This is a genomic window from Streptomyces sp. NBC_01571, assembly GCF_026339875.1.
Lineage (GTDB): Bacteria > Actinomycetota > Actinomycetes > Streptomycetales > Streptomycetaceae > Streptomyces.
This window is the reverse complement of sequence record NZ_JAPEPZ010000002.1, coordinates 115,344-170,665: the sequence shown is the minus strand read 5'-3', so window position 1 is coordinate 170,665 and position 55,322 is coordinate 115,344. Positions and strand designations below refer to the sequence as shown.

Annotated in this window: 58 protein-coding genes and 2 pseudogenes (1 of these 60 only partly in view); 30 read left to right on the top strand and 30 right to left on the bottom strand. The window is 69.8% G+C overall.

The window, feature by feature from the left end:
* Positions 1–180: the 3' portion of a DUF6745 domain-containing protein gene (locus OHB41_RS43945; RefSeq protein ID WP_266706995.1), read on the top strand. It extends 855 nt beyond the left edge of the window; the window shows 180 of its 1,035 coding nt (coding positions 856–1,035); the start codon falls outside the window, past its left edge; it ends in the stop codon at positions 178–180.
* Between the two features lie 70 nt (positions 181–250).
* Here the strand turns inward: OHB41_RS43945 and OHB41_RS43940 are convergent, their stop codons facing one another.
* From OHB41_RS43940 to OHB41_RS43925, 4 genes are all read right to left on the bottom strand, one after another.
* Positions 251–1,210, bottom strand: a complete 960-nt coding sequence (locus tag OHB41_RS43940) for a GlxA family transcriptional regulator (protein WP_266706993.1) — start codon at positions 1,208–1,210, stop codon at positions 251–253.
* Complete coding sequence (locus OHB41_RS43935; RefSeq protein ID WP_266706991.1) at positions 1,207–1,758, bottom strand: cysteine hydrolase family protein; 552 nt, start codon at positions 1,756–1,758, stop codon at positions 1,207–1,209. Before OHB41_RS43935 ends, OHB41_RS43940 begins: the two co-directional genes overlap by 4 nt.
* A gap of 212 nt (positions 1,759–1,970) precedes the next feature.
* Positions 1,971–2,195: a hypothetical protein gene (locus OHB41_RS43930; protein ID WP_266706989.1), complete on the bottom strand. Its 225-nt coding sequence runs from the start codon at positions 2,193–2,195 to the stop codon at positions 1,971–1,973.
* The gene (locus OHB41_RS43925; protein WP_266706987.1) at positions 2,192–2,806 is read right to left on the bottom strand and encodes a nucleotide-binding protein; all 615 of its coding nucleotides are present in this window, start codon (positions 2,804–2,806) and stop codon (positions 2,192–2,194) included. Before OHB41_RS43925 ends, OHB41_RS43930 begins: the two co-directional genes overlap by 4 nt.
* Positions 2,807–3,100: 294 nt before the next feature.
* Here OHB41_RS43925 and OHB41_RS43920 point away from each other — a divergent pair, with 294 nt between their 5' ends.
* Complete coding sequence (locus OHB41_RS43920; RefSeq protein WP_266706985.1) at positions 3,101–4,279, top strand: amidase domain-containing protein; 1,179 nt, start codon at positions 3,101–3,103, stop codon at positions 4,277–4,279.
* A 105-nt stretch (positions 4,280–4,384) separates the two neighbouring features.
* Here the strand turns inward: OHB41_RS43920 and OHB41_RS43915 are convergent, their stop codons facing one another.
* On the bottom strand, positions 4,385–5,248 hold the full coding sequence (locus OHB41_RS43915; protein ID WP_323138475.1) for a virginiamycin B lyase family protein: 864 nt from the start codon (positions 5,246–5,248) through the stop codon (positions 4,385–4,387).
* 427 nt (positions 5,249–5,675) lie between these two features.
* Between OHB41_RS43915 and OHB41_RS43910 the strand changes: the two genes are divergently transcribed.
* The gene (locus OHB41_RS43910) at positions 5,676–6,134 is read left to right on the top strand and encodes a MarR family winged helix-turn-helix transcriptional regulator (protein ID WP_266706981.1); all 459 of its coding nucleotides are present in this window, start codon (positions 5,676–5,678) and stop codon (positions 6,132–6,134) included.
* A gap of 75 nt (positions 6,135–6,209) precedes the next feature.
* On the opposite strand, the gene OHB41_RS43905 is transcribed toward OHB41_RS43910, so the two are convergent.
* The 3 genes from OHB41_RS43905 to OHB41_RS43895 all read right to left on the bottom strand — a co-directional run bounded on the left by OHB41_RS43905 (position 6,210) and on the right by OHB41_RS43895 (position 10,043).
* Positions 6,210–6,827 carry an FMN reductase gene (locus tag OHB41_RS43905; RefSeq protein ID WP_266706979.1) on the bottom strand — a complete coding sequence of 206 codons (618 nt, stop codon included), beginning with the start codon at positions 6,825–6,827 and terminating at the stop codon, positions 6,210–6,212.
* Positions 6,824–7,906, bottom strand: coding sequence for a CE1758 family FMN-dependent luciferase-like monooxygenase (locus OHB41_RS43900; RefSeq protein ID WP_266706977.1), 1,083 nt, complete (start codon positions 7,904–7,906; stop codon positions 6,824–6,826). Before OHB41_RS43900 ends, OHB41_RS43905 begins: the two co-directional genes overlap by 4 nt.
* A 340-nt stretch (positions 7,907–8,246) precedes the next feature.
* Positions 8,247–10,043 (bottom strand): FUSC family protein, encoded by a 1,797-nt coding sequence (locus OHB41_RS43895; RefSeq protein WP_323138472.1) that lies wholly within the window; start codon positions 10,041–10,043, stop codon positions 8,247–8,249.
* A 169-nt stretch (positions 10,044–10,212) separates the two neighbouring features.
* On the opposite strand from OHB41_RS43895, the gene OHB41_RS43890 reads away from it, so the two are divergent.
* Positions 10,213–11,202, top strand: a complete 990-nt coding sequence (locus OHB41_RS43890) for a Dyp-type peroxidase (RefSeq protein WP_266706973.1) — start codon at positions 10,213–10,215, stop codon at positions 11,200–11,202.
* A complete protein-coding gene (locus OHB41_RS43885) occupies positions 11,199–12,041 on the top strand; it encodes a family 1 encapsulin nanocompartment shell protein (protein WP_266706971.1) in 843 nt (280 codons plus the stop codon). The genes OHB41_RS43890 and OHB41_RS43885 overlap by 4 nt, the downstream gene beginning before the upstream one ends.
* Positions 12,042–12,177: 136 nt before the next feature.
* Here OHB41_RS43885 and OHB41_RS43880 read toward each other — a convergent pair whose 3' ends face one another.
* A complete protein-coding gene (locus OHB41_RS43880) occupies positions 12,178–12,639 on the bottom strand; it encodes an Hsp20/alpha crystallin family protein (RefSeq protein WP_266706969.1) in 462 nt (153 codons plus the stop codon).
* Positions 12,640–13,192: 553 nt separating this feature from the next.
* On the opposite strand from OHB41_RS43880, the gene OHB41_RS43875 reads away from it, so the two are divergent.
* Positions 13,193–13,474 (top strand): hypothetical protein, encoded by a 282-nt coding sequence (locus OHB41_RS43875; RefSeq protein WP_266706967.1) that lies wholly within the window; start codon positions 13,193–13,195, stop codon positions 13,472–13,474.
* 23 nt (positions 13,475–13,497) lie between these two features.
* Here OHB41_RS43875 and OHB41_RS43870 read toward each other — a convergent pair whose 3' ends face one another.
* Together OHB41_RS43870 and OHB41_RS43865 are read right to left on the bottom strand one after the other, a co-directional pair.
* Positions 13,498–13,977, bottom strand: a complete 480-nt coding sequence (locus OHB41_RS43870; protein ID WP_266706965.1) for a GreA/GreB family elongation factor — start codon at positions 13,975–13,977, stop codon at positions 13,498–13,500.
* A 176-nt stretch (positions 13,978–14,153) separates the two neighbouring features.
* Positions 14,154–14,819, bottom strand: coding sequence for a hypothetical protein (locus tag OHB41_RS43865; protein WP_266706963.1), 666 nt, complete (start codon positions 14,817–14,819; stop codon positions 14,154–14,156).
* Positions 14,820–15,051: 232 nt separating this feature from the next.
* Between OHB41_RS43865 and OHB41_RS43860 the strand changes: the two genes are divergently transcribed.
* Entirely contained in the window at positions 15,052–15,678 is a 627-nt protein-coding gene (locus OHB41_RS43860; RefSeq protein ID WP_266706961.1) for a DUF1345 domain-containing protein, read from the top strand.
* A gap of 251 nt (positions 15,679–15,929) precedes the next feature.
* On the opposite strand, the gene OHB41_RS43855 is transcribed toward OHB41_RS43860, so the two are convergent.
* On the bottom strand, positions 15,930–17,165 hold the full coding sequence (locus OHB41_RS43855) for a PP2C family protein-serine/threonine phosphatase (protein WP_266706959.1): 1,236 nt from the start codon (positions 17,163–17,165) through the stop codon (positions 15,930–15,932).
* On the opposite strand from OHB41_RS43855, the gene OHB41_RS43850 reads away from it, so the two are divergent.
* A complete protein-coding gene (locus OHB41_RS43850) occupies positions 17,164–17,382 on the top strand; it encodes a hypothetical protein (RefSeq protein WP_266706957.1) in 219 nt (72 codons plus the stop codon). The two genes, OHB41_RS43855 and OHB41_RS43850, sit on opposite strands and share 2 nt — an antisense overlap.
* 41 nt (positions 17,383–17,423) lie before the next feature.
* Positions 17,424–19,784, top strand: coding sequence for a galactose-binding domain-containing protein (locus OHB41_RS43845; protein ID WP_266706955.1), 2,361 nt, complete (start codon positions 17,424–17,426; stop codon positions 19,782–19,784).
* A 119-nt stretch (positions 19,785–19,903) separates the two neighbouring features.
* On the opposite strand, the gene OHB41_RS43840 is transcribed toward OHB41_RS43845, so the two are convergent.
* A complete protein-coding gene (locus OHB41_RS43840; RefSeq protein ID WP_266706953.1) occupies positions 19,904–20,701 on the bottom strand; it encodes a polyamine aminopropyltransferase in 798 nt (265 codons plus the stop codon).
* 326 nt (positions 20,702–21,027) lie between these two features.
* Here OHB41_RS43840 and OHB41_RS43835 point away from each other — a divergent pair, with 326 nt between their 5' ends.
* From OHB41_RS43835 to OHB41_RS43810, 6 genes and pseudogenes are all read left to right on the top strand, one after another.
* Positions 21,028–21,495, top strand: a complete 468-nt coding sequence (locus OHB41_RS43835) for a MarR family winged helix-turn-helix transcriptional regulator (protein WP_266706951.1) — start codon at positions 21,028–21,030, stop codon at positions 21,493–21,495.
* A gap of 296 nt (positions 21,496–21,791) precedes the next feature.
* The gene (locus tag OHB41_RS43830) at positions 21,792–22,013 is read left to right on the top strand and encodes an acyl-CoA dehydrogenase family protein (RefSeq protein ID WP_526025084.1); all 222 of its coding nucleotides are present in this window, start codon (positions 21,792–21,794) and stop codon (positions 22,011–22,013) included.
* Complete coding sequence (locus OHB41_RS43825) at positions 22,010–23,113, top strand: enoyl-CoA hydratase/isomerase family protein (protein WP_266706949.1); 1,104 nt, start codon at positions 22,010–22,012, stop codon at positions 23,111–23,113. Before OHB41_RS43830 ends, OHB41_RS43825 begins: the two co-directional genes overlap by 4 nt.
* Before the next feature lie 191 nt (positions 23,114–23,304).
* A pseudogene (locus OHB41_RS43820) lies at positions 23,305–23,508 on the top strand (enoyl-CoA hydratase-related protein); the annotation flags it as partial.
* 252 nt (positions 23,509–23,760) lie between these two features.
* A complete protein-coding gene (locus OHB41_RS43815; RefSeq protein WP_266706947.1) occupies positions 23,761–23,976 on the top strand; it encodes a CbtB domain-containing protein in 216 nt (71 codons plus the stop codon).
* Between the two features lie 19 nt (positions 23,977–23,995).
* Positions 23,996–24,754: a CbtA family protein gene (locus tag OHB41_RS43810; protein ID WP_266706945.1), complete on the top strand. Its 759-nt coding sequence runs from the start codon at positions 23,996–23,998 to the stop codon at positions 24,752–24,754.
* A 399-nt stretch (positions 24,755–25,153) separates the two neighbouring features.
* Here the strand turns inward: OHB41_RS43810 and OHB41_RS43805 are convergent, their stop codons facing one another.
* Positions 25,154–25,618: a GNAT family N-acetyltransferase gene (locus tag OHB41_RS43805; RefSeq protein ID WP_266706943.1), complete on the bottom strand. Its 465-nt coding sequence runs from the start codon at positions 25,616–25,618 to the stop codon at positions 25,154–25,156.
* 97 nt (positions 25,619–25,715) lie between these two features.
* Between OHB41_RS43805 and OHB41_RS43800 the strand changes: the two genes are divergently transcribed.
* Complete coding sequence (locus OHB41_RS43800; RefSeq protein WP_266706941.1) at positions 25,716–25,922, top strand: hypothetical protein; 207 nt, start codon at positions 25,716–25,718, stop codon at positions 25,920–25,922.
* 130 nt (positions 25,923–26,052) lie between these two features.
* Here the strand turns inward: OHB41_RS43800 and OHB41_RS43795 are convergent, their stop codons facing one another.
* Positions 26,053–27,687, bottom strand: coding sequence for a hypothetical protein (locus tag OHB41_RS43795; protein WP_266706939.1), 1,635 nt, complete (start codon positions 27,685–27,687; stop codon positions 26,053–26,055).
* A gap of 275 nt (positions 27,688–27,962) precedes the next feature.
* Here OHB41_RS43795 and OHB41_RS52455 point away from each other — a divergent pair, with 275 nt between their 5' ends.
* The 5 genes from OHB41_RS52455 to chvE all read left to right on the top strand — a co-directional run bounded on the left by OHB41_RS52455 (position 27,963) and on the right by chvE (position 32,501).
* Positions 27,963–28,295 (top strand): DUF6368 family protein, encoded by a 333-nt coding sequence (locus OHB41_RS52455; RefSeq protein ID WP_353962924.1) that lies wholly within the window; start codon positions 27,963–27,965, stop codon positions 28,293–28,295.
* A gap of 148 nt (positions 28,296–28,443) precedes the next feature.
* The gene (locus OHB41_RS43790) at positions 28,444–28,806 is read left to right on the top strand and encodes a DUF1330 domain-containing protein (protein ID WP_266706937.1); all 363 of its coding nucleotides are present in this window, start codon (positions 28,444–28,446) and stop codon (positions 28,804–28,806) included.
* Between the two features lie 758 nt (positions 28,807–29,564).
* On the top strand, positions 29,565–30,716 hold the full coding sequence (locus tag OHB41_RS43785) for an FUSC family protein (RefSeq protein WP_266706935.1): 1,152 nt from the start codon (positions 29,565–29,567) through the stop codon (positions 30,714–30,716).
* 378 nt (positions 30,717–31,094) lie between these two features.
* Positions 31,095–31,301 (top strand): hypothetical protein, encoded by a 207-nt coding sequence (locus tag OHB41_RS43780; protein WP_266706933.1) that lies wholly within the window; start codon positions 31,095–31,097, stop codon positions 31,299–31,301.
* 114 nt (positions 31,302–31,415) lie between these two features.
* Positions 31,416–32,501 (top strand): multiple monosaccharide ABC transporter substrate-binding protein, encoded by a 1,086-nt coding sequence (gene chvE, locus OHB41_RS43775; RefSeq protein ID WP_266706931.1) that lies wholly within the window; start codon positions 31,416–31,418, stop codon positions 32,499–32,501.
* A gap of 231 nt (positions 32,502–32,732) precedes the next feature.
* Here the strand turns inward: chvE and OHB41_RS43770 are convergent, their stop codons facing one another.
* From OHB41_RS43770 to OHB41_RS43740, 7 genes are all read right to left on the bottom strand, one after another.
* On the bottom strand, positions 32,733–33,164 hold the full coding sequence (locus tag OHB41_RS43770) for a BP74-related protein (protein WP_266706929.1): 432 nt from the start codon (positions 33,162–33,164) through the stop codon (positions 32,733–32,735).
* Positions 33,165–33,450: 286 nt separating this feature from the next.
* Entirely contained in the window at positions 33,451–34,515 is a 1,065-nt protein-coding gene (locus tag OHB41_RS43765; protein WP_266708325.1) for an LLM class flavin-dependent oxidoreductase, read from the bottom strand.
* Entirely contained in the window at positions 34,515–35,039 is a 525-nt protein-coding gene (locus OHB41_RS43760) for an SRPBCC family protein (protein ID WP_266706927.1), read from the bottom strand. The genes OHB41_RS43765 and OHB41_RS43760 overlap by 1 nt, the downstream gene beginning before the upstream one ends.
* Before the next feature lie 166 nt (positions 35,040–35,205).
* Positions 35,206–35,703: a winged helix-turn-helix transcriptional regulator gene (locus OHB41_RS43755; RefSeq protein WP_266706925.1), complete on the bottom strand. Its 498-nt coding sequence runs from the start codon at positions 35,701–35,703 to the stop codon at positions 35,206–35,208.
* Between the two features lie 221 nt (positions 35,704–35,924).
* A complete protein-coding gene (locus OHB41_RS43750; protein WP_266706923.1) occupies positions 35,925–36,266 on the bottom strand; it encodes a zf-HC2 domain-containing protein in 342 nt (113 codons plus the stop codon).
* Between the two features lie 400 nt (positions 36,267–36,666).
* Entirely contained in the window at positions 36,667–37,347 is a 681-nt protein-coding gene (locus OHB41_RS43745; protein ID WP_266706921.1) for a response regulator transcription factor, read from the bottom strand.
* Positions 37,344–38,555, bottom strand: a complete 1,212-nt coding sequence (locus OHB41_RS43740; protein ID WP_266706919.1) for a sensor histidine kinase — start codon at positions 38,553–38,555, stop codon at positions 37,344–37,346. Before OHB41_RS43740 ends, OHB41_RS43745 begins: the two co-directional genes overlap by 4 nt.
* Positions 38,556–38,795: 240 nt before the next feature.
* On the opposite strand from OHB41_RS43740, the gene OHB41_RS43735 reads away from it, so the two are divergent.
* Positions 38,796–39,167 (top strand): BlaI/MecI/CopY family transcriptional regulator, encoded by a 372-nt coding sequence (locus OHB41_RS43735; protein ID WP_266706917.1) that lies wholly within the window; start codon positions 38,796–38,798, stop codon positions 39,165–39,167.
* Between the two features lie 70 nt (positions 39,168–39,237).
* Here OHB41_RS43735 and OHB41_RS43730 read toward each other — a convergent pair whose 3' ends face one another.
* The 5 genes from OHB41_RS43730 to OHB41_RS43710 all read right to left on the bottom strand — a co-directional run bounded on the left by OHB41_RS43730 (position 39,238) and on the right by OHB41_RS43710 (position 42,585).
* Entirely contained in the window at positions 39,238–39,747 is a 510-nt protein-coding gene (locus OHB41_RS43730) for a DUF302 domain-containing protein (RefSeq protein WP_266706915.1), read from the bottom strand.
* Positions 39,748–40,005: 258 nt separating this feature from the next.
* Positions 40,006–41,079: a YhgE/Pip domain-containing protein gene (locus OHB41_RS43725; RefSeq protein ID WP_266706913.1), complete on the bottom strand. Its 1,074-nt coding sequence runs from the start codon at positions 41,077–41,079 to the stop codon at positions 40,006–40,008.
* A gap of 77 nt (positions 41,080–41,156) precedes the next feature.
* Positions 41,157–41,300 (bottom strand): alpha/beta fold hydrolase, encoded by a 144-nt coding sequence (locus OHB41_RS43720; RefSeq protein ID WP_266706911.1) that lies wholly within the window; start codon positions 41,298–41,300, stop codon positions 41,157–41,159.
* A 54-nt stretch (positions 41,301–41,354) separates the two neighbouring features.
* A complete protein-coding gene (locus OHB41_RS43715) occupies positions 41,355–41,543 on the bottom strand; it encodes a hypothetical protein (protein WP_266706909.1) in 189 nt (62 codons plus the stop codon).
* A gap of 517 nt (positions 41,544–42,060) precedes the next feature.
* Positions 42,061–42,585, bottom strand: a complete 525-nt coding sequence (locus OHB41_RS43710) for a winged helix-turn-helix transcriptional regulator (protein WP_266706907.1) — start codon at positions 42,583–42,585, stop codon at positions 42,061–42,063.
* Positions 42,586–42,641: 56 nt separating this feature from the next.
* Here OHB41_RS43710 and OHB41_RS43705 point away from each other — a divergent pair, with 56 nt between their 5' ends.
* The gene (locus OHB41_RS43705) at positions 42,642–44,192 is read left to right on the top strand and encodes an MFS transporter (RefSeq protein WP_266706905.1); all 1,551 of its coding nucleotides are present in this window, start codon (positions 42,642–42,644) and stop codon (positions 44,190–44,192) included.
* A gap of 306 nt (positions 44,193–44,498) precedes the next feature.
* Here OHB41_RS43705 and OHB41_RS52450 read toward each other — a convergent pair.
* The 3 genes and pseudogenes from OHB41_RS52450 to OHB41_RS43695 all read right to left on the bottom strand — a co-directional run.
* Positions 44,499–44,903 (bottom strand): annotated as a pseudogene (locus OHB41_RS52450) (trypsin-like serine protease); the annotation flags it as partial.
* Positions 44,900–45,097, bottom strand: a complete 198-nt coding sequence (locus OHB41_RS43700; protein WP_266706903.1) for a hypothetical protein — start codon at positions 45,095–45,097, stop codon at positions 44,900–44,902. The gene OHB41_RS43700 and the pseudogene OHB41_RS52450, both read right to left, overlap by 4 nt.
* Before the next feature lie 145 nt (positions 45,098–45,242).
* Positions 45,243–46,049 carry an IclR family transcriptional regulator domain-containing protein gene (locus OHB41_RS43695; RefSeq protein WP_266706901.1) on the bottom strand — a complete coding sequence of 269 codons (807 nt, stop codon included), beginning with the start codon at positions 46,047–46,049 and terminating at the stop codon, positions 45,243–45,245.
* 165 nt (positions 46,050–46,214) lie between these two features.
* On the opposite strand from OHB41_RS43695, the gene OHB41_RS43690 reads away from it, so the two are divergent.
* The 7 genes from OHB41_RS43690 to OHB41_RS43660 all read left to right on the top strand — a co-directional run bounded on the left by OHB41_RS43690 (position 46,215) and on the right by OHB41_RS43660 (position 55,199).
* Positions 46,215–47,096 (top strand): dioxygenase family protein, encoded by an 882-nt coding sequence (locus OHB41_RS43690; protein ID WP_266706899.1) that lies wholly within the window; start codon positions 46,215–46,217, stop codon positions 47,094–47,096.
* Entirely contained in the window at positions 47,093–47,617 is a 525-nt protein-coding gene (locus tag OHB41_RS43685; protein WP_266706897.1) for a DoxX family protein, read from the top strand. The genes OHB41_RS43690 and OHB41_RS43685 overlap by 4 nt, the downstream gene beginning before the upstream one ends.
* Positions 47,614–49,089 carry an amidohydrolase family protein gene (locus OHB41_RS43680; RefSeq protein ID WP_266706895.1) on the top strand — a complete coding sequence of 492 codons (1,476 nt, stop codon included), beginning with the start codon at positions 47,614–47,616 and terminating at the stop codon, positions 49,087–49,089. The genes OHB41_RS43685 and OHB41_RS43680 overlap by 4 nt, the downstream gene beginning before the upstream one ends.
* Before the next feature lie 3 nt (positions 49,090–49,092).
* On the top strand, positions 49,093–50,250 hold the full coding sequence (locus tag OHB41_RS43675) for a CaiB/BaiF CoA transferase family protein (protein ID WP_266706893.1): 1,158 nt from the start codon (positions 49,093–49,095) through the stop codon (positions 50,248–50,250).
* On the top strand, positions 50,243–51,037 hold the full coding sequence (locus OHB41_RS43670; protein WP_266706891.1) for a citryl-CoA lyase: 795 nt from the start codon (positions 50,243–50,245) through the stop codon (positions 51,035–51,037). Before OHB41_RS43675 ends, OHB41_RS43670 begins: the two co-directional genes overlap by 8 nt.
* A 249-nt stretch (positions 51,038–51,286) precedes the next feature.
* On the top strand, positions 51,287–53,833 hold the full coding sequence (locus OHB41_RS43665) for a SpoIIE family protein phosphatase (RefSeq protein ID WP_266706889.1): 2,547 nt from the start codon (positions 51,287–51,289) through the stop codon (positions 53,831–53,833).
* Between the two features lie 166 nt (positions 53,834–53,999).
* Positions 54,000–55,199 carry a PP2C family protein-serine/threonine phosphatase gene (locus OHB41_RS43660; RefSeq protein WP_266706887.1) on the top strand — a complete coding sequence of 400 codons (1,200 nt, stop codon included), beginning with the start codon at positions 54,000–54,002 and terminating at the stop codon, positions 55,197–55,199.
* The last annotated feature ends 123 nt before the right edge of the window (positions 55,200–55,322 follow it).

Genomic DNA, 55,322 nt, shown 5'->3' with positions numbered 1-55,322 from the left:
GAACTGCTCGGGGACGAGGACGTGGTGATGGTGGAGGTCGTCAACTCCACTCCCGAGCCGGACGGCACGAGCCGCACGTACTGGCTGCGCGTGCCACCGGCGACGCGCACGGCCCGTGAGGGCGTGGCCTGGACGTTCGGCGTCGCGGCCGAGGCCTACCAGCCGCTGCGGCAGACGTGAGCGAACTCGCGCGCCGGTCGTCCGAAGCGTGTCGCCGACCGCCCGCGACCGGTGGGCCGGTCCTCGCTCGTCAGCCGTCGGGGCGCACGTGACGCCGGGACGGCTCGCCGGCGGTCGCGTGCGGTGGCCGGGTGCGGAGGCGGCGCAGCATTCGGGCGTCCTCGAAGCCCACCTGCCGGGCCGCCGACTCCACCGTGGAGCCATGGTCGATCAGGTGCTCGGCGCGTTCGACCCGCAGCGTCTGCTGGTAGCGCAGCGGGGTCAGACCGCCGGTGGCACGGTGGAACAGCCGGGTCAGGGTGCGCTCGCTGACACCCGCGCCCGCGGCAAGGTGCGCCAGCGGGAGCGGTTCGCTGAATCGCGCGTCGATGAGGTCCTGGACGCGGTGGACGGCGTCGTCCAGGTGGGACCGGTGCCGCAGCATGGCACTGGCCTGGGGCTCGTGGCCGTTGCGACGGGCGTACACGACCATGTCCCTGGCCACCTGGGCCGCGAGTGCCGGGCCGTGGCGGACGGCCAGCAGGTGCAGCGCGAGGTCGATACCGCTGGCGATGCCCGCCGAGGTCACCACCCGCTCGTCGGTCGTGAACAGCACGTCCCGCACCACGAGGGCGCGGGGATGACGGGCGGCCAGTTCGTCCTGGTGGTCGTGGTGCGTGGTGCACCTGCGCCCGTCGAGCAGTCCGGCCCGGCCCAGCGCCTCCGCCCCGGCGCACACGCTGGCGACGGTGCCCCCGGCGGCATGATGGTCGCGCAGCCGTTCCGATCCTGCCTGGCTCAGCGCCGGGCCGCCGCCCAAGGTTCGCGTCCGCCAGCCCGGCACCACGATCAGGTCGTCGTCGCTCAGCTCCGGCCACCGGGTCCGCGCGATCAGGGGCAGACCCTGAGCGCTGAGCACCTGCTCACGCTCGGCGACGTACTCGATGCGGTAGGGCTGCCCGAAGTCCGCTGCGGTACTGAAGGCCTGCGCCGGTCCGGCCAGGTCGAGGAGGTGGACTCCGGGCAGCAGGACGAAGACGACGAGGCTCACGTTGTCGAGGGTGCCATTTCCGACTCCAGTTCGGCCACCGTCGCGATCCGGGCGAACCGGTCGCGCAGCACCGCCTCGGTGCGTTCGATGATCGCCTCGGCGCTGAGATCGCCGATGGGGTTGGTGGTGGTGGCGTCGGTGACGAAGACCATGCGGTAGCCGAGGTCGCTGCCGACCCTGGTCGTGGTCTCCACGCACTGCTCGGTGCGGATTCCGCAGACCACCAGTTCGCGCACCCCCGCCTCGGTCAGCAGTTGCTGCAGGTTGGTGGTGGTGAAGGCGTTGTGGGAGGTCTTGTACAGGACCGGCTCGCCCGGCTCCGGACGACCCAGTTCCTCCAACAGACGGACATGCCCCTGGGCGGGGTCGAACACGTCGCCGCTGCCCGGCTCGGAGTGCAGGACCCAGACGACGAGGTCTCCGTTGGCGCGGGCGAGGGCGACCAGCCGGTTGACCGGTTCGGCGATCCCCGGATGGGCGATCTGCTTCCACAGCGGGCGAGCCCGGAAGGACTCCTGGACATCGACGACGATCAGCGCTCTGCTCATGACGCTGATAGTGACCTGGAACGACGCCCGAACCGTAGACCCGATCCGGGCCGGTACCGGAACGATCCGGTCAGCCATGCCGGACCGCACGCCGCGTGCTCCGAATCCTGCGACAGACGACAGACGACAGACGACAGACGACAGACGACAGACGACAGACGACAGGCGACGGGCGGCAGACGGCGGGCGGTACGTGGCAGGCGGTGCGCGGCTTACGGGTTGTTTCTCAGGGGGCGCAGGACGGCGGCGCCGACGCGCATGAGCGCGGACACGGGCGGGCCCACCCAGCGGTTCAGCTCGCGCGGCACGGCGGGATCGACCTCGATCGTCAACCGGATGTAACGGGCGTCCAGTTGAGTGACCTTCAGTGGACGGGGGGAGGAGGCGTCGGGTTCGCGCTGGAGCGCCGCCCGATAGGTGTCTTTGCGTTGGTTCACGCCTTGTCCTGACGTTTGATGAGTTCGTCCGCGAGGTCCATGTAGGCCGAGCCCTTGACGTCGACCGCGCTGCCGAAGGACTGGGAGTACAGGTCGAGCCGAGGAATATGGGTGGCCAGCACGTCGAAGCCCCGTTCGGTGAGAGCTTCGCGGGCGTCGGCGTCCGGACCGGTGCGCGTGGCGTCGGGGCGGTTGGTGCGGTTCAGCAGGACGGCGGCGCGGGCCGGCTGGGAGCGCAGCGACTGTACGTCCCGCATCTCGCCGCCGATGGGCGCCATGCGGTCCAGCTCGATGGGCGCCGGGGTCAGCGGGACGATCCAGTCGCTCGCGTACTTCATGATGCTGCGGGCGATGTGGGCGTGGTCCTCGAGCTGGGGGGCGTCGAACACCACGGCCTGCCGGTTGCCGAGGAAGTCGTTCACGCGCCGGTGGACGTCACCGACCGGAAAGGCGATCACGGGGAACGGGAAGCCTCCGGCCAGTTCGCTCCAGCGCAGAGCGGAGGAGGCGGGGTCACTGTCCACCAGCAGCGGGGAGACGCCCAGCTCGTGCAGTGCGTGGGCCAACCAGACCGCGCTGGTCGTCTTTCCCACTCCGGGCTTGAGATTCACAAAGGCATAGCTCAGCGTCACAGAACGCAACGTTAGTGGTCGCGCACGGCAGGCTGCCGTCGGCGCGGCGGATATCGGCTTCTTTCACCCTGTGGTGGCACGAATCATTCGTAGGGCCTAACGCGGACCGGGGCCGGCGAAGGACTCTCCGCCCGATCTCCGTGAGGGTGCCGGGTCCACCGTGGGCGACCGTCACGGCCCGGTGTCCCTTCGGTAACCCCCCTCACTGGAGGCACATATGGCGTGCGAGGATGCGGATTCCGGTAGAGAGTACCGGCGTAGAGGGGAACATCATTGAAAACAAGGAAACTGAGCCGTAAGCGGAGACGGGCGACCATAGTCACGGCGGCGGCCGCCTCGGTCGTCGCCGGCGCGGCTCTGCTGCCCAACTGGAGTGCGGGCGCGGCGAGTGTCGCCGACGACCCCACGGTCGACGCGTCGACCAAGGCGACCTTCCAGCGGCTGGCGGACGCGGTCTTCACCGACCGTACGGACGCCCTGGTCGACAACGGGAAGAGCAAGCAGACGTCAAAGGCGTCCCGGTTCTCCGGTGACGTGCGGCTGTCCTCCACGCAGTCGCGTGACGAGAACGCGGCGCTGTCGCAGCTGCGGGGCCGCAAGTCCCGTCTGGCGTCGCTCGGCGAGAAGTACGGCTCGGCCAACACGACCGTGTCGCTGGACCGTACGCGGGTGAAGGGCCGCCACGCCACGGTCGCCGTCACCGAGACCACGACCCTGACCTACAAGAAGGTCAGGGGCGGCGAGCCGAAGACCACCGGCTTCCAGGCCCACCACGAGCTGACGTTCAAGGCGGACCACAAGGGCGACTGGCAGCTGACCAACGTCCGTGACACCGATGACGGCGTCGCGGTCAACCAGGTCGCCAGCCCGCAGGTCGCCAAGCCGGCCACCGCCGCCGACGATGCTCCGCCGGAGGCGACCCGCTCGGCCATCACATTGCCGGCACCGGCCAAGGCGAAGAACTTCTCCGCCACCGGTTACGACTACAAGGCCATGGCGGCGTACGCGGCGAAGTACTGGAACAAGTACAACCCGGACTACCCGGACTTCAACGGTCAGGGTGCCGGCGGTGACTGCACCAACTTCGTCAGCCAGTCCTTGAAGGCCGGCGGCTGGAAGCACGTTCCCGGCTACACGAACGACTTCCACAAGTGGTTCGGCAACGCCGACATCCAGTCGGACTCGTTCGTCGGGGTCAACGAGTTCTCGTGGTTCGCCCTGTCGTCCAAGCGGGTCACCAGCCTTGCCAACGTCTATCAGCTGGACGTCGGTGACGTGCTGCAGATGGACTTCAACAAGGATGGCGAGAAGGACCACAGCATGATCGTCACCTCGCGCAGCGCGCAGGGTGTGCCGTACGTGTCGTACCACTCCACCAACACGTACAACAGGTCGGTGGCGAGCATCATCGCGTCGTACCCGAACGCGGCGTACTACGCGTACCGCACCTGAGCGGTCTGATCTCGGAGCGGGAGCCGGCCCTCAGGGTCCGGCTCCTTGCTCTGTCGGCAGGCGACCGCGACGGTCCGGCTTCTTGCTTCGCCGGCCGTTCGGTGGCTAGTGCCGCGGCAGGCAACGTTCGCCCGGCGGGAACGCGAGGCCGGTCGGGGTGTTGAGGCCCGTGGACGGCAGCGTGACCTGTCCGCCGCCCGTCTCCCGGACCCGGACCACCCGGTTGTTGAAACCGTCGGCCACGTAGAGGCCACCGTGGCAGTCGAGCGCGAGCCCCAGCGGATCGCTCAGGCCGGTGACGGGAACCGTGCTCTGCCTGCCACTGACCGCGGACACCCTCACCACGCGGTTGTTGCCGCTGTCGGAGATGTAGAGGTCACCCGCGGCGTTCAGCGCCAGCCCGGTCGGTTGGGAGAGGCCGACGGTGGGCACGGTGGTCTGGCGGCTCCCGTCCGCGGACACCCTGACGATCCGGTCGTTGACGAAGTCGGAGATGTACAGGTCTCCGCCGGGCGCCAGCGCCAGCCCCCATGGGTGCAGCAGACCCGTGGTGGGGACGGTCGTCTGGCCGCTGCCGTCAGCGGGTACCTTCACCACCCGGTCGTTGAAGCTGTCCGCGATGTAGAGGTCGCCGACCGCGTCGGCGGCGAGCCCCAGCGGGCGCGACAGGTCGGTGGTGGGCACGGTGGACTGCTCACCGCCCTTCAAAGGCAGCTTCACCACCCGGTTGTCACCCGTGTCGGAGACATAGAGGTTGCCGGTGCGGTCCCAGGCCAGCCCGGTCGGACGCACCAGGCCGTCGAGCGGGACGGTGGTCTGACCGCTCCCGCCCGAGGGCAGCCTCACCACCCGGTCGTTGCCGTAGTCGGACACGTACAGGGGCGGACGGTCCCGCGAGCGCACGTCACCGGCCGACGCCGCGTCCGCCGGTCCGGTGGGCAGTACACAGAGCATCAGAAGGCCCGTCATCGCGGCCAGTTGCCGGGTCCACCTCCGTTTCGCGCGGTCGGCGGAGGCCGAGGACTCGCGCGTTCGTGATCCTGCCGTGGTGCGTTCCACGACTCACCCACCTGTTCTGGACGGTCGGCCCGTTGCCGTACCGGCCCGCGGAGACGGTCGGTGCCGAGCCAGGTCGTGGAGCGGCGCCGCTGGTACGACGGCCGGACCCCCACGGGGGCACAGTCATCCGCCGCCCGCTCCGTCCGTCAAGCGCCGACCCTAGGAAGAGCGGTGCCGGGGCAACCGGAAGCCACGCCACCGGCCCACGCGGCGGCCACTCCAATGCCCGTGAACTCTGACGCCGCAACGCCCCAGCGCGTAACCGCTGCGGGCCGGGGGCCGGGGCTTCATGATTCGCCCCTGCCGACGTCCGATTCAGGGCAATTACACTGTGTCCATGACTGACGCGACGACGCCCGAGCCCCTCAACCCCGACGAAGAGGCGTTCATCCGGGCGCTGGGGCGGGTGATGGCCTTCCTGCCGCGAGTCGTCGACGCGGACATGCTCTCGGAACAGCAGATCACCACGTCCGAGTACATGGTGATGGTGCACCTCTCCGAAGCACCGAACAGTCAGTTGCGGATGAGTGAGCTGGCCAACGAGTGCGGGCTCTCCCTGAGCGGCATGACCAGAATCGTGAACCGCCTGGAAGCCCAGTCGCTCGTCCTTCGGGTGAAGTCCCCGGAGGACGGCCGGGCATGGCTCGCCGTCCTCACCAGTTCCGGATGGACGCGGTTGAAGCAGACGTGGCCCACGAACCTCGCCAGTGTGCGGCGGCACGTCTTCTCCCGGCTGGAGGGGTGCGACGTCGTCGCGGCCACCCGGGTGCTCGACCGCATCACGTCGGATCTCTGAGGACCCGCCGCCCGACACGCTGAGCCGCAGGCGCGGGCCTGTGCTCGTCGGGGCCGCTCCCGTCCGCGCGGGGGGTCAGCCGTCGGCCAGCAGGTCCTCGAACGGGGTCGGCGACATGTACGGATCCTCGATGACAGGGGTGTCCCGGCGATTCACCTCACGGGCCAGCTCACCGGCGGCCCGTTCCGTGCGGTCCGCGAGCGACACCGCCGAAGCGTGGCCGCTGCTCCAGTCCTCCGACGCGGCGAAGACTCCGGTGGTCACCACCGCCGCGCGCAGATAGGAGAAGAGCGGCCGCATCTCGTGGTCGAGCACCAGCGAATGCCGTGCCGTGCCGCCGGTGGCCGCCATCAGGACGGGCTTGTCCTCCAGCACGCCCTCGTCCAGGACATCGACGAACATCTTGAACAGCCCGCTGTACGAGGCGCTGAAGGTCGGGGTCACGGCGATCAGCCCGTCCGCCCGTGCCACGGTGTCCAGCACCGGGCGCAGTTCCTCGGAGGGGTATCCGGTGATCATGTTGTTCAGCAGGTGGTGCCCGTAGCCGCGCAGTTCGATGCTCTCCACATCGACTTCGGCACCGAGCCGCTCGAGCGCGCGACGGGTCGCGGCGGCCAGGCGTTCGGCCAGCAGGAGGGTGGAGGACGGCTGCCTCAGTCCTGCCGAGACGACCGCGATCAGACGCCGCTTCACGGCCGGGCCTCGCGGGCCGCCTTCAGCGAGGCGTGAGTCGGGGCCTCAGGTACCCGCGCGGGACGCCCCGCCTCGAACTCCTTCCGCAGGACCTGTACGACCTCACCCAGCATCTCGATCTGCTGGAGCACGGTTTCGCGGGGCAGCCCCAGGGCGTCGACAGCGAACAGCTGACGTTGGTAGTCACCCTCTGCGTGCTCACGGAACTCCAGGGTCCGCTCGATGATCTGCTGCGGGCTGCCCACCAACAGGGCGGTCCTGGCCGCGGTCTCCTCCAGCGAGGGGCCGTTTCCCCACGCGGGCGAGTTGTCGAAGTACGGCCGGAACTCGCGGATCGCGTCCTGCGAGTTCGTCCGCATGAACAGTTGCGCTCCCAGCCCGACGATCGCCTGGTCCGCCGTTCCGTGTCCGTAGTGCTCGTACCGTCTGCGGTAGAGACCGACCATGCGCTGCACGTGCTCCTTCGGCCACAGCACGTTGTTCTGGAAGAAGCCGTCACCGTAGTACGCGGCCTGCTCGGCGATCTCCGGGCTGCGGATGGAGCCGTGCCACACGAAGGGCGGTATGCCGTCCAGCGGCCGCGGAGTCGAGGTGAAGGACTGCAGCGGCGTACGGAACCGCCCCTCCCAGTCGACGGCGTCCTCGCGCCACAACCTGCGCAGCAGCGCGTAGTTCTCTACGGCCAGGGCGATTCCGTCGCGGATGTCCTTGCCGAACCAGGGGTAGACCGGTCCGGTGTTCCCGCGGCCCATCATCAGGTCGACCCGGCCGTCCGCGACGTGCTGCAGCATCGCGTAGTCCTCGGCGATCTTCACCGGGTCGTTGGTGGTGATGAGGGTCGTCGAGGTGGACAGCACGATTCTGTTCGTCCGGGCGGCGACGTGTCCGAGCAGAGTCGTCGGAGACGACGGCATGAAGGGCGGGTTGTGGTGCTCGCCCATCGCGAAGACGTCCAGTCCCACCTGCTCGGCCAATTCGGCGTACTCCAGGACCGCCTTGATCCGGTCGTACTCGGTGTCCTGTCTGCCGGTCGTGGGGTCGACGGTGACGTCCCCCACTCCGAAGATCCCGAACTGCATTTCGGTCCTGCTTCCGCCTTGAGAATGCTTACGTGCATCACGAAATCGGTCAGAGACAACGGATCGCGCCGAGAACGAACCTGTCCGTTGATGCTGCACCGCTGCTCCGCGTGCGTACCCGTCGCTCGCCGAGTGGCCAGCGGAGGGACGCGAGGGCGTTCGATCAGCTCGCGCCTCGTAAACGCGTGATTGCGCGGATTTGTTTGACGAGTCAAGCATAAGATGATTGACGCGACAAGTAAATTCGGATCGCCCGGCGCGGGTGGCGTGAGCCGAGGCACCCTCCGGTCCGGGGACGGCCTGGGCCGCGAGCCCTTCGGCGTGACCGCTCCGGCACCCTTCAGGGGCGAAGGCCGTGCAGCCGGTGGAGCAGGCGATAGGCCCGTTGTTCGGCGGCGGCGAGTTCGGTGGGGTCGATCTCGGCGGGCCACAGTTCGCCGGCCGCGGTGTCGTCGGCTTCGTGGAGTTCCACGACGGACATGGCCAGACTCACCTGGACGACGGGGAGTGCCGGCCCGGAGGGGGTGCTCAGCGCCCGCTCGGCCTGCTCGGCGGCCTCCCTGCACGCGGCCAGCGCGCGTTCCACGCGTACCGCGGCCCGGTCGTGGACGATCAGCAGCGCGCAGCCCAGCCCCACGGCGATCCCCACGGCGCTGCCCAGTACCCGGTCGAGGACCAGCTCTCCGGCCGGGGAGGGGGCGGCCAGATCGCTCAGCAGCAGTGCGATCGGGGTGAGGAAGACGACGGCCAGGGCGTAGTTGCGTGCCGCGACGTACTCCAGCAGAAACTCCAGGGCCACGATCACCATCGCGAGCTCCTCCGGCCCCGGGTGGGCGGCCAGCACTCCCAGGGCGAGCAGCAGCCCCACGGCCGTGCCCAGAGTCCGCTGGACGGCGCGCTGGGCCGTGGTGCGCAGGTTGACCGAGTGCAGGACGGCGGCCGCGGAGATCGCCGCCCAGTAGCCGTGCTCCAGGTTCAGGACGGCGGCGACCCCGCCCGCCACACCGGTTCCCAGTGCCATGCGCAGGGCGGGAACGCCCAGGGCGGTCAGGCGGTCGGGGCCGCCGGGGCGCCCGATCAGCAGTTCCGTCGCGCGCAGGACGGCGGGATCGCCCGGCGCCTCGGACCTTCCCTTCGAAGAGGGAACGACGTCGTTCGGTACATCCGCGGCCCGGGTCGGTGACTCGTCCTGGTGGAGCGGCTCGCCAAGCGCCGGAGGGACGCGGCGGCGCCGGTCGGTGAGAAGGCGAGCCTGCAGGAGCAGGTGCCGAGCCGTGGCGGCCGGGTCCGCGGGCGGACGCGGCGCCGAACCGATCAGCAGGGTCCAGGAAAGGTCGGCGAGCCGCACGAAGACCGCGTCGCGGCCGGACGCGGCTCTCCGCGTGGGTGTCGGAGGCGGCAGCCCGAGGCAGTGGTACGCGTGGAGGACGGCCACCGTCGCCGCGTGCCGGGTCTGCCCCGGCACGTCGCCGACAGCGGAGGCCTCCAGGAGTCCGGCGAGTTTGCGCAGGGCTGTGGCCACCGCCAGGCGCTGCGGCCGGTCCGGATGTACCAGTCGGCCGGACACGGCCAGCAGCCAGGCGAATGCCGCCCCGGCCGCCGCGAGAGCGGTGTGCGGGAGTACCTCGGCGCCCGTGGGTGCGCCGTTGGCCGCCACCGCGAACGCGAACAGCAGCAGCACCGCACCCAGACCACTCAGCCGCGCGGCGTCACAGGCGAACTTCGCCAGTCCCGCGACGACCGCCGTCGCCGCGACGACCACCGCGGCGCCGACTCCTCCCGCCCCGCCCGAACCGGCCCACGCCGCGAGGGCCGAACCGAAGCCCACGGACGCCGTCATGGCCACGGCGACCAGGGCGAGCACGCGGGCACGGCGGCCGTAGGGCAGATTGCGGCCGAACGTGCTGGTGAAGGATCCCAGCATGGCGTAGACCGCGAGGTCGGGCCGCCCCGCCTGCACGATCGGCACGCCGACCAGACCCATGGCCAAGGCGGCCCGCACGGCGAAGAAGAGTGCCCCGTCCACGTCGTGCAGGGTCAGCGCACCGCGCGGGGAGAGCGCGCGCCCCGCGCCCACGGTCGCATGCCGCCAGCCGCGCCAGGGTACGCGAGGGACGAATCGGCGCGAAAACGGCATGTGGCGTGTATACCCGTTCGGGCATCCTCGTGCTGACATCCCCGTGCGAACGGGGATGTCAGCAAGAAGACGGTCCTCGCGCTCTTTCGACCGGGACGAAGCAGGATGGGAAGAGGGCCGATCGTTCCGCACGTGACAGACCTTTCCGCATCGCTCGAGGAGGCCGCTCGTGGTTGAGTCCCAAGCCGTGATCGTCCCGCCGGCCAGATCCGCGGTGTTCCTTGTGGTCATGATCGCGCCGGGGCACGAGGACACCGTCCGGGACCTGCTGGAGGACGTCTCGGGCCTGCGCCGCTCGGTCGCGTTCCGCGCACCCCACGACGAGCTCAGCTGCGTCGTCGGCATCGGATCGGCGGCCTGGGACCGGCTCTTCAGCGGCCCGCGTCCGCAGGGACTCCACCCGTTCGCGGAGTTGGTGGGTGAGCGCCATCGAGCCCCGTCCACCGCGGGAGACCTGCTCTTCCATCTGCGAGCCCGACGTATGGACCTGTGTTTCGAACTGGCCCGGCTGATCGCCGAACGGTTGCGCGGAGCGGTCATGGTGGTCGACGAGGTCCACGCCTTCAAGTACTTCGACGAGCGGGACCTGCTCGGATTCGTCGACGGCAGTGAGAACCCCGAAGGGCAGCTCGCGGTCGACGCGGTGTTCGTCGGCGACGAGGACCCCGACTTCACAGGGGGAAGCTACGTGATCGTGCAGAAGTACCTGCACGATCTCACGGCATGGAACGCCCTGTCGTCGCAGGAACAGGAGCTGGTCATCGGGCGGACGAAGCTGGCCAACGTGGAACTCTCCGACGACGCCAAGCCCGCCGACTCCCACGTGGCGCTCAACACCATCACCGACGAGGACGGCAACGAGCGCAAGATCGTGCGGGAGAACATGCCGTTCGGCAACTTCGGAGAGGCCGAGTTCGGCACGTACTTCATCGGCTACGCACGCACACCTGACGTGACCGAACAGATGCTCAGGAACATGTTCCTCGGAGACGGCCCGGACATTCACGACCGCATCCTCGACTTCTCGACCGCGATCACCGGGTGCCTGTTCCACGTGCCGACCGCCACGTTTCTCGACGACCTTCCCGACGCTCCCGGCGGCACGGCGCCGTCGGACGGGTCGCTGGGGATCGGCAGCCTCAAAGGAGTCCGAACATGACCACGCCCGACAACGTCACCAACCTGCATCGCGAGCTCGCCCCGATCACGCCCGGCGCATGGGCCGAGATCGAGGACGAGGCACGCCGTACGTTCCGCCGTAACCTCGCCGGCCGGCGGGTCGTGGACGTCTCCGGCCCCGAGGGACCCGAGCTCGCGGCGGTGGGCACGGGCCATCTGGCCGGCATCGGGGCACCGGCGGCTGGTGTCAACGCGCGGTTGCGTGAGGCGCAGCCCCTGGTCGAACTGCGTGTGCCGTTCACGGTGAGCCGCGCGGCCGTCGACGACATCGACCGCGGGTCCAAGGATTCCGACTGGCAGCCGGTCAAGGACGGCGCGCGCACCATGGCGTTCGCCGAGGACGCGGCCGTCTTCAACGGTTACGGGGCCGCTCGCATCGACGGGCTGCGCGGGCGCGCCTCCAACCCCGTACTGCGGCTCCCCGCGGAACCACGCGACTTCCCGGACGCGGTCAGCAGCGCCCTGACGGCACTGCGCCTGGCCGGTGTCCAGGGTCCGTACTCCCTGCTCCTGGGTGCCGAGGCGTACACGGCGGTCAGTGAGACCTCCGACCACGGCTATCCCGTCGTCAGCCATCTCGGGCGCATGCTCGACGGTGAGCTGATCTGGGCGCCCGCCATCGAAGGGGGCTTCCTGCTGACCACCCGCGGAGGGGACTACGAACTGCGGCTGGGTGAGGATCTCGCCGTCGGTTACACGACGCACGACACCACCGACATCGAGCTGTACTTCCAGCAGACCCTGACCTTCCTGGTCTACACGGACGAAGCCGTGGTGGTACTCGACCCGGCCTCGGCCACGGGCAGCGCCGCCGTCTGACCCCCGGCGGAGACGGGCACCACCAGGGACCGGCTTCCCCGGGTCACGTCGGGGCAGGTCGGAGGCCGGGGGCGCGGCCCGTCCGGTCCGGTCGCCCGAGCCGGGGCCGCTGGGGCCGTGGCCCGTCCGGTCGGACTCAGTCCGAGCCGAGGGCGATCGTCCGCCGTGTGGACACTCCCGTCTTCGGCAGCCGTACGGTCAGGACTCCGTCACACAGGTCGGCCCGGACCCCTTCGACGTCGACGTCACCCGGAATCCGGATTCCGTACGAGAACGAACCCGACCGGCGACGCAGCGCGTGGCCGCGCGTCGTGTCGTCGAGCGTTCCCTGGATGTGCAGTTCCCGCCCGTCGATCTCCACGCTCACGCACGCCCGGGGGACGCCGGGAAGTTCCGCGCGGACCTGGTAGGCGTCGCCCGCGTCCTCTTCCTCGGTCAGTGGCATCCAGTGCCGCGAGGATCCGGCCGACGGCGACGAGCGTTCGAGCAGCCGGCTGACCTCGCCCCACAGCTGCTCCAGTTCGGCCACCGGGTCGTGGCCGGCCGTCCAGGCCGCCCGTGCCGGACTCGATCGGGTGGTGTCCGTTCGTTCACTCATCACCATGTCTCCGGTCTTCGAGGGGCCCGGACCCCGGATTCGCCGACGGCGGTCAAGCGCGCACGGCTTCCGGTCCGCGGATCGATCCTCTCCGGGGTGCCGGTGGCGGGCAACTCGTCGCAGGCACCCGTATCGCCGCACGCCGTCCGCCCCGTCGCCGCTCTCCGCACCCGCCCTCCGCACCCGCCCTCCGCACCCGCCCTCCGAACTCCGCACCCGCCCTCCGGTTGCGGTGCGGTGGGCATCGCGCTTGGGTGAGAAGGACCTGTCGCAGCACCAGGACCTGCCATGCCGATGTCGTCGACCGCTCTCGACTCGTCCGATCCATCCAGCGGATCCCTGGACCGGCCCCTCGGCATGCCGTCCGGGTCATCGTCACCGGCGCTACGGAGAGTCCTGATCGCACGGCCCACCGAGGCCGCACCAGCACTCCTGGACCTTGGACAGCCGGGCGGGCACCCGGAGGACAGGGCGACGCCGAATCCCGGCACCCCGACACACACGGCGCATACGGGCGTACGGACTCGGGTGCGCACTGGAGGAGGACCGACGCATGGCACACCACCACAAGTCCAACCGAGCTGTCGAGGGCAACCCGGAGGAGGGCCACAGCAGGGGGCTGCCCAGGCGCCCCGACCAGGAAGATCTCGCCCAGCGGACGCAACGCGACCGCAAGGACGTGGACCTGCGTACCGGTAAGTCACCGAGTCCGGAGGCCGACTACCAGGCCGAGCGGGACGAGATCGACCGTGAGGCGGACACGGGTGAGATCCCGACGGGCACGGGCACCCGGAAGACACGTCCCCCCTTCCCGCCCACCCGCTACCAGGGCTGAACCCGAGCCCGCCCACGGATCAATCACTCCTGTCCACCGGGAGCCCTCCCGAGGGACACCACCACCGCCGTGACCTTCCTCTCGGGCGTGTTGTAGTGCACCGGGTCTCCGGGCCGGCGGCCCAGGAGGGCGCGCCCGAGTGGACTGTCGGCCGTGACCAGTGTCTGGTCCAACTCCTCGGCCACATCGCCGATCTGGAAGGTCTCCACCGTGCCGTCGGCGAACCGCACCGTGACCGTACTGCCCACACCGACCACGTCGGTGGAGGGGCTGCCGGCGTCGGCCGCCTGACCGAGTCGTGCGGTGATATCCGAGATGCGGGCGTCGAGGTGTTCCAGGTCATTGGCGCGCTGCAACTCGTCGGCCTGGTCGGCGTGGTCACCGACCGTGTCGGTGTTCCGCAGGGTCGCCGCGACCGTCCGGCGTTCCGCGCGGACGTCGGCAAGCTCTTGTTCGAGGGCGTGACGGGCGGCTTCGCTGATCGGCGCGGGTTCGCTGGTCATTCCTGCTCCTGAGGGGTGGGACACGGGAGAAATGAAAACCGTCCATTTTGTCAAAGTCGCCATGTAGCCCGCCACTTGGAACCGCGAGGACGAGTCCTGCGCTCCGATCGCCGGACGGACGGACGGGCGGGCGGGCGACGTGCTCGGCAGGAGCGAGCCCGGGACGACGTGGTGTCTCAGGTTCGGGCTTCGGCGGCCGCGTCCTGGATGTCCTGCCGGCTGTGGTCCATCACCTCGCCCAGGTCACCGACCTCGGGGTCCATCTCTTCGGCGCGCGGCGCGATCTGCCGCAGACAGGCCGTCGTGGCGAGCGCCAGGTCGACGGCCCTGTCCTTTTCCTCGTCACCGAGAAGCTCCTCGATCCTGAAGGCGATGCCGGCGAGTGTGTCGTCATCGGTTTCCGGTACGAGGTAGCCCTTGAGGCCCGCCGGATAGGGCGTCCGCTCGCGGAGTTCGCGCAATGCGGTGACCACGGCGGCGTTCTCGCTGTACCGGTCGAGGATCCCCATGAGGACGTAGAGACGAGCCACCAGCCGCGGCAGACCGGGAAAGCGGTCCAGCCAGGTCACCAGCCCCCGCTGACCACCAAGGTGATCCGTGATCTGGGACATGATCGAGGCGTAGCTGTTGGGCTGCGACCAGTGGAAGGGCATCAGCATCGCCGTCTGCCGAGCGAGTTCAGCCTCCTCCTGCTGGGAGAGCTCACCGGCCACGAAGCCGCTGACGAGCGATCGGTCGACGCCGAACCCGGCGGGTGGCGACCGGTGCTCCGAGGTGTGCGACAAGCCGTGGCGCAGGCGCAACAGTTCGTCGCCGATCTTGCTCAGCGGCTTCTCCCGCATGGATCCTCCCGGCCGTAGGTGCTCGTCATCCCGCATGCCGCTCCGGGGCCCGCACCAACACCCTGCCGTCCGGGGCCGTGACACGCGCGTCCGTTGGCCCATGCGGGCTAGGACCTGTCGTTCGGACCATGCGGCGGGACTCGGGGCAGGGCACCGGGCCTCGGCGCAGCCTGGTCCAAACGGCAGGCTGTCGGGGCGCTGACCAGGGACGAAGCCGTTAGAGTGCGGACGTATGAGCAGCTGGTTGCCGATCTCCGCCATTCCCAGGCTCGCTTGCGCGGTGGTCGTCGGGGTGGTGACGGGCGTCGCCGTCGGTGTCACCGTCGACACGACACTGGGCATCCTGGCCGGCATCGCGGCGACCGAAGCCTTCTTCGTCGTTGCGGGCTGGATCGTTCTGTGGCCGATGGACGCGACGGCGACTCGACGCCACGCGCGACGTGAGGATCTGCGGCCCCTCGCCGAGGAACTGGTGGTGATCGCGGCCGCCGTGTGCGGCCTGGTCGGCATCGTCGTGCTTCTGGTCGGCAACTCCGACCCCACGCATGCCGCGACGGCCCTTGCCGGTGTGTTCACGGCCTGGGCGGCACTTCACCTGATGTACGCCACCCGCTACGCCTACCTCTACTACCCGGAGTCCGCGGGCGGGATCGACTTCAACTCCGAGCAGCCACCGGCGTACAGGGACTTCCTCTACTTCAGTTACAACCTGGGAATGACCTACCAGGTCTCGGACACCAGCGTCTCGAGTCCGAGGATCCGCGCCCTGGTGCTGCGGCACTGTCTCCTGTCGTACGTTTTCGGGACCAGCATTCTCGCCACCGCCATCAACCTCGTCGTGGGAATCGTCAGTCACTGATCCGGAGCGGTGCCGAGACGGGTGACGCGCGCGAATCGCCCGGTCGGGGCCCTTGTGAAATGATGGTTGGCCGAAATCCCCGAGCGTGTCATCAGGAGGCTTTCCATGTCCTCGAAGCGACGCCGGAAGAAGAAGGCCCGCCGTAAGCACGCCGCCAACCACAGGCGGCGGCCCCAGTCCTGAATCCCGAGGAGTCGGGACTGACGCGTGCCGGCTCGGTTCCCGGGTCTGTCGTCGACAGACCCGGGACATCACAGCCGGACGACGACAAGAGCGATGTCGTCATGGGCGCCGCGGACCATACCGAGGTCGGCCAGCAGGGCGTCCGCCAGGCGCTCCGGGCTCAGGAACCTGTGGCGCCCGAGCGCCTCGGTCAGCCTGGCCAGTCCCGCGTCGATGTCCTCGTCGCGGCGCTCGATGAGTCCGTCGGTGTACAGAACGAGGGTGTCCCCGGGAGCGTAGGGCTGACCCGCCTGGGGGCGCGGAACGTGCTGGGGCCGGGCTCCCAGCGGCGGGTCGACCGCCTCGTCCAGCAACATGCACCTACCGTCCGGATGCACCAGTACAGGGGGTGGGTGGCCCGCGTTGCTGTAGATGATCAAGTGACTGCGAGGATCCACCATCGCCTTGACGACGGTGGTGTTCAGAGCGCCCTCCAGCGAGCGCGCGTACAGGCCCAGCACCTCGAGCGCCTGGGCGGGCCGCTCCAGCGCCCGGATCGCGGCGCTCAGGGCACTGCGCAGCATCCCCATCACGGCGGCCGCCTCCAGCCCGTGGCCGACGACATCGCCGACCGCCACCGCGAAACGGCCGTCCGCCAGGTCGACCACGTCGTACCAGTCGCCGCACACGTTGAGCGAGCCGGCGGCAGGCAGATAACGCACCGCGACGTCCTGGTGCCGGGCGAGGTCCGGTGACTGGAGCATGGCCTCCTGAAGCGTGACAGCGACCTGACGCTCGCGGGTGTGGGCGTTCCGCAGTTCCTCGTTCAGCCGTTGGAGTTCCCGCGCCCGGCCGTACAGTTCGGCCTCCAGGGCGTCACGCTCCGTCAAGTGCTTCCCAGGCGCATTCCATGTCGCGTGCGCCTGGACGAACGCCGTCACGTCCTCCACCCGGTGGATGATCCAGGTCACCCGGCCGTCCTGCCCGATGATCGGTGTGTTGATCGGGGACCACCACCGCTCCTCGAAGCTTCCGGGGCGACCCATGACCGGGATGTCGTACCGCTGGAGCGCCATCGTGTCCGGCTCGTGCGAGGTCAGCACCCGTTCCAGCGAGGCGCTCAGGTTCTCCACACCGTCGGCCTCGGAGTTGTCCGGGTTGTCGGGGAAGGCGTCGAAGATGCGCTGCCCGAGCAGGTCCTGTCTGCTCCGGCCCGTCGCCTCCAGATAGGCCTGGTTGACCTCCACGATCACCAGGTCCCGGCCCAGCACCAGATACGGGCTCGGTGTGGCGGCGAACAGGGCCTCGTAATCCATCCCCTGCATGGTCACCGTCTCCCTGTCCGTGCCCCTGCTGCTCGACCTGCCCTTTCACGCTACGGTCCGCCCGGCCGAGGCGCTCCTCAGCTCCGGACGAGTCGTGGATCCCGTGCCCGTACGGGCGGTGATCCGGGCGCGATCGGCAATCGGGCACGTCTATTATTTGCGACGAACCATTCGAATTTTGCGCAAGCTCATGGACTTCCTGCACCCGCGCTTCTAGCCTTCTCGCGTCCGCGCACCCCCACGAAGCCCGAAGGACGCATGACTGTGACTCCTTCCTCCCGACGCAGAACGCTGCAACGCGGCCTCTCCGCCTCGGTGTCGCTCGCCCTGGCCGCGGCCGGCGCGATCGCCGCCGTGGCACTCTCCGCTCCCGCCGCCTCCGCGGCCGGGGTCCCCGCCCCCTCACCCGTCGGCATCTCCGGCCGCGGTGCCACCGTGCCGTTCAAGGAACAGGAGGCCGAGTACGCGGCCACGAACGGCACACTGATCGGCCCGGACCGTCTGTACGGCCGACTGCCCTCCGAAGCGTCCGGCCGGCAGGCGGTGACGCTCGACGCGACCGGCGAGTACGTCGAGTTCACGCTGACGGCTCCCGCGAACGCCATGTCGTTCCGCTACTCGCTGCCGGACAACGCCGCCGGCACGGGCCGCAGCGCGACGATGGACCTCAAGGTCGACGGCAATCAGCTCAAGACCGTCCCGGTGACGTCCAAGTACGGTTGGTACTACGGCGGTTACCCCTTCAACAACAACCCCGGCGACACCAACCCGCACCACTTCTACGACGAGACCAGGACCATGTTCGGCTCCACGCTGCCGGCGGGCAGCAAGGTGCGGCTGCAGGTGTCGTCCACGAGCGACTCACCGACGTTCACCATCGACCTCGCGGACTTCGAGCAGGCGGGTGCGCCGATCGGTAAGCCGTCCGGGGCCCTGGACGTCGTCAGTGACTTCGGCGCCGACCCCACCGGCGCGTCGGATTCGACCGCCAAGATCCAGGCCGCGGTCGACGCGGGCAAGGCACAGGGCAGGACGGTCTACATCCCGCAGGGCACGTACGACGTGCGCGACCACATCGTCGTGGACCAGGTGACCCTGGCGGGCGCGGGTCCCTGGTACAGCGTTCTGACCGGTCGCGACCCGTCGAACCGGGCGAAGGCCGTCGGCGTCTACGGCAAGTACGCCAACCAGGGCGGCAGCAAGAACGTCACCCTCAAGGACTTCGCCATCATCGGGGACATCCGCGAGCGGGTGGACGACGACCAGGTCAACGCCATCGGTGGCGCGCTGTCGAACTCGACGGTCGACAACGTGTGGATGCAGCACACGAAATGCGGGGCCTGGATGGACGGGCCGATGGACAACTTCACCATCAAGAACAGCCGCATCCTCGATCAGACCGCCGACGGCGTCAACTTCCACATGGGTGTCACCAACTCCACGGTCACCAACACCTTCGTGCGCAACTCGGGTGATGACGGACTGGCGATGTGGGCGGAGAGCGTGCCCAACGTCAAGAACAAGTTCACCTTCAACACGGTGGTCCTGCCGATCCTCGCCAACAACATCGTGACGTACGGCGGCAAGGACATCACGATCTCCGACAACGTCATGGCGGACACCCTCACCAACGGTGGCGGCCTGCACATCGCCAACCGCTATCCCGGCGTCAACTCCGGTCAGGGCACCGCCGTGTCCGGAACCATCACGGCGGCCCGCAACACCCTGATCCGGACCGGGAACAACGACTACAACTGGCAGTTCGGCGTCGGCGCGGTCTGGTTCAGCGGGCTCAACGAACCGGTCGACGCGACCATCAACATCACCGACAGCGAGATCCTGGACAGTTCGTACGCCGCGATCATGCTGATCGAGGGGGCGACGCGAGGCCTCCACTTCGACCACGTACGCATCGACGGAGCCGGTACCTACGCCCTCCAGATCCAGGCTCCGGGCACGGCGTCCTTCAGCAACGTCACGGCCACCAACATCGGCCAGTCCAACCCGATCCACAACTGCATCGGATCCGGGTTCGAGATCACCCGCGGCGCCGGCAACAGCGGCTGGTACGCGGACCCTCCGGTCTGCACCGGCACCTGGCCCGATCCGAAGTGGACCAACGGGGGAGTACCGGGCGGAGGCGCACCGCCGCCGACGGACCCGCCCACCGACCCACCGACCGAGCCCTCGACGGACCCCACCGTCAACCTCGCCAAGAACCGGCCGGTCACCGAGACCAGCCACACCGACGTCTACCGTGCCGCCAACGCCGTGGACGGCAACGCCGACACCTACTGGGAGAGCGCGAACAACTCCTTCCCCCAGTCGGTCACGGTCGACCTCGGTGCCTCGAAGGCGGTGAAGCGCGTCGTCCTCAAACTGCCCCCGGCGTCCGCCTGGGGCACCCGCACCCAGACCCTGAGCATCCTGGGCAGCACCGACAACAACACCTACACCACGCTCAAGCCCTCGGCGGGCTACGCCTTCGATCCGGCGAGCGGGAACACCGCGACCGTCACCCTGCCCGGCTCCTCCACCCGCTATCTGAGGGTCACCGTCACGGGTAACACCGGGTGGCCCGCCGCGCAGTTGTCGGAACTGGAGGCCTACACCGGCTAGGACACGCCTCCCCGGACCCCACCCCAGGTCCTCCGGAGCGACCCGATGGCCTCCAGGCGGAGACCGCCGCCTCCCGACAGGAAGCGGCGGTCTCGTCCCGGGGGCCGGACCGGGTCACCTCATCCGGCACGCCTGCGGGCCACGTAGACGGTGTTGGCGGCGGTCCCGCCCTGGAGCGGATTGTCAAAATCGACCACGTGTGCGGCGGTCTCCACAAAGACCTCCGCGAGCACCGAGCCGAACTCGCTGTCCGGCGGGTCGTTCGACCACAGCGCGAATACGCCTCCGGGGTACAGGAGTTCCGCGAGAGCGGTCAGCCCCTCCCGGCGGTAGAGCGCGGCGTGGCCGGGGTGCAGCACATGACGCGGTGAGTGGTCGACGTCCAGCAGGATCGCGTGGAATCGGCGCCCGGGAGTCTCCGGGTCCAGCCCGCGCGCGGCCTCGACGGCCGCGGCCTGCGCACCCTCGACCGGCGGACCGTCCGCGGGTACCGGGCCACCCGCCGCCGCGCTCCCCGCGGCCATCGCGAAGAAGTCGCCGCGTACCAACCTGCACCGGGGGTCCGACACCAGGCCGGCGCCGAGCGGTACGAGGCCGCGCCGGTGCCAGTCGATCACGTCGGCCAGAGCGTCGACCACGATCAGCGAACCCACCCGCGGATCGTCCAGTGCCGCCCTGGCCGTGTACCCGAGACCGAGCCCTCCCACGGCGACGTCGAGTGGGCCCTCGGGCAGTTCCGCCAGAGCGAGCCGGGCCAGCTCGACCTCGCCCTCGGTGAAGAGGCTGGACATCAGGTACTCGTCGCCGAGCTTGACCTCGTAGACGTCCTCTCCTGACACCGGGTGCCGGCGACGACGCAGACTGATCTCGCCCATGGGCGTCGACCGCCAGTCGATCTCCTCGAAACGTACGCTCATCCGGTGTTCTTCTCCGCTTCCTGGTCCGCTGGCCGCGGGCGGTCGGGCCGCGCCGCAGACAGGTACCGTACTGGCCGGAACCGAATGATCGCGTACGGCGACCACCGGTCCGGAGCCGGACCTCGGAGTTTCGGCTTACGTCGTCAGCGGAACGCCGCCGCGAGGGGCGACAAGGAATCCCGACGAGGCGTCGGGTCGTCGAAGCCGCCGAGTCGCCGCCCGTCCGACCGGCCTGGTGCCGTGCCGTGCTGCCACCTCCGGCACGGCTCGTCCAGGCCCGGAATCCACCTCGGACGGGGCCGATACCAGGCACCTACACTGTGTTCATGGCGGACGCGATCAAGCCTGAGCAGACGGTCAAGCCCCTCACCGCTGACGAGGAGGCGTTCCTGCGGGCCCTCGGCAGAGTGACGGCGACTCTGTCCCGCGCCGTCGACGCCGACATGCTCATGGAGCAACCGATCAGCGGCACGGAGTACACGGTACTGGTGCACCTCTCCGAGGCCCCCGACCGCCAACTGCGCATGAGCGACCTGGCGAACACGTGCGGAATGTCGGTGAGCGGCATGACCAGAGTGGTGAACCGCCTGGAGTCGCAGTCGCTCGTGCTGCGCAAGAGGTGCCCGAACGACGGACGAGGGTGGCTCGCTTCCCTGACCGCTTCAGGACGGTCACACCTTGAGCAGGCCTGGCCCACGAATCTCGCGAGTGTGCGGCGTCACATCTTCTCCCGGTTGGAGGGATGCGACATCGCCGCGGCCGCCCGGGTGCTGGAGCGCATAGCCCCCCGATGACGACGCGGTCCGCCCGGGCCGGCCGGGGGCCTCCTCTCCGGCCGAGGAGTGAATGCTGCGACGCCCACCTCGTTCCGGGCCGAGGACACGAGTGTGTCGGTGTCGAGAACGTGCGTGGCGCGACCGAGGCGTTCCATTTCCGGTGTCCGGTGTCCGATTGCCCGCGACCGGCTGCTCGGCCGCGAGGACGAGGGTTTCCGGAACGTCCGGCCGCTCAGGCCGGCGGACAGGGCGACCGAGCCGGCCGTCGCCCGCGCGCTGGTCCGCCGGCGGCCGAGGCCCCGGACCGTGGCGATGTGCGGGCCCTCCACCTCCGCGCTCTGGCCAAGCGGTCCGTCACCGACGCCGGGTACTCCGCGATCGACCGGGCACGTCAACTGCACCGCAGGTACGGCTGTCTGAGCGACGATGGCATCGAGAAGATCGTCCGAGACCTCCGTGTCCACCAGATCCCGGAAGGAACCAACGAGATCATGCGCGTTATCGCGGCCCGCGGCCTGACGGAGGCGTTCCGATGACCGGCGCCCACGAACCCGGGGCGGTTCCCGGCACCGACGACCCCGTACTCGTGCACACCGAGGGGCACGCCGCGTACCTCACCCTCAACCGGCCCCGGGCGCTCAACGCCCTCACCCACACCATGGTCCGGCGCATCGACTCCGCGCTCACGGCCTGGGAACACGACCCGGCCGTGAAGACCGTCGTCGTGACCGGCGCGGGGGAGCGGGGCCTGTGCGCGGGCGGCGACATTCGCGCCATCCACGACGACGCCCGGAACGGGGACGGCACGGCGTCGAAGGCCTTCTGGCGCGACGAGTACCGGCTCAACGCCCGTATCGCGCGCTACCCGAAACCGTATGTCGCCCTGATGGACGGCATCGTGATGGGCGGCGGCGTCGGTGTCTCCGCACACGGCAGCGTACGGATCGCCACCGAGCGTTCCCGGATCGCGATGCCCGAGACCGGTATCGGCTTCGTCCCGGACGTGGGCGGCACCTACCTCCTCGCCCTCGCGCCCGGCGAACTCGGCACACACCTGGCGCTGACCGGAGCCCCGGTCGGCGCGGGCGACGCCCTGCTGTGCGGGCTGTCCGACCACTACGTGCCGTCGGAGTCCCTGCCACGACTCGTCCAGGACCTCGCCCACGCGCCGGTACGGGAGGTCCTGGGCCGCTACGTCAGGGCCGCGCCGCCCGGGAGCCTCGCGGTAGCACGGCGCTGGATCGACGCCTGTTACTCCGCGGACACCGTCGAGGAGATCGTCGGCCGCCTGCTGGATCACGGCGACAGCGCGGCCAAGGAGGCCGCCGAGACCCTGCTCGGCAAGTCACCCACCGCACTCAAGGTCACCCTCGCCGCCATGCGCGGAGCCCGCAGGTCCAGTTCGCTGGAGAAGGTGCTCGACGAGGAGTACCGCGTCTCCTGCGCGGCACTCACCCGACCCGACCTCGTGGAGGGCATCCGGGCCCAGGTCATCGACAAGGACCGCGACCCGCGCTGGTCGCCGTCGACGCTCGCCGAGGTCACCGACGCGGACGTCGCACGCTTCTTCGCCCCGCTCGGCGAGGGTGAACTAGAGCTCACCGCACCGGACACCACGCAGGAGGCACCCTGGTGAGCAGGGCCGTCGGGTTCATCGGCGGGGGCAGATGGGCGGCTCGCCGGCGGCCAACCTGGTCAAGGCGGGCCACCGGGACAGGGACCGCGGCACCAGGTGTCAACAGCGCTCGTGATCAACACGCCTTGGTCGCCGCCTCCCACAGGACGGTGGCCGGCCCGGGTGTCGAACGCGCCGCGTCGGCGACGGGCGCCGTCGCCGAGACCCTGGCGGGCATGCCGCCCCAGGTCGCCAAGATGGCGGAGGAGGTGCTCGCCCGCGCTTTGGAGACGGCGCTCACCGAGGCCGTTCGCTTCGAACGGCGCCCCGTCCACGCGGTGTTCGCGACCACCGGCCGGAAGGAGGGCAGGAGCGCCTTCGACGAGCAGCGACCGGCACGCTTCACCCACCGCTGACCAACAGGTCGCACCGGCCCTGTCACCTGGCGAGACGAAGATCACGGCAGCCGGGACGGTCTTGGCCATGAACCCGACACGCGGTACGGTCAGTGCGATATCGACGACGGCAGGGCGGAAGCCGGTGGAAATCCGGCACGGTCGCGCCACTGTGAACGAGGCTCTCTCCTCAGGGAGTTTCGAAAGTCAGACCCGCAGCTGTCGTCCTGTGCACCACCGAGATGGGACGCGAACTCCCGAGGAGGTCCTGCCATGGCGCAGACCGTCGCTCCGCCGACAGCCACCCCGATCCCCGCCAAGCTGCCGATCGGCACGATCGTCCCCTGGGCGGTCTTCTTCGGCATCCTGATGCTGGTCCTGCTCTATTTCGTCGGCGCCGAGCAGGGCGCCACCTCCGTCGTCTCCGGCGAGGACGTCCACGAGTGGGTGCACGACGCCCGCCACCTCCTCGGCTTCCCCTGCCACTGACGAGGGGCACCGCGCACCCATGAACTCCGCAACCGTCAGAAACCTTCTCGTGCGGGGCATGCTCGCCGGCCTCGCCGCCGGTGTGCTGGCCCTCGTCGCCGCCTACTTCCTGGGCGAGCCCAGCGTCGACGACGCCATCGGATTCGAAGAGGCCCACGCCCCGGCACACGGGCACGAGGTCGAGATCGTCAGCCGCAGCCTTCAGTCCACCGGCGGCCTCGCCACCGGTGTGCTGATCTACGGTGTCGCCTTCGGCGGCATCGCCGCCCTCGCGTACTGCTTCGCACTCGGCCGCGTCGGCCGCTTCAGCCCCCGCGCGACCGCGCTGCTGCTGTCCGGCTGCGCGCTGCTCGCGGTGTACGTCGTGCCGTTCCTGAAGTACCCGGCCAACCCGCCGTCCGTCGGCGACCCCGACACCATCGGCAAGCGCACGACGCTGTACTTCCTGATGATGGTGCTCAGTGTGCTGCTCGCGATCGCCGCCGTGATCCTCGGCAAGCGCCTCGCACCCCGTTGGGGCACCTGGTACGCGACCGTCGCCGCGGTCGTCTTCTTCGCTCTCGTGATCGGCATCGCGTACGAGTTCCTTCCGGTCATCAACGAGGTCCCGAAGGACTTCCCGGCCACCTTGCTGTGGCGGTTCCGTATCTCGGCCCTCGCCATCCAGCTCACCCTGTGGACCGGCTTCGGTCTGGTCTTCGGGGAGTTGGCACAGCGTCTGCTGGCCCCGAGGCCGGCGGCGGCCGTGCCCGGGGGAGCAACTCCCGTGCCGAACTGACACATTCGCGCAGTGCTGACGTACCGAGAAGACCGCTGAGACATCAGCGGGTGATCACGCGCAGAGGGCCCACCGGAACCGTCCGGGGGCCCTCTCGCGTTCTCCCGATATCCACGACCTGCCATCAGGTGGACGACTCGCATGACTCCCCGATTACGCAAGAGCGAGGAGGCGGCAGCGAGGGACGGGGGCGGAGGGCCCGGGTGCCCGGACGACCGCAACCGCGGCACATCACACGTCGGTGGACGCGAGGCGGTGGCGCTGACTCCTGAGGAGATCAGGCGATGTGGTGCCGCTCTCCCCTCCATGTGCCTGCGGTGGTCGGTGGCAACGGCCGTTCCCCGCGGGGCCGATGGAGGGGGCTCTCGGGGCGCGCGATGCCGTGGCAGAAACCCGGGTTCAGTCCAGTTCGAGCATCCCCACGGTTTGGTCTCCGCTCATCTCTCCGGTCGGTCGGAAACCGAGGGCCAGATAGAAGCCTGTCGGCCCTTCCGTTCCGGGATGCCAGGTGGTGGTCAGGTGTCTGCCACCTCGGTGCCGGATCTCGGCGGCCACGGCCTCCACCGCGAAGCGTCCGTAGCCGCGTCCCTGCTTGCCGTCCGCGATGTTGAGACGCCAGAGCCCGGAGCGGAAGTCGGTGCCTTTGCCGGTCCAGTCGATGCCGAAGAAGGCCATGAGGAACCCGACGACCTCGTCGTCGTCACAGATGAGCCGGGGCCATGCGATGCCGGGGTGGACGTAAGCCTCGGCGAGGGACTTCACCACTGGTGCCACCAGGTGTTCCTGGTCGGGGCGGACCCTCAGGTCGATCGCGGTCTCGAAGTTGGCAGGGGTGATCTCTTGCAGATGCGGCGAAGTTGGCATGTCCGCACTCTAAGCAGGCTGCAAATGATTATTCGCCGACGAACCGGCCGCTGCCGTATCACCCGCGTCGTGGAAATGCTGTCAGGCACCGGGACAGGTGATCAAGCCGCGCTGCCAAGGCAACAACCGCGGCAATGTGGCCTCCCTGACCCCGGAAGGACTAGAGCGCCTCCAGGCCGCCTGTCCCGTGCGCCTGGCGAGTGCCCGTGACCGCGTCATCGACCAGCTCGTCAGCTGGTGCCTGCCCGTGCTGGTGCGGCAGTTCGAAGCCATGGTGAAACGACTCGACCAGCTCGAGTTCTGACCTCCTTCGCGGCGTTGCCCGCCATGAATCGATCGGCGCTCCCACGTGGGCAGTGCCTGCGATCTCCCCTCTCCGTGAGCGTCACGCGGCTCGGGAACACCGGCGAAGTGAAGCCTCGTTGCGTCGGTGTTCACCACTCAGTCTTCGCAGGGCGCAGGGGTGGATCGGGAGCTGCCTCTGCGCGCCCTACCCGTCGGCCGTCCGTCTTCAACAGTCGGCGGATCGTGTCCAAGTCCAGCGCCGCGTTCGCAGCCGCGGCGTGGGCCAGCTCCTCCTCTTCGAGGAGTACTGCCAGCCGGGACTGCGGAAGATTCGGGTGGCGCGTCGCCGCTGCCCTCACGGCATATTCCGGGTCCTGGGTGAGCCGCTCCACGGCTGTCGGCTCTGTTTCGGGATCGCGTGCGGCCAAGGCCCGGACCTCAGGGTCCTCGTTGTCGGCGAAAGTGGCCAGTCCGCTGGTCGGGAAGTTCGGCCGGGTGGTGAGGTTGCTGCGCTCCGGGCCGGTGTACTCGAGGAAGCTGCGCAGCAGAAGTGGCGCGGGAGCGTCCGGATGGTTTTGGGCGAGCAGGACGCGTACACCGAGGTCGTCGTCGGCGGCCAGGCGTGCGACGAGGTCCGGTGGCAGCAGGTGGTCCCTGGCTGCCTGCCGGCGCAGCAGTGGATGGTTGGAGAGCGCGTTTCGGCGGACCGTCCTGGGATCCCGGGGTACTTCGGGCGCAGGGTGGAAGACGAAGGAGTGGTTCATGGGGACCTGGTAGTCGATCCGGGCCCGTTCCTCCTCGCTCAGTGCGGGGTGGAGGGACACGGCCAGCCGGACGCCGGGGTGGGGGTCTGTCGTGAGCACGCGGCGCTCCGCCGGTCCCAGGTCCGCGCGGTACGCAACCTTTGTGCGCACGTGCGGGTCCGGATCGGCGACGAGTGCGCGGCGCTCGGCGGGTCCAAGGTCTGCACGGTGCGCGATCAGGCCCCGTATCCGCGGAACCGGGTCGGCGGCCAGGAGGACCACCGTGTCGGGAGGGAGGGTGGGGTTGACGGCGATCATCGCCTTGTCCTCGTTGTCCCCCTTACCGACGGGCCTGGCGAGCACGCCGTCTACCACAGCTCTGCTGAGGGTGTGGTGGAGCAGCATGTCGGTACGGGCGTGGCCCGGTTGGTGAGGGAGTGCGCTCTCCACCCACGCCGGATCCTGACAGCGCGCGTGCCGCTGCGCCGTCTCCCGGACCCCGTCGTCGAGGTCTGTGAGCAGTGCGGCCCGCGTCTCTGCCGACAGTGATGCCCAGCTGCCGACTCCCCAACGGCGGACCTTCGCGACCGGATGTGTGGGCATGGATCGGCGCAGCCCGGTGGAGATCTGCTGGTAGAAGGTACCGCCCAGGAGTTCGTCTTCATACGTGCTGATCATGTGGACGATGGCCTCGTCGGGCAGGGGCCTGGGCCGGGCGGGGGCTGCCACCCGCGGTCCCTCGGCGAGGTGGGCGCGGACGAACCACTCGGGATCGTCCAGCAGTCGGACTCGCTGGGCCGGATCGACATGGGGGTTACGGGCGAAGAAGCTGCGGGTGTAGGTGTCGGGGTGCTCGATCACCGCGTCGACGACAGCGTCGGGCAGGATCCGGTCCCGGCACAGCACCATCCGTGCGGCAAGCGGGGCGTCAGAGAGCAACCGCAGGAGGATGCTCTCCGGCACGGACGGGTTGAGAGCCAGCCCGGCGAGCCGACGAGTGGGGAGATCGGCGTCTGCCCAGATCTGTTCAGGTGTAGGCATGCCTTGTACCCCCGAGGTGTCAACCGGCCTGGTGAAGACGTGGTCCACAACCTTATCCGCGTTGCACAGCGACGGGCCGAGCGTCGGGCGGCGCCGTCCAGGGCTCGTCCAGACGGTCGCGCGCTGGCGGGGCGGGCTTCCCGGGTCCAAGGCGGATGGAGGGCGTGCCAAGCGGGCTGCGGAGTTCACCTCACCTGGGTCTGGTCGGCGCCGATCCATGGTTACCGAGGTTGAGACTCAAGCCAGGACCGACCTGACCACCGATTGTCTGGGCCGTGTCCGATAACCCATCAGGCGTTCGCCATCCCGGCGCCGGCTGCTCGGGCCCCGCGAACCACCAGGTGCTGGGGCACCTGACGCTCGCGCTCGCCGAACGCCTCGGCGCGCTGATCGACTTCGATGGTCTCCTGAGGAGTCCCACCCCACGTGATGGCACGGGCAACAGGGCGTTTCCGGACCTGGCGAGAGCCCTGGTCGCCTCCCTCCCGGGAAGGGTTGCGGGGGTCTCGTACGACACCGGGGGCGGTGACAGGTGGTCTCGGCACGTCGGTGAAGTGGAGTTCCTGGAAGCCTGGCCGCAGCATCCGGGTTTCCACCTGGTCAGGTAGCACCCGCCACCCGCTCGACGACATCGCGGCGTCGGCGCGCGTCCTCGATGTCGCACCCGGCGATTACCCCCGGGGTAATCGCACTGCCCAACGACCCTCAGCTACGTTCTGGGCCTCGCTCACACCCCGGAACGAAAGGGAGCCCGTGATGCCCGCCTACGGCTTCGCTCATCTCCGCAGCCGTCGGAATCACTCCGACATCATCGAGTACCTGGAGCGCATCCAGGCAACCCTCGACCCCTTCGCCGGCCGCTTCGTCATCCACGGGCCGCCGGTCGAGGTCGTAGAGGGTACGTGGCCCGGCAGCATGGTGCTGATCGAGTTCCCCGGCCTGGCCGAGGCCCGTGCCTGGTACGAGTCTCGCGCCTACCGGGCCATCCTGCGTCTGCGTACCGACCATGTGGAGGGCGACTTGGTGCTGATCGAGGGCGTCGGCCCGAACTACGACCCGGCCGAGCGAGCCCACAAGTTGCGAACGGAAACCGGCCGAGCGGGCCAGTCGACCACGTAGCCCTGCAGCCGCCTCCTGGGGTACCGGGATACTTCGCGCTCGATGTCCTTCCCGGCGCCGTCACGGAAGTGCGGTCGCGCCGGGGGAGGCGCCCGGCTTGCGGACCAGGGCGTGAGGTTGTGGTCCAGTTCCAGCCCGGCAGCCGCCCTTTGATGCAGTCATCCGCGGGCGCGGCCGGCCCGTTGGTGTTGTCCTGGCCGGGGTCGGTACCTATGCGGTGGGCGTCACGAGCCGGCCTGTGCCCGGGTGTCGACTGGGGATCGACGAGAACGACAGCAAGTTCGGCCCGTACCCGGTGGTCGACCGTGCGCCGTGAGGACACCCCACGGAGGCCGTCTCCGTCCCGCGATTGAAGGCCGCGGCCAGGTGCGGTCCCTGGTGGCGCGGGGGGCGATGGTGGGGATCCGGTCATGCGCATCGGTGCCCGGATCGGGAAAAGGGGCGGCAGGGCGGATGCTCCGTGGGGGCGGAAGTGCGGGACGGGGGCTTCGTGGGTGAAGTGGATGAGGGCGTACTCACGGATCGGCTGAGGAGTGGGTGGGCCGAGACCCCACGCCGTACCGATGTCCGGCGCGGATCGTGGTCGAGTGATCACGGATCATAGCGTCCGCCCCGTGTCCGCCGGGCACCGAAGGGGGATTCGCCCGGAACGGAACGGGCCTTCGCAGGTGACGATGCCCCTCGTCGGCCGCGGGGCGAGGGACGGCTGTGGGAGACGTCACGAGGCCGGCGGGAGAGCAAAGTGCGATATTGGTGATGTGCAACATTCAACCATTTTGCCCGAGCGTGTCACGGCGACGGCGGTCGGGGCGATGCGTCACCTGGTCCACCGGATCCGTGGTGGACGGCCCGGCCATGTGGTGCATGGCGCGAAGGCCCTGATCGCGGCGCTGTTCGCCTGGGGTGTCGCGGCTCCCTGGTCGCCCGGGCACAGTCCGTACCTGGCGGTCGCCACGGCACTGCTCATGGTCAACGCGTCGACGGTGTACCAGTCCGTGACCAAGGCGGCGCAGAGCGTGGTGGCGAAGCTGGCCGGTCTGGTCCTCGCGCTCGCGACCGCCTGGCTTTTCGGGGCGACCGCCGGCAGCGTCGCGGTCATCGCGATCGTCGCGGTGCTCGGAGGGCCCCGCCGCACCACCGACGACCGGCTCCAGATCGCGTCGACCGCGGTCATAGCCCTGGCCGCCACGGCGACGGCTCCGATGGGAAGCCTCGTGGCCCCCGTCCTCCAGACGCTGACCGGCGCGGTGGCGGGCATCGTCGTGAACGCGCTCGTCCTGCCTCCGCTGTACGTGGACGAGTCCGAGACGGCGGTGCGCGATGTCGCCCACGACATCGGCACGCTGCTGCGCGACATGGGTGACGGTCTGGCCGAGCGGAACCTCACCGCGAAGGCGCACACGTGGTTGCACCGCGCGCGCACCCTGGAGAGGCGCCTGACACACGCCGAGGAACAACTGCGTCGGGCCGACGAGAGTCTGCGGTGGAACACACGGTGTGTCGCGCACGCGAGGCGCAAGGACGTGACCTACGGCGAGGCGTTCAGAACACTGCGCGGGGCGACTCTCCAAGTGCGCGGTATCGCCCGGACGTTGGCCGACAACGCCCATGACCACCACGCGGATCATCACCTGGGACAGCAATTCCTCGACCGGTACGCCGAGACCCTGGGGCTGGCAGGGGCGGCGGTCAAGGAGTTCCTCGAGCCCGGCACGGCGGCCGGTTCGGCGAGCGCGACCCGGGACCGGCTGCGCGGAGCGATCGACGGGGTCCTGGACTGGCACGACACCATGACCGACCTGATCGGCAGGGGCACCCTCACCAAGCCGGGCGCCTGGCACGTCTACGGCTCGCTCATGACGGACGTGGAGAGGCTGCTGGCCGACTTGGACCACGCGGACGCGCGCTGAGTTCCGCTACGCCTGCCGGGAGGGTGCCTTCCGGGTGTTGCCGTAACGGTTCCGCAGGAGGTCAAAGGCGACCTCCACGGCCTTTCCGGGCCCGTTACCTGTTTGCCCCGTTGACACTCCGCATCCCCGCTACCTAGGGTCACGCCAACGTTCCGAATGCGTGGCGAAATTTCGAACGATGAAAGGCAACTTCCCTGTGCATCAACGGAGTTGGCTCACGCCTGGCTGGTACGCCATGGCGCGGTCCGACAGGCGTCGTGGTGTACACCGGCACAGGGATCGCCGCGGTCGGCAGGGCCCCGGAGCTGCCGGGCCACGCCGACGCGCCGAGCGGCAATCTGCGACACACGGAGGCTCCTGAACACCAATCCCGGTAATGTGCCGAGCGACCTGGCCATCGGTCATCTCATCGAGAGACGTTGGCAGTTCGCTCCCGTGGTGGTGTGCCTCAGGGTCTCCGACGACCTCGATGGCAACGGGCCGACCCACGAGGTCGCCGAGCCGATCCGCCGCAACGTGCCGCTCCACCTGGAGATCAGGTCGTCCACGCAGCCGCGGATCTTCCCCCCTGGCACCCATGTGTGAGGCCTGGACCGGGGCACGGTGCGTCAGCCGGCTCCGACCGCCCTCAGCGCTTTCCCGCAGTCATCCGATACGCCGTCATCTCCTCAACGACGAGAAGAACAAGGATCGATCATCATGCGCAACCGAAGAGCCGCCCTCGCTGCCCTCGCCGGAGCTGTTTCCGTCGCTCTCACCCTGTCCGCCTGCGGCAAGGACAGCAAGGGCAGCCCCGAGGGCGGCACCATCGGCATCGCGATGCCGACGCAGGCTTCCGAGCGCTGGATCGCCGACGGCAAGAACGTCGTCAAGGACCTGCAGGCCAAGGGCTACAAGACGAAGCTGGTCTACGGCGAGGACGACCCGAAGACCCAGGTCTCGCAGATCCAGGACCTGATCACGCAGGGCGTCAGCGCACTGATCGTCGCGGCCATCGACAACAGGTCGCTGAACAACGTGCTCCAGCAGGCGGCCGCCGCCAAGATCCCGGTGATCTCCTACGACCGGCTCATCCTCGGTACCAAGAACGTCGACTACTACGCCTCCTTCGACAACGAGCAGGTCGGCCGCCTCCAGGCCCGCTACATAGTCGACAAGCTCGGCCTGGAGGAGGGCAAGGGACCGTTCAACATCGAGCTCTTCGCCGGCTCCGCCGACGACAACAACACCAAGTATTTCTTCAACGGCGCGATGCACCTCCTGAAGCCCTACCTCGACAGCAAGCAGCTGGTCGTCCAGTCCGGTCAGACCGCGCTCAACGAGGTGACCACTCTGCGCTGGGACGGTCCCACCGCGAAGAAGCGCATGGACGACGTCCTCGCCAAGTCGTACGGGACCAAGACGGTCGACGCGGTCCTGTCGCCGTACGACGGCATCTCCATGGGGGTCCTGACCGCGCTGAAGGCGGACGGCTACGGTTCCACCGCCAAGCCGCTGCCGGTCATCACCGGTCAGGACGCCGAACTCGCGTCGGTGAAGTCGATCATCTCGGGCGGGCAGTCGCAGACCGTCTACAAGGACACCCGCGAGCTGGCGGACGTCACGGCGACCATGGTCGACGCCGTGCTCACCGACCAGCAGGTGAGGGTCAACGACACCCGGACGTACGACAACGGCGCCAAGGCCGTGCCGGCCTATCTGCTGCAGCCGAAGAGCGTCGACAAGTCCAACTACGAGGTCGCCCTGGTCGCGACCGGCTACTACACCGAGGCCGAACTCAAGTAGTCGCACGGCCGCGGTGTCACCCGTCTCGGAGTGACGAACCGAACTGGCCGTTCGGCACAACGTGTTGACCGCCACGGCGTCCGGGATCCCGCCCCGTCGACATCGCCCGCCGGCGTTTTGCACCCGCGCCGAGGCCCCGTGTCCTCTGGTGCCTCGGTGCCGCCTTCGAGCACGACGGGGCCGGCCGCCCCGCAGTGGGACGGCCGGCCCCGTCGCACGGGGTGGGGCGCGCTAGGACGGCGAGACCTCGCCGGTGAGACGTCCGGTCCAGGGGCACCAGTAGAGGCCGGGGAGGAAGGGGCCGCCGGCCTCGTCCAAGTGGTCCTCGACATAGGGGATCGTGGCGTCGCAGACTTCGATGGCCGCGTCCCCGAAGGTGACGGTGTCGGGGTTGAAGTGGAAGTCCCACTGGGGGTTGTAGCGGGCCTGGGTCTTGATGATCCTGCCGATGACGATCTTGCGGTCCCCGTGCTTGAGGATGTCACGGGCTTCCTGGATCAGGGCCGGCCTGGTGATCTCGATGACGAAGTTGTGGCCGGTGACGTCCCGCAGGTTGAAGTACGCGGCGTCGGTGGCGGCACCGGCAGGTCCGGCCTGGCCGACGGTCAGGGCGAGCAGCGTGGTGGCCGCGAGGGTGCAGATCCTGGAAGTGATGCGTCGCATGAAGGCAGCTCCGTGCCTAGGGCCGTGATCATCACGGCCGATCGTGACTGAATGTAGCGACTGGATAACTTAAAGTGAACTATCCGGAGAGTCGGGTTTCCGAGTCCGGTCGCCAGGCTGACCCGCGCCCGGCCGGCCCGCCGACGCGCGGTCGCGGACCGGCCGCCGAGCCTCATTGCTCCAGGCGACGCGCTCTGGTCTGGGGGTGGTTCACGGGACGGGCGGTGCGCAGGCGCTGTCGGGATCCGGTCGACCGCGCGGACCGCGGGGATGCCATGGCCGTCCGTCACCCGTCCCCGCGGCCGGCCTCCACCTGGCGTACGAGGTCGATCGCCCTTCCCAGGGTGGTGAGCCGGGCGTCGAGCGTCTCCCCCGCGGGGTAGAAGCGGACGGTGTCGACACCGGCGGCGCGCCAGACGCGGAGCCGCTCACGCACCATGTCCTCCGTGCCGATCAGTGTCGTGCCGAGCACCATCTCGTCCGTGACGAGACCAGCCGCCCCGTCCCGGTCCCCGGCTTGCCAGCGCTCGTGGACCTCGGCGGCGACCTCCGCCCAACCCTGCCTGCTGTAGGCGTCGTTGTAGAAGTTCGTGGTCGCGGAGCCCATTCCGCCCAGACTGAAGGCGAGCTCCTTCTTCCGGCCGGCCACCATCGCGCGCAGCGCGTCCTCGTCCTCGGCGAAGGCCACTTCGGCGCCCTGGCAGACGTCGAGGCTCGAGCGCGTACGGCCGCCGGCGGCGAGCCCCGCATCCAGGTGGTCGAAGTACGCCTCCTTGGCGCCCTCCGGCACGAAACTCGTGCCCAGCCAGCCGTCCGCCACTTCCCCGGTGAGTCTCAGCATCTTCGGCGACAGGGTGGCCAGGTAGACGGGCAGGTCGTACTCGGCGCGCATCGACATCCGCATGGGCCGCGCCTGGCCGCCCGGCAGCGGAATGGTGAACTCCCGTCCCTCGTAAGCGATCTTCTCGCCCGCGACCGCCTGCCGGACGATGTCCACGGTCTCCCGCATCCGCGACAGGGGGCGCGCGAAAGGTACGCCGTGCAGGCCCTCGATCACCTGGGGACCGGAGGAGCCGAGGCCGAGGAGGAAGCGTCCTTCGGAGATGTCGGAGAGAGTGATGGCGGCGCGGGCGATGGCGGTCGGGGTGCGGGTCGCGAGCTGGATGATCCCGGAGCCGAGCAGCATCCGTTCGGTCCGTGCGGCCAAGTAACCAAGGGGGGAGGGGGCTTCGGAACCCCAGGCCTCCGCCACCCAGCAGATGTCCATCCCTAGCTTCTCGGCCTCCACCACGAAGTCGACGGTCTCGCGCCAGCGGCCGGTGGATGCCTCGATCGTCGTAGCTGTACGCATCACGCGCCGGCCCCTTCCGCGTCCTCGGCCATCTTCCTGATGGCATCGACCGTGCCGACCATGCTCCGCTCGAATTCCCGCAGCCGTACGAACACGATCTTCTGCTCCTTCTCCGGCATCTGGTCGATCGCGAAGGAAAGCCCCGAACGGCCGGGGCCCATCTGCATCCACTGGGTCAGTTCGGTACCGTCGCCCGCGGCCTCAAGGGTGAACCGCCAGACGGCGCTGGGACGTTGTGGATCCGCGACCGCCCAGGCGAACACGTGGTCCTCCTCGCACTCCACGACGTACGAGGTCGTTTCCCACTCGCCGAGCGACTCGTGCCTGCTCCGGCCGACGAACCGGGCGCCGACCGCGGGAGCCGTGACCTTGTCGAGCCAGTGGACCGACTGCAGTTCGGCACTGAGTGTCGGCATGAGGTGGATGTCGGAGACCAACTTCCACACCCGCTTGGGTGGAGCGTCGATCCGGGCCCGTGCCTCGACCGTCGGTTTGTCCGCGTAGCGCGCGCCCGTCCACTCCATGGCTCGCTCGGCCTTCCTCTCGATTTCCGCCGAAATCCGCCCCTGAAGGGGCTCTGAGCTTGAGAGTTGCGTAGATAGACTCACCTGTCAAGGAAGAGTGACCCCGGCTTGCGGGGTGGAAGGCAGGGGTCTGGCGGCGCTCGGGCGTGGGTGCCCGGCGCGACGGTCAGGCGGTGAAGCGCTGCCGGATGGCGGGGCGTTCGGCGAGCTGGCGGGGGTATCCGGGGCCGAGACGCGGGTGGGTGTCCGCCGCCGTCATGGGTTCCCGGCATTCGGAGCAGACCACCTCGGCAGCGCTCTCGTGCCCGCAGGAGTCGTGGTGGAAGACGACCGGGGGGCCCTGCTCACCGCTGAGCCAGCGATTGCCCCAGCTGTTCATGGCCGCCAGTACACCGAAGAAGTCGCGGCCCATGTCGGTGAGGACGTAGTCGTAGCGCACCGGCTCCTGCTGGTAGGCCCTCTTCTCCATGAGGCCCTCGTCCACCAGCCGCCGGAGCCGGGCGGTCAGGGTGTTGCGGGCGATACCCAGCTCCTGCTGGAAATCGTCGAACCGCTTGATGCCGTAGAACGCCTCCCGCAGGACCAAGGGCGTCCACCAGTCGCCGAGCAGATCCATCGTGCGCGCGATGGAGCACGGCCAGTTCGCAAAGGAAGTCCGCCTCATGCGCCCAGCATACGAGGGTCTCACCATAGGACCCAGCAGTTCGAGCGGGGATGGCCGGGCTGGGGGAACGTCCGCTGTCACCGTGCCGGGTCGAGCGTGCCCGCAGTCACCGCGCCCTGCCGGTCGGCCCGCGCGACACGCGGTGACTCCGGCGCGCGCGGGGGCCCGTGCGGCTGCCGGCCGGCGGTGGGTGGTGAGGTCACCGGCGGGTCCGGCCATGGTCACCGGACGCAAGCGGTGCGGCTGACCCACTGGGCCAGCGTGAGCCGCCTGACCACGGCCGCTCGGGCCGGGTTGCGTCGACGGATCGGCACGTGCCCGCACTCGCGACGGTCGGCGACGCGCGTCCGCTTGTTCGCGTCTCGTTCGCAGACCAGGGCTTCGCGCAGAAGGGACAGGTGGGCCGGTACGGCGGCGAGACGGTCGTACTCGTCCCGGCAGGGCCCGCCGCAGGTCGTCACGTGGGCGGCGACGGCGCTCGCGTCGTCCGGTCCGAGTGCCTGGAGCGCGTGTCCGGCGAGGAGGTCACGGATCGTGCCGCATTCCTTGGTAGAGGTCAGCATGATCGGGTGTCCTTTCTGTGCTGGGTGGTGTGCCGCTCTGTGCGAGAGGCTCGCCACCTGGGGGTTCACGGTTTCACTCTCGCCTACGACCGGGTCCCGGCACATCGTCCCCACGCAGCGAATCCCGGCTACCACGGGCGTGGTAGCCGGGATGCCGAGCTACGGCTGGTGCAGAACGCGTCGTAGCAGGCCGGCCATCAGCTGTGGGTCCGTCGAGAGGCCGGTTCCGGCGCAGGAGCGGCGAGCGGGCGGTCTGCGTCGCGAAGCCGGGTCTGCCGCCCGGAGCGGCCGTCACGCGGACGTGCGTCCGGCGGCCGGCGTGGCTGGGCCGGCGGTCACGCGAGCCGTGCGCCAGGAGACCGGTTGTTCTGTCGGACCGGCGCCGTCACGCGGACGTCCGTCAGGAGGCCGGTTGCGTCGCCGGACCGACGAGACCGCACTGGTAGGCGATGACCACGAGCTGCGCCCGGTCACGAGCGGCCAGCTTGGTCATGGCCCGGTTGACGTGGGTCTTGGCCGTCAGCGGGCTGACGAACAGGCGACCCGCGATCTCGTCGTTGGACAGGCCGAGCGCGACCAGCCCGACGACGTCGCGTTCCCGCGGCGTCAGGTCCTCGAGCCGCTCGTGGACGGCTGTCGGGCACGGGTCCGGCTGGGCCAGGAACCGTCCGATCAACGCCCGGGTCGCGGACGGGGAGAGCAGCGCCTCGCCGTCCGCGACCGTGCGGACGGCTTCGATGAGTTCCTCCGGACTGGCACCCTTGCCCAGGAAGCCGCTCGCACCCGCCCGCAGCGCGTCGGTCACGTGCTCGTCGTCCTCGAAGGTGGTCAGGATGAGCACCTTGACCCCTGCCAGGTCCTCCGACTCGCAGATGATCCGAGTCGCGTCGATGCCGTCCATGTCCGGCATACGGATGTCCATCAGAACGACGTCGGGGTGCTGCGCACGCGCCAGTTCCACGGCCTCGCGGCCGTTGGCGGCCTCACCCACCGTCTCCATGTCGTCGGTGGAGTCGAACAGCATCCGGAAGGTGCCGCGGAGCAGCGCCTGGTCGTCGGCGAGCAGTACGCGGATCGTCATCGCCATTCCTCCGACGGGTTGTCCACGGCCGGGCTGGGCCGCAGCGGCAGTTCGGCGGTCACGCTGAAACCGCCCTCGGGGCGCGCGCCCGCGTGCAGTCTGCCGCCGACGGTGGCGGCACGCTCGCGCATACCGATCAGCCCGTGACCGGCTCCCGGCTGGGGATCGTGAGGTCCGGCGCTGCCGTCGTCCTCGACCGTGATCGTGAGGCAGACGGGGTCGTAGTGCAGGAACACCCGGGCGTGATCCGCGCCGGAGTGCTTGTGCACATTGGTCAGGGACTCCTGCACGATGCGGTACGCGGCCAGGTCGACCGATGGTTCCAGCGGTTCGGCGTCGCCCTGCCGCGTGTGCTTCACCGCCAGTCCGGCCCGTTCGAACGACGACAGGAGGGCCGGTACCTGCGCCAGTCCCGGCAGGGGATCGCGTGGCGCCACCGGATCGTCGGACTGCCGTAGCAGGCCCACGGTGACGCGTAGTTCGTCCAGCGCCGAACGGCTGGCGTCCCGGATCTCCTCCAGAGCCGTGAGGATCCGTTCCGGCCGTCGCTCCACCAGATGGGCGGCGACGCCCGCCTGAGCGTTGATCAGGGCGATGTGGTGCGCCACGATGTCGTGCAGCTCACGGGCGATCCTGACGCGTTCGGCCGCCACCCGGTGCTGTGCCTCCTGCTCACGGGTGCGCTCGGCGTGCTCCGCCCGTTCCTCCACCGCCGCCACATAGGCGCGACGTGAGCGGACCCCGTCTCCGACCGCGGCCGGCAGAGCCATCCAGGCCAGCGTCGCCGCCTTGTCCGGGTCCAGCCACGACCTGGACCCCCAGACCACGGCCGCCCCCACCAGGACGGCGGCGGAGGTGGAGGCCGCGATGCAGGCGGTCCGCCGGTCGGTCGCCACGGCCACGGTGTAGACGGACACCAGTACCGGACTCGTCACCACGGGACTTTCCCGGAATCCGAGCATCTGGAAGACGACTCCGCAGCAAACCGTGAGGGCCAGTACGCCGAAGGGGTGGCGACGCCGGCACACCAGAGCGGAACAACCGACCGCCGCGACCACCACGGCAGGCCAACGCACCATAAACGCGTGCTTGTGCGGTTCGATCGAACTGGCTATGACCGACAGCACGAACAGGACCGTCGCGCCCACTGCGTCGCCCGTGGTTGCCAGGGTGCCCCCTGGCCGTCTCCGACCGATGATCGCCGCCATTCCACCACCGTAGGGTTCGAGGCCGGATCGGGCATTGTCTCGCTGGGCCAAGTGCACCTGGGGCGAGGGCCGGCGACGGTGCGTCGGGTGGCTCGGCGGGCGGTTGTCCGCTTGCTGGTGGGTGGCTGGTGCGGCGGGCGGCCGGCCCGCCCCGCCGGATGCCGTGGGCGCCTTGTTTGTGCCGCAGGGGTGGAATCTGATCTGCTGCGCTCTGGAGTGCGTGGGGGAGAGGGAGGGGCCATGACGGCCACCGATGGTGAGCGCCGACCCGCCGGCGAGCTGGAGGCGAGCGTGCTCGCGGCGTTGTGGGCGGCGGGCAGGCCGCAGTCGGCGGCTCAGGTACGGTCGGCGATGCCGCAGCCGCTGGCCCGTACGACGGTCGCGACCCTGCTGGCCCGGCTCCACGAGAAGGGGGCTGTCGTCCGCAGTCCCGGCACGCGGGGCTTCGTCTACTTCCCCGTGGAGGACTCGCACGGGCTCACCGCCCGCCGGATGCACCGCGAACTCGACCAGGACGGTGACCGAAGCACGGTGCTGGCCCGGTTCGTCGAGCACCTCAGCCCTGAGGACGAGACGGAGCTGAGGCGCCTCCTGGGGGAGAGCGGGCAGTGATCGCCCTGCTCCTGCCGGCCGCCGGGGCTTTGAGCAGGCCTTGAGCAGGACCGGCTCGGGCGCGGGTGGGTCAGGCGAAGTCCTTCGAGGCGTCGACTCCGCAGACCCGCAACAGTTCGATCACATGGCGGTCCAGGTCCTCGCCGACTTTCGTGACCTCCGGAACACCGAGACTGCCGAACTCGTCGCTCGGCCGGTGCATCGTGAACACCGCGTTGCCGTCGTCGTCGGTGTGGACCAACATCCGCAGGGGTGCGTACAGTATCGCCCTCGGATCATGACGGAACATGCTCTCCGCGAGGACGTGGTCGCCGATCAGGTATTCCACCGACCTGACGCTGTGCCCCGCCGTCCTGAACAACTGGGTGGCGTTGAGCCGGAAGTAGCGGACCAGGTGATGGGGTGCGTTCTCGGCCATCGCGGCACGGACGTCGTCCCAGGTGCCCCCGGTCTCCTCGATGAGCTCGTACGCCCAGCTGTCGACCGGCGGCGCGGCCTTCTCCAGCGCGGTGACGAACTCGTCGTACGGGATTCCGGTCCGGATCTCCACGCGCAGTACGGTATGGCTCTGGCTGGGCATGCGAAGGCTCCCTGTTTCCGTGATCGGCGCGGACGGCCGCGATCCCGAGGAGAGGCGCTCTTTGCGGCAGCCCGTCGGGACCGATCGGCAGAGGCTACGGAGAGCGGCGGACTTCCCGTCCGTCGCGGTCCGTCCCGCACTCAAAGCGACCATATGGCTGGCCGATCGCCGGGGCAAACCGGTCGAAGGGCGATGATTCCCCGTCATCGGCCCTGACTTCCCGGTCCTGTCAGTGGGCGCTCCGTGGTGGTCGGTACGTCATTCCGGGTGCGCGACGACGGTCGGCTCCGCTCCGGGTTGGCGGTGCCTCAGAAGGCAGAAGACCATCGTCGAGACGAGGGCCCATCCGGTGAGGACCAGGAACGGGAAGGCATGCAGATACCCGGGGAAGTAGACCTCGGTGTGGATGGCGCCGATCGCCGCGCCCGTCGGCAGCCAACGGCCGACAAGGCCCAGGAAGGTGGGGAGCAGGGGCCAGGAGACCGCGCCGCCGGAGGAGGGGTTCCCGATCAGCACCGTCAGGCACCAGGTCGGGATGAGGGCCCACCGTCCGATCAGGACCATGAACATCAGGAACACCGTGCTGGCGGCGTACATCGTGAGGGCCAGCGTCAGCCAGACTGCCACGAAAGGCAGTTCGAGCGCACCGAGACCCCAGTCCACGACCGCTGCGATGGCGAACGCCCCCAGCAGGGAGTAGGCGACGGTGAAGGCGATGCGCACACCGGCGCCGAGTTCCTTCGCGTGCACACTGAGTTGGATCGCGCCCACGAAACTGACCACCACGGCCGCCAGCGAGATGTAGAAGATCGCCAGACCGCGAGGATCGCCTCGCTGGTTCGGTTTGATGTCCCGTACCACGACGTCCGTGCCCACGGCCCTTCCCGCAGTCTGCGCCGCCTGTTCGAGCACCTCTGCCACCGATGCGCCCGACGCGGACGAGACGTCCACCGTCACCGTGCGCCGCTGACGCACATCGAAGATCGCGAAGACCGTCTGTTTCTCGGCGGCTTCCCTGGCCTGTGCGTAGCCGGGGTACCTGTGAACCACCAACGAGGCGCCCAGTGCGGTCTCCATGCCGGTCAGAAAGGCGCCGTGGGCCGCGTCCGGCGGGCCGATCACCGCGGTGGGCACCCGGTGCGGGGTCGGATTGGCGAAGGCGTAGGTGTACGACCATGCGAAGACGCCCGCCACCGCCGAGACGAGGAACACGAGCACCGTCGCCGGCAGGTAGGGGGTGCGCGCGAAGGCCTCCCACCGCAGCTTCACCCGGCTCGGAGGTCGCTGGTGGGCCTCAGGGGGGCGGTTGCCCTGCGGATCCGGCTCTGCCATGGCGTTGACGCTAGGTCGGCCGCCCGGGCCGCGCATCCGGAGGACGGCCGTGTGGAAGAGGACCGCGGACGGCGCTCTCACAAGGTGTCGTCGAGCCATTCGGTGAGAAGCGGGCCGACGACTTCGGGCGTTTCGGCCTGAGGGAAGTGGCCGACTTCGGGAGGCCCGCTCAGACCGGTCAGTTCGGCGTGCGGGACCGTCTCGCGGATGCGCGGGATCACATGAGCGCCACTGATGGGGTCCGCGGGGCCCCAGAGGAACTGCTGTCCGCCGTCCTAGGTGCGCAGTGCCCCGGTCCATCGGGCGGTGTGGTCCCGCCGTTCGTCCATGTAACGCAGGAGCGCCGGCAGGACCCTGAGGCCGTCGCGTGACCGGGCGCTCAGCCATATGTCGTGCAGCATTTCGCCGGACAGGGGCCTGCCGGTGAGACCCGACAGGGACGCCGTGAACGCCTCTTCCTTCACCTCACACCGCTCCGATCGCGGGCACGGCAGGCGGAAAGGCTGAGCGCGCGCCACGCCTCCGCGGGCGCCGACCCCTCGCGCGGCGGGGCCGGTCCCGGGCAGAGGGCTCCGTCTGGGGAGACGGACCCGATCACGCACTGCCCACCCTGACCGTGGCACGGCGGACACGCATCTTGTACCGGTCCAGCGGGTGACCGCGGGCGTGCGCCTGCCACGGCCGATACGGGCCTGCGGGCGTCCTGGAGCGAAACATGAGCGGACACCGCCTTGAGCCGGGACCCCTCTGGACCGCGTTGGATCGCTCCGAGTCGCGAGAAGGCGACGCCGTAAGGCAGGCACGGCAGGCACGGCTCGCACGACGCGCGCGGGCGGTCGACCGCGTCCGAGGAGATGCGTCAGCCGTCGGCTTCGCCCTTGTGCCTCGCCGGCCGCGACAGGCCGCCCGTGGCCGGATCAGGGCACGCGGGTCGTACCGGGCCGACGCCGATCCTTCGGGCTGACCATGCGGCACGCGGAGTCAGAGATCCTCGCGTCCCGCGTCCGACGCGAACCGCGCGACCGTGTCGGGCAGTCCGACGTCGTGGCCCTGCGCGCACCGCACCACGGCGCCGACCGGACTTCCGCAGCCGGCGTGGACGAGTTCGACGCCGCCTTCGTTGCCGAGGCGCGCTCCCCACTCCATCAGGGCGACGAACACGGGGAACAGCGACCTGCCCAGATCGGTGAGGACGTATTCGTACCTGGTCCGCTGGCCCGCCTCCCGGTACGGATGCCGTTGGAGCAGGCCCGCGTCGACGAGGCGTTTGAGTCGCTGGGCGGTGACGGCTTCGGTCAGACCGGTGTGCCGTGCGAGCACGTCGAAGCGCCGGGCGCCGTAGTAGATCTCGCGCAGGAGGATCATCGCTGACCGCGTGCCGACCAGTTCCAGGGCGTGCTCCATGTGGCACCAGCCCGCCACGCTCTCGTCGTGATCGGAGAACCGGCCGGTCTTGGTGATCACCGGCTCGACACCGGCTTCCGGCGCCCCGCTGGACTCCGTCATGGGGTCACACTCTCCCTGGCTATGAATGTGCATAGCCAGCCTGTTATCTTCTGGCTATGGTCTCCACTAGTCAGCCTAACACCCGTGCGGTTCCGACCCCTGCGCCCTCCTCCACGTCGAACGGGCGGAAGTGGTGGGCTCTCCTGGTCCTCTGCCTGGGCGTGATGATGGTCTTCGTCAACGTCTCCTCGACGATCTCGGCGCTCTCGCCCCTCCAGGACGCCCTGCACCTGTCCGCGAGCACCACGGTCTGGGTGAGCAGTGCCTTCAGCCTCGCCCTGGTGAGCCTGGTGCTGTCGGCCGGCACGCTGAGCGACATCGTCGGGCGGCGGCGGATACTTCTGACGGGCGTCACGCTCTTCACGGTCGGCAGCGTCATCGCCTTCCTGGCGGGCGACGCGGGCCTGCTCATCGCCGCCCAGGCGCTGATGGGCGTCGGTGCGGCGGCCGTCCTGCCGGCCAGCCTGGCGATCGTGGACCACACCTTCACCGACCCTCACGAGCGCACCGGCGCCATCAGTGCCTGGGCGAGCTGCGCGGGCCTCGGGCTGGCGGTCGGACCCCTGGTGGCGGGCGTACTGCTCGACCGGGTGTCGTGGCACGCCGTCTTCCTCACCAACGTGGTCATCGGCGTGCTCGCCCTGATCCTCACCCCGTTGTTGGTGACCGAGAGCAAGCACCCCACACGCCGGTTCGACGCGGCGGGCGTCGTCCTCGGCACCCTCGCCGTCGCGTCGGCCACGTACGCGATCATCGAGGGTGGCTCCACCGGCTACGGCAGGCCCGTGATCATCGCCGCGTACGCCGTCTTCGTCGTCTCCTTGGCGGCCTTCGTGCGGGTCGAACTCCGCCACGACGACCCCATGTTGCAGCTGCGGCTGTTCAAGAACGCCTCGTTCACGATGGTGATGAGCATCAGCGCCGTCACCATGTTCGGCTTCGTCGGCATCTCACTTCTCACCGTTCTCCATCTGGAGCGGGTGGCCCACGAGAGCGCCCTGATGACGGGCGTGAAGCTGCTTCCGATGTTCGCCACCTACATCGTCGTCAGCGCGTTCGCCGGCCGCCTGGTGCACAGGATCGGCGTCGCCGCCACGCTGACCACCGGCCTCGTCCTCATGGGGGCGGGAGCCTTCGCGCTCCTGGCGGCCGGACCGTTCAGCGGGTACGGCGCCATGTGGCCGGGCCTGTTCGTCGCCGGCGCGGGTTCGGCCGTCCTGGTGGCGCCGTCGACCGCGGCGGCCGTCAACAGCGTGCCACCGCTCCAGGCCGGCATGGCGGCTGCTTCGGTCAACATGTTCCGTCAGCTCGGCAGCGTGCTCGGTCCCAGTGTTCTGGGCACCCTGGTCACCACCCGGTTCCCGGAGTACCTGCACGACCGTCTGGCCGCGTCTGGCATCCCGGCCGGCCGTGTCGACGGCGTGGTCGCCGGAATCGCCCACGGCGGCACGAGCGGCGCACCGGCCGCACAGGCGCACGCGATCTCCGTCGCCGTCCCCCAGGCCTTCAGCGAAGCCCTTCATCTGGGTTGGCTCGTCGCCGGAATCGTGCTCCTCGTGATGACCGTCCCGACGGTGTTGTTCCTCCGCCGCCCCTCGGCGGCATGACCCGACGCGACCTTCCAGGGGTGCCGGACCACCGCTGACCGGGAGGCTGTGAGCGCTGGCAGTGCTGGCAGTGCTGGCAGTGCCGGCAGTGCTTGTCAGTGCTGCCGGCCCTGTTGCTCGAGCGGCTCGGTGTGGTGATGGATCCGGTGACGGATCCAGTCGACGAGCGCAGTGACCCGGGCGAAGTAGTTCTCCTGGCCCTTCGCTCCGCACGGATGATCGCCGACGATGCCGACGAGGGTGAACCCGCCCCGGGTTCCGGTGCATCAGGGGTGCTCCGCTGTCTCCGTAGCAGGTCGCCCGGTGGTTCCGGATGAGCGTGCACACGTGGAGCCTTCGCTGGAGCCCCTGCCGGAAGCATCTGCCGCTCTCGGTCTGGTGCGTCTCCAGCAGCGTGTCCGAGGCGGGACCGTCCTCACGGGTGTGGCCCCAGCCGGCGATCACGAGCGGTCCCGGATACGACGTGAGGCGGGAGGAGGGCGGCAGCGTCGGGGGCGCGACGGTGCGACCGGCCCTCACGGGCGTGTCCAGTCGCAGGAGCGCCGCGTCGTAGCGGAGATGGTGGCCCGGCGCGTACCACGGGTGCCTGACGACGCGGACCACCCGGAGCGAGCCGTCGGTCTGTGTCCGGATCGCGGTGGTGCCCAGGACCACCGTGATCCCCTGGCTGTCGACGCAGTGGCCGGCGGTGAGGACCCAGCTCCCGCTCACCAGGGTGCCCGTGCGGTGCAGGAGCCCTGGTGCCGCCCTTCCCTCAGGATCTGGATCCGGGCCATCCAGGGGTAGTTGGCCGGTGATGTCACCCGACTGCCGTTGACGATGCCCTGGGCCGCCGCCGACATGCCGATCACGAGGGCGAAGGCCGCCAGTACGGCCGTCACCGCCCGGCGGGAAATCCCTGCCATCCACCACTCCCCGAACCGATCGGGCGACGGTCGGTGATCGTAAGGGGCGGTGCCTCGGTCGTCGGACAGGCGCGACGGGGTCTGTTTCGTCCGCTTCCGGACAGGACGGCGGGTAACGCAGAACGCCCGAGCACGCTGTCAGGGCTCAGGGCTTGGTGTCGAGGATCTCCAGGGGGCGCGCCTGCCAGGTCGCCCAGTCGCCGCTGATGGCGCTCGCCGCGCGCAGCAGCAGGGGCAGGTGGTGATCGACCAGGGTTTCCACCGAGGTCTCGGCGGCGTGGGCGTTGACGTTCACGGCCGCGACGGTTGTGCCGTTCCCGTCGCGTACGGGCACGGCGACCGAGCGGATGCCCGGTGCGAGGTCCTGGTCGGTGACCGCCCATCCCTTGGCCCGCACATCGCGCAGGACGGCGTGGATCTCGTCCCGGTCCGGGGTCCAGCGCGGGGTGACGCCGGAACGGCTCGGTTCGGCCAGGGACTTGTCGAGTTCGTCGTGGGTCAGCGTGGCCAGCAGGACCTTGCCGAGCGAGGTCTGCAGAGCGGGGAACCGCGTACCGATGGTGACGCCGAGGGTGACCAGTTTCGGTACGGCGACCCTGGCCACGTAGACGATGTCGGACCCGTCGAGCTGGGCGATCGAGCAGGACTCGTGGGTCTGTTCGACCAGGTCGCGGAGGTGCGGCCGGGCGAGTTCCCAGAGGTTCATCGAACCGACGTACGCGGCGCCGAGGTCGAGCACCCGGGGAGTGAGGGAGAAGCCGCGCTCCTGCGAGCGGACGTAGCCGAGCTGTTCCAGCGTGATGAGGATGCGCCGGGCCGTGGGGCGGGCGAGGCCCGTGGCGCCGGCGATCTCGCTGAGGGTCATCGAGCCGCTGCCCGGCCGGAAGCAGCGCAACACGTCCAGCCCGCGGGCGAGTGCCTCGATGAACTCGGGATTTCCGTCTCGGCGCATGGGGCCAGGCTAGCTGAGCGGACGGTGGTCCGGAAGATCCACTGCTTTCCGGTCGGTGCAGAGGTCTTGTTTCGTTCTCAACCATGCGGCACATTGACCGCTGTGCGGACGACCGTCCGCACGATGTCGGCAAGGTGCCGGGCAGGCCGGACCGAGGAGGATTCCATGGCCTTCGTGACGGAGGAGAATCTCACCGACCTCGCGGAGAAACGCTGGGCCACCGCTCACTCGCCCCGACTCGCCGAGCTGACGACGGCGTTGGTGCGGCACCTGCACGCGTTCGCCCGCGAGGTCCGGCTCACCGAGGACGAGTGGATGGCGGCCGTGGAGTGGCTCACGGCGACCGGGCGCATCAGCGACGACAAACGTCAGGAGTTCATCCTCGCCTCCGACGTGCTCGGCCTGAGCACCCTCGTCGTGCAGCTCAACCACCGGTTCGCGCCGGCCGCGACACCCGCCACGGTCCTCGGCCCGTTCCACATCGACGGCTCTCCGCCGGCCCCGTACGGCTTCGACATGTCCGACGGTGTCGAGGGCACCCCCTTGTTCGTCACCGGCCGGGTGCTCGGACTCGACGGCACACCGCTGCCGGACGTCGTCCTCGACGTGTGGCAGGCCGACGCGGACGGCACCTACGAGGCACAGCTCGCGGACATCGACGAGGCACGGTTGCGCGCGAAGTACCGGACGCGGCCCGACGGGACGTACTGCGTGCGCACCATCGCGCCGCTCGGCTACGCCATCCCGATGGACGGACCGGTCGGCGCGCTCATCGGAAGGACGGCCATCAGCCACTTCCGGCCCGCGCACGTCCACTTCCTCATCGACCATCCCGGCCACGACCGGCTGATCACCCACCTGTTCCGGAGCGGCTCCCCCTACCTGGACAGCGACGTCGTCTTCGGGACCAAGGACGAACTGGTCGTGGACTTCAGCGAGCACCCGGCCGGCCCGGCCCCGGACGGGAGCACCGTCGACGCGCCTTATCTCCAGGCCGAGTTCGACTTCGTGCTGCAGCCCTCGGCCTCGGACGGAACACAGCCGTGAACCTCGGCCTTCTCCTGCTGCGGCTGCTTCTCGCCGCACTCCTGTGCGGCCATGGCGCCCAGAAACTGTTCGGCCGGTTCGGCGGGGCCGGCCCCGACGCAACGGCCGCCGTCTTCGAACGATGGGGCTTCGAACCCGGCCGGCCCATGGTCCTGCTCGCGGGGCTGGCCGAGCTGACCGGAGCGGCGTCGCTCGCGACCGGCCTGCTCACTCCCGGCGGCTGCGCCGTCGTCGTCGGCACGATGACCGTCGCCGCCGCGGCGACCGCCCCGAACGGGTTCTGGGCCCAACAGGGCGGCTGCGAGGTCCCGTTCTGGTACGGCGCGGCGGCCGCCGCCCTCGGCTTCACCGGCCCGGGCGCATGGTCTCTCGACCACGCCGTCGGCCTCGACGCACTCCACGGCTACGGGTGGGGAACCGCCGCGCTCGTGGTCGGCACGGCCACCGCGGCCGTACCTCTCGTCCTCCGGGCGCGGGTGCTGCGCACCCGGGCACAGCAGCACAACGAGGTGACTTCATGACGATCGACATCCCGCACCCCGACGACCTCAACGCCGGACGCCCCCTTCTTTTCCGCAACGCCACCGTGCTGTCCATGGATCCCGCGATCGGCCTGTTGGAGGGCGGGGACGTCCTGGTGCGCGCGGGGCTCATCGAGCGGGTCGGGCACGCGCTGACGGCACCCGAGGACGCTGTCGTGGTGGACGCCACCGGCGGCATCCTGATGCCGGGCATGGTCGACACGCACCGGCACATGTGGCAGACGGCCCTGCGCGGCTTCGGCGCGGACTGGACGCTGTCGCAGTACTTCGTCTTCTACTACCTCAACTGGGGCAAGATCTTCCGCCCTGAGGACATCCACGCGGGCAACCTGCTGTCGGCCGTCGAGGCGCTCGACGGGGGAGTGACCACCACGGTGGACTGGTCGCACGGCCTGCGGACTCCCGAGCACGGGGACGCGGCCGTCGAGGCGCTGCGGGCCGTACCGGGCCGCTTCGTCCTGGCCTACGGCAACCTCCTGGGCGCGCCGTGGGAGTGGGCGACGGCCCCGGAGATGCGGAGGTTCGTGGACCGGCACTTCGCCGCGCCGGACGACATGCTGGGACTCCAGCTGGCGTTCGACGTCACGGGCGACGCGGCGTTCCCGGAGAAGGCGGCGTTCGAGGCGGCCCGTGAGCTCGGCGTGCCGGTCACCACGCACGCCGGCGTCTGGGGCGCGACGGGCGACGACGGCATCCGGCTGATGTGGGACCACGGGTTCATGACCCCCGACGTCACCTACGTGCACTCGGCCACGCTCAGCGAGGACTCCTACCAGCGGATGGCCGCTTCCGGCGGAAGGGTGTCCGTGTCGGCGGAGAGCGAGCAGAACGCCGGACAGGGCTACCCGCCCACCTGGAGACTGCGGCGGCACGGCATCCCGGTGTCGCTTTCGATGGACACCAGCGTGTGGTTCAGCGCCGACCTCTTCTCCGCGATGCGCGCCACGCTCTCCGCCGACCGCGCTCGCGAGCACCTGGAGGCCCACGCGGCCGGCGAGACGGTGGTCCACCACACGCTGCGGGCGCAGGACGTCGTCGAGTGGGCCACCCTCGGCGGCGCGCGGGTCCTCGGCCTCGACGACCGGATCGGCTCGCTGACACCGGGAAAGAAGGCGGACCTCGTACTGATCAGGAACGACCGCGACCCGGCCATGTTCCCCCTCCTGCACCCCTACGGGCATGTGGTGTACCAGGCCCAGCGGGCCGACGTGGACACGGTCGTCGTCGACGGCAGGGTGGTGAAGTACCGGCACGAACTGGTCGGTGTCGACCTGCCCAAGGCGCGCGAGGCCGTGGGCGCCACGGTCGAGTACGCCCGCAGGACGCTCGGCGAGGATGCCTGGCGGGAGGCGCTGGAGCCGGAGATCCCGCGTACCGAGCCGGTCTCGAACCCGTACACCTACAGCACGTATCGCGGCGAGGGTGTCGCGGTGCGGCAGGAGGAGTCGTAAGTCATGGCCGACGGTGTGCGCGGGCCGCTCGACGGGCTGCTGGTGGCGGATTTCTCGCGGATCCTGGCGGGTCCGTACGCGACGATGCTGCTGGCGGACCTCGGGGCCGACGTGGTCAAGGTCGAGGGCCCGGCGGGCGACGACACCCGTACCTGGACGCCACCCGTGAGGGACGGGGTGTCGACGTACTACCTGGGCGTCAACCGGGGGAAGCGGTCGGTCGTCCTGGACTTCCGTGACCCGGCGGACGCCCGGCTGGCCAGGGAACTGGCCCGGCGGGCGGACGTGGTGATCGAGAACTTCAGGCCGGGCGGCCTGGCCCGCTACGGTCTGGACCACGCCTCGGTCAGCGCCGTGAACCCTGGCGTGGTGTACGCCTCGATCAGCGGATTCGGTACGGGCCCGGGGCGGGACGTTCCCGGGTACGACCTGATGGTGCAGGCGATATCCGGACTGATGAGCCTCACCGGCGACCCCGAGGGGCCCGCGTACCGGGCCGGTATCTCGGTGTTCGACGTGATGGCCGGAAATCACGCGGCCATCGGGATCCTCGCCGCTCTGCGTCACCGCGACACCACCGGACGCGGCCAGCTGGTGGAGGTGAACCTGCTGTCGTCGGCGCTGACCGGGCTGGTCAACCACAGCTCCGCGTACGTCGCCGGCGGGACCGTGCCGTACCGGATGGGCAACGCCCACCCCAGCGTGTTCCCCTACGAGCCGTTGCCGACCGCCGACCGGGACCTGATCGTCACCGCCGCCAACGACGGACAGTTCCGCAGGCTGTGCGAGGTGCTCGGCATCCCCGAGACCGCCGACGACCTCCGCTTCCGCCACAACGCCGACCGCACCGAGCGGCGTGCCGAGCTGCGACCGATCCTGGTGGAGCGGCTGAGGACGCGCGGCGCCCTGGAGTGGTTCGACCTGCTGGTGGCCGCGGGAGTGCCGTGCGGGCCGATCAACACGATCGATGGCGGGTTCGCCATGGCCGAGCGCTTCGGGCTCGACCCGGTGGTCGAAGTCGGTGAGGGCGAGCGGGCCGTGCCCACGACCCGGCACCCGATCCGCTTCTCCGAGACACCGGCCGCCTACCGGCTGCCGCCGCCCGCCCTCGACGAGCACGGCGAGGACGTGCGCAAGTGGCTGGAGGGCGGCGATGCCTGAGTACCCGACAGCGCTCGGCGCCTCGTCCCTGGACCGGATCACCCTCCTCGGCCGGGACCTCGCCGAGGAGGTCATGGGTGAGGTCGGTTTCGGCGAGCTGGCGTTCTGGCTCGCGACGCAGCGCCGGCCGGCCAAGGGCGAGATCCGGGTCTTCGAGGCGGTGCTGGCCGCACTCGCCGATCACGGGTTCACGCCGACCGCCATCACGGCGCGGCTGACCTTCCTCTCCGCTCCGGACTCCGTCCAGGGAGCGCTCGCGGCCGGTCTGCTGGGGGGCGGTTCGCGCTTCCTGGGCGTCACCGAGGACTGCGGCAGGTTCCTGCATGACGTCCTGGCCGGTGTGGAGGGCGGTTTTCCGGCCGACGAGGGGGAGTGGGACGCGCTCGCGCTGACAGCGGTGCGCTCGGCGCGGGAGGCGGGCCGGCTGGTGCCGGGGCTGGGCCATCACGTGCACAAGCAGGGCGACCCCCGCACGGCGCGGCTGTTCCGGATCGCCCACGAGGAGGGGATGTCCGGCCCCCATCTCGCCCTGTTCGCCGCCATCGGACGTGTGCACCCCCAGGTACTGGGCAGGACGTTGCCGCTCAACGGCGCCGGGGTGTGCGGGGCCGCGCTCGCGGATCTGGGCCTGCCCCTGGAGCTCCTGCGCGCCTTCGCCCTGCTCGCCCGCACCGCCGGACTCATCGGCCAGCTCGCCGAGGAACTGCGCGATCCGGTCGCCAAGGACATCTTCCTCTCCGTGGACCTGAACAACCGATCGGTTCCGCCGCGTCCCTTCGACGGGTAGGCGGTCACCGCGTGATGACGGGTAGGCGGTCACCGCGTATCACTTGTCACAGATGAAAGCGTCTTCTGGTCAATTGCCTGAAAGGTGCGGATCAGGTCGTTTCGACGGCTCCGGCCGCATCTGAATCCGAGCGTGGAGATGGAGCGCGGGTCGTTCCGCCGGCCACTTCCCGTGGCCACGGCCGCTGCGGCGGCGGCGCGGCGGCCTCCCTCCATACCCGCCCTCACCGGCTACCTGAGGACTACGGCGATGACCAGCACTGACGTGGTGACGCAAGGTGATCGAGCAAGCGCGATCGAGAGGTCGGACTCGGCGATCGCGATGCTTGACGACCAGGGGACGGTGGTGGGATGGACGCGGGCCGCCGAGCGGCTTGTCGGATACTCCGCCGCTGACGTGGTGGGCCGGTCCGCGGCAATCGTCCTGCCGTCCGCCGGGACGGCGCCGACGGTATCGGCGTTCGTCGAGCGGTGCCGTGCCCAGAACGGCTGGTCGGGCACCACGGCGGTGTGTCACCAGGACGGTCGGGTGCTCAACGTCAGCCTGCGGATCTCGATGTTGCGGGGGCGGCACGGCGCGGTCCGGTGGCTCGTGTCCCTGACCGACATCGGCAAGCTGTCCTGGGGCGCGATGAGCGAGTCCGTGCGGGAGTCGCTTCTCGCCCGTACCCCGATCGGTGTCGTCGTGCGCGACCCGCAACTGCGGTGCACCTGGGTGGACGACACGATGGAGCACCACGACGGCGTCCCCCGCGAACGACGGCTCGGCCGTCGATTCACCGAGGTGCTGCCCGGGGCCAAGTCCGAAGAACTCGAGGCGATGATGCGCCAGGTACTGAAGACCGGCACCACCCGGGTCCAGGAGTACCGGCTGGGCCTGCCGAGGGCCCCGCACAGGGAGCACTCGTTCGCCGTTTCGATCTTCTGCCTCCAGGATGCCGACGGCCGAGTGCTGGGAGTGTGCGTCATCAGCATCGACGTCACCGAGAGCCGCCGGGCGCGCGAGCGCCTCACCATCCTCAGCGAGGCCAGTACGCGCCTCGGCCGCAGCCTGGACGTGATGCGGACCAGCCAGGAACTGGCCGAACTCGCCGTGCCCCTGCTCGCCGACTATGTCGCCGTCGACCTGGAGCAGTCGGTCCCCTTCGGTGAAGGGCCGCCGGTCCACGTCGGCTCGACGGGCGAGCGCCTCGTCTTCCGACGTGCCGGGCTGGCCTCGATCCACCAAGGCGTCCCGGAATCCCCCTGGGCGCGCGGTGAACCGGTCCTCGTGCGGCCCGCCTCACCCTTCATGGACGTCCTGCGCACCGGGAGGTCCCACCTCGAACCGTTCCTGGGCGGCGCTCCGGGCACTTGGATCGACGAGGACCCGGCACGGGCGAGGAAGATCCACGAGAACGGTATGCACTCCTTGATGGTGGTGCCCATCCGCGCACGACGTGCCCTGCTGGGCGTGGTGGTGTTCATACGCACCGAGGACCCCGGGCCGTTCCAGGAGGTCGATCTGCTCCTCGCCGAGGAACTCGTCAGTCGCGCCGCGCTGTCACTGGACAACGCGCGCCAGTACGCTCGCGAGCACACCGCGGCCCTCGCGCTCCAACGCACTCTGCTTCCCCACCGGTTGAGCGGCGGCACGGCGGTCGAGACGGCCTCGCGCTACCTGCCCGCCGACATGGAGAACGGCGTCGGGGGCGACTGGTTCGACGTGATCCCCCTGTCCGGAGCCCGGGTGGCCCTCGTCGTCGGCGACGTCGTCGGACACGGCATCAACGCCGCCGCGAACATGGGCCGTCTGCGCACCGCCGTGCACACGCTCGCCGACATGGAGTTGCCGCCCGGCGAACTGCTGGCCCACCTCGACGACACGGTCCAGCGACTGGCCGAGGAGGACGCCGACTCCTCGGACCAGCCACCCGCGGTGGTGGGTGCCACCTGCCTGTACGCCGTGTACGACCCGGTGACCCGCCGGTGCGCCATGGCCGGGGCCGGGCACCCCCCGCCGGTGATCATCGACCCGCAGGGCACGGTCACCTTCCCCGACCTTCCCACCGGGACCCCCCTCGGCATGGGGCTGGGCGTCCCCTTCGAGTCCGTGGAGCTGGAACTGCCCGAGGGGAGTCTCCTCGCGCTGTACACGGACGGCCTGGTCGAGACCCGCGACCAGGACATCGACGTGGGGATGCGGCGCCTGGGCACCGCCCTTTCACAGCCGGGTCGCTCCCTGGAGGACCTGTGCGCCCGCGCGACGGAGACCCTGCCGGGGGAGGCGCCGTCGGACGACGTCACCCTGCTCCTCGTCAGGACCCGCTCGCTCAGCCCGGCCCGGGTCGCCTCCTGGACGCTGCCGAGCGACCAGAGTTCCGTCCGCAGTGCCCGGCACCTGGCAGCCCGTCAGCTGACCGCATGGGGCCTGGAACGTCTCGAGGACCCCACCAAGCTGATCGTCAGCGAACTGGTCACCAACGCCGTTCGCCACGCCACCGGTCCGGTCGGTCTGCGACTGATCCAGCACCAGGTCCTGACCTGCGAAGTGACCGACGCGAGCGTCTGCTCCCCGCGTCTGCTCCGCGCGGGCTCCGCCGACGAGAGCGGCCGCGGCCTCCTCCTGGTCGCCCAGCTGTCCCGCAGATGGGGTTCCCGCTCGGTGGCGGGCGGCAAGGTCGTCTGGGCCGAGGAAGACCTGGCCTCCGTGGCGTCCCGGACACGGGTACCGGGCGCGCCGCCCGAAACGGAGGATCATCCCTTTCCCGTCCCGCCGACACGAGCTTCCGGCACACGGGTCGACCGACAGGAATGACCAGGGTGTGTCCCGTGAGCGGTCACACGCGAGTGATCACCGCGAAAGCCCTGTGCGAGTGGTCGTGTGGTCGTTCCTGGTCGTTCGTCGTTCCGAGAGCCAAACGCCTAGCATGAGACAAAGGGACTGAAAACCGATGCCTCGCCCCTGTGTGTGGGATGCGCCAGTGAAGGATCCGGAGATCGATTACCAGGGCATCTTCGACGCGTCACCCAGCGCGATGCTGGTGCTCACGCCCGATCTTGTCATCGTGGATGCGAACGCGTCCTACCAGAACCTGCTCGGCCGCGCACGACACCAACTCGTCGGCCGGTACGTGTACGACGCCTTCCCGAGGGACCCGGAGGGCCCGGACGATCTCAAGGCGTCACTGCGACGGGTGCTGGAGACCCGCGCCCAGGACGTCGCGGGGCCGATGCGCCACGACGTGGAGGAGCGTCATCGACCCGGGGTGTTCGAAGAGCGCTACTGGAGCCCGATCAACGCCCCCGTCCTGGACTCCGAGGGAAACATCGTGCTGGTCGTGCACCGTCTGGAAGAGATCACCGATGTCGTGCGCGCATGCGGTCCCGAATCCGACGAGCGGCGCCTGCAGACGCAGTACGAGCTCTACGCGCGATCCCGCGAGTTGCAGCAGGTCAACGATCGCCTGCGGCAGGCCAACGCTCGCGAGCGACAGGTCGCCCTCGCGCTCCAGGACGCGATGCTGCCCGCACCCGAGCGACTCGACCGTCACCAGGCGGCGGTGCGCTATCGACCCGCCGAGGACAGCCTCAATGTCTGCGGCGACTGGTACGAGGTGACCCAGCTCGCCTACGGGGCCGCCGCCGTCGCGGTGGGTGACGTCGTGGGGCACGGCCTGGCGGCGGCAGGAATCATGGGCCAGCTACGGAGTGCCCTGAGCGCGGCCATACGCGTCGTCGACGGGCCCGCGTCCGCACTCGACGGGCTCGACATGTACGCGCGTTCCGTCGACGGCGCGCTGGCCAGCACCGCCGTGCAGACCGTCATCGACGAGGTCGACCACCGGATCACCTACAGCAGCGCCGGCCACCCGCCTCCGGCCCTCGCCCACCCGGACGGCACGGTGCAGTTCCTGGACCGGGCGACGGATCCGCCCCTGGGGACCAGCCCCGTACACACCCCCCGCCCGCAGGCCACGACCACCTACGCCGACGGCGCCGCGCTCGTCCTCTACAGCGACGGGCTGATCGAGCGCCGGCAAGAGGACATCGACCGGGGCCTCCAGCGCCTCGCCGACCACCTCGCCCGGCACCACAAGGACGACGCCGAGGACCTGGCGGAGGAGCTGACCACGCTGAGCGCCGCCACCGACGACACGGTCGTGGTCGTCGTCCGCCTCTGACGCGGACGATCGACACCTGATCCGTATGCATGGCCGGGAATCGTCCGTCCGGGACCGATTGCCGCCGTCACCGACCTGGCGACCCCGCGGGACTGCGGGACAATGACGGGAGCCGCCCGCCGA

Coding starts and splice junctions, on each gene's coding strand:
- OHB41_RS43935 (WP_266706991.1), bottom strand. CDS start 1,758: ATGAGCAGAGCGCTGATCGTCGTCGATGTCCAGGAGTCCTTCCGGGCT.
- OHB41_RS43915 (WP_323138475.1), bottom strand. CDS start 5,248: ATGACGGGCCTTCTGATGCTCTGTGTACTGCCCACCGGACCGGCGGAC.
- OHB41_RS43910 (WP_266706981.1), top strand. CDS start 5,676: ATGACTGACGCGACGACGCCCGAGCCCCTCAACCCCGACGAAGAGGCG.
- OHB41_RS43900 (WP_266706977.1), bottom strand. CDS start 7,906: ATGCAGTTCGGGATCTTCGGAGTGGGGGACGTCACCGTCGACCCCACG.
- OHB41_RS43895 (WP_323138472.1), bottom strand. CDS start 10,043: ATGCCGTTTTCGCGCCGATTCGTCCCTCGCGTACCCTGGCGCGGCTGG.
- OHB41_RS43885 (WP_266706971.1), top strand. CDS start 11,199: ATGACCACGCCCGACAACGTCACCAACCTGCATCGCGAGCTCGCCCCG.
- OHB41_RS43880 (WP_266706969.1), bottom strand. CDS start 12,639: ATGAGTGAACGAACGGACACCACCCGATCGAGTCCGGCACGGGCGGCC.
- OHB41_RS43875 (WP_266706967.1), top strand. CDS start 13,193: ATGGCACACCACCACAAGTCCAACCGAGCTGTCGAGGGCAACCCGGAG.
- OHB41_RS43870 (WP_266706965.1), bottom strand. CDS start 13,977: ATGACCAGCGAACCCGCGCCGATCAGCGAAGCCGCCCGTCACGCCCTC.
- OHB41_RS43865 (WP_266706963.1), bottom strand. CDS start 14,819: ATGCGGGAGAAGCCGCTGAGCAAGATCGGCGACGAACTGTTGCGCCTG.
- OHB41_RS43860 (WP_266706961.1), top strand. CDS start 15,052: ATGAGCAGCTGGTTGCCGATCTCCGCCATTCCCAGGCTCGCTTGCGCG.
- OHB41_RS43850 (WP_266706957.1), top strand. CDS start 17,164: ATGGTCACCGTCTCCCTGTCCGTGCCCCTGCTGCTCGACCTGCCCTTT.
- OHB41_RS43855 (WP_266706959.1), bottom strand. CDS start 17,165: ATGCAGGGGATGGATTACGAGGCCCTGTTCGCCGCCACACCGAGCCCG.
- OHB41_RS43845 (WP_266706955.1), top strand. CDS start 17,424: ATGACTGTGACTCCTTCCTCCCGACGCAGAACGCTGCAACGCGGCCTC.
- OHB41_RS43840 (WP_266706953.1), bottom strand. CDS start 20,701: ATGAGCGTACGTTTCGAGGAGATCGACTGGCGGTCGACGCCCATGGGC.
- OHB41_RS43835 (WP_266706951.1), top strand. CDS start 21,028: ATGGCGGACGCGATCAAGCCTGAGCAGACGGTCAAGCCCCTCACCGCT.
- OHB41_RS43825 (WP_266706949.1), top strand. CDS start 22,010: ATGACCGGCGCCCACGAACCCGGGGCGGTTCCCGGCACCGACGACCCC.
- OHB41_RS43815 (WP_266706947.1), top strand. CDS start 23,761: ATGGCGCAGACCGTCGCTCCGCCGACAGCCACCCCGATCCCCGCCAAG.
- OHB41_RS43810 (WP_266706945.1), top strand. CDS start 23,996: ATGAACTCCGCAACCGTCAGAAACCTTCTCGTGCGGGGCATGCTCGCC.
- OHB41_RS43805 (WP_266706943.1), bottom strand. CDS start 25,618: ATGCCAACTTCGCCGCATCTGCAAGAGATCACCCCTGCCAACTTCGAG.
- OHB41_RS43795 (WP_266706939.1), bottom strand. CDS start 27,687: ATGCCTACACCTGAACAGATCTGGGCAGACGCCGATCTCCCCACTCGT.
- OHB41_RS43790 (WP_266706937.1), top strand. CDS start 28,444: ATGCCCGCCTACGGCTTCGCTCATCTCCGCAGCCGTCGGAATCACTCC.
- chvE (WP_266706931.1), top strand. CDS start 31,416: ATGCGCAACCGAAGAGCCGCCCTCGCTGCCCTCGCCGGAGCTGTTTCC.
- OHB41_RS43770 (WP_266706929.1), bottom strand. CDS start 33,164: ATGCGACGCATCACTTCCAGGATCTGCACCCTCGCGGCCACCACGCTG.
- OHB41_RS43765 (WP_266708325.1), bottom strand. CDS start 34,515: ATGCGTACAGCTACGACGATCGAGGCATCCACCGGCCGCTGGCGCGAG.
- OHB41_RS43760 (WP_266706927.1), bottom strand. CDS start 35,039: ATGGAGTGGACGGGCGCGCGCTACGCGGACAAACCGACGGTCGAGGCA.
- OHB41_RS43755 (WP_266706925.1), bottom strand. CDS start 35,703: ATGAGGCGGACTTCCTTTGCGAACTGGCCGTGCTCCATCGCGCGCACG.
- OHB41_RS43750 (WP_266706923.1), bottom strand. CDS start 36,266: ATGCTGACCTCTACCAAGGAATGCGGCACGATCCGTGACCTCCTCGCC.
- OHB41_RS43745 (WP_266706921.1), bottom strand. CDS start 37,347: ATGACGATCCGCGTACTGCTCGCCGACGACCAGGCGCTGCTCCGCGGC.
- OHB41_RS43740 (WP_266706919.1), bottom strand. CDS start 38,555: ATGGCGGCGATCATCGGTCGGAGACGGCCAGGGGGCACCCTGGCAACC.
- OHB41_RS43735 (WP_266706917.1), top strand. CDS start 38,796: ATGACGGCCACCGATGGTGAGCGCCGACCCGCCGGCGAGCTGGAGGCG.
- OHB41_RS43730 (WP_266706915.1), bottom strand. CDS start 39,747: ATGCCCAGCCAGAGCCATACCGTACTGCGCGTGGAGATCCGGACCGGA.
- OHB41_RS43725 (WP_266706913.1), bottom strand. CDS start 41,079: ATGGCAGAGCCGGATCCGCAGGGCAACCGCCCCCCTGAGGCCCACCAG.
- OHB41_RS43710 (WP_266706907.1), bottom strand. CDS start 42,585: ATGACGGAGTCCAGCGGGGCGCCGGAAGCCGGTGTCGAGCCGGTGATC.
- OHB41_RS43705 (WP_266706905.1), top strand. CDS start 42,642: ATGGTCTCCACTAGTCAGCCTAACACCCGTGCGGTTCCGACCCCTGCG.
- OHB41_RS43700 (WP_266706903.1), bottom strand. CDS start 45,097: ATGGCAGGGATTTCCCGCCGGGCGGTGACGGCCGTACTGGCGGCCTTC.
- OHB41_RS43695 (WP_266706901.1), bottom strand. CDS start 46,049: ATGCGCCGAGACGGAAATCCCGAGTTCATCGAGGCACTCGCCCGCGGG.
- OHB41_RS43690 (WP_266706899.1), top strand. CDS start 46,215: ATGGCCTTCGTGACGGAGGAGAATCTCACCGACCTCGCGGAGAAACGC.
- OHB41_RS43680 (WP_266706895.1), top strand. CDS start 47,614: ATGACGATCGACATCCCGCACCCCGACGACCTCAACGCCGGACGCCCC.
- OHB41_RS43675 (WP_266706893.1), top strand. CDS start 49,093: ATGGCCGACGGTGTGCGCGGGCCGCTCGACGGGCTGCTGGTGGCGGAT.
- OHB41_RS43670 (WP_266706891.1), top strand. CDS start 50,243: ATGCCTGAGTACCCGACAGCGCTCGGCGCCTCGTCCCTGGACCGGATC.
- OHB41_RS43665 (WP_266706889.1), top strand. CDS start 51,287: ATGACCAGCACTGACGTGGTGACGCAAGGTGATCGAGCAAGCGCGATC.